The sequence below is a fragment of the Streptomyces sp. NPDC056224 genome (genome assembly GCF_042267665.1).
GTDB lineage: Bacteria > Actinomycetota > Actinomycetes > Streptomycetales > Streptomycetaceae > Streptomyces.
Map to the genome: position 1 here is coordinate 1 of NZ_JBHJTK010000034.1, position 52,507 is coordinate 52,507.

Here is a 52,507-nt window from a genome sequence, read left to right on the forward strand (position 1 = left end):
TTGTTTATACGACACCGGGCCGGCAGGACGTCCTGCCGGCCCTTTCGCGGACCCGGTCGCCGCTGACTTCGGCAGCGGCCGGTCAGGGGTTTCAAGCGGTCTGTCGGCGGCGCCGCCGAGGACGGGGTTCCTCTTCCTCCTCCTCGTATTCGCCCTCGCCCTCGTCCACCTCTTCGTCCTCGTCCTCCTCGGCTTCGGGTTCCTCGGCGTCGTACGTTTCCTCTTCCGTGTCGGCTCCGGCGTTCTCCGGCTGAGCCTCGTCCTCGTCCTCGTATTCGTACGGCTCCTCTTCTCCGCCGTTCTCGGCGTCTTCGTACTGGTCCTCGTCCTCCCCCTCTCCCTCCTCTTCCTCGCCCTCTGCCGCCTCTTCCTCGTCGAGGGCTTCCTCGTGGGTCCGGACGACCTCGCCGTCCCGGATCTCGCCACGCCAGCCTTCCGGCTCGTCGGTGGTGAGGGTGACGTAGCGCAAGAAGTTCTTGAGGTCCAGACGCAGGCGGCGGCCCTGGGCGCGCCAGATGTTGCCCGTCTTCTCGAACAGTCCGGCCGGGTTGTACTCGACCACGATCACGATGCGGGTCAGCGAAGGGGCGAGCTCGTGGAAGCTGACGCAGCCGCGGGTGGTTCCCTTTGCGCCCGATGATGTCCACACGATGCGATCGTCGGGCAACTGTTCCTGGATGGTTGCCTTCCAGGACCGGGTGGACGGACCCACCTTGACCTTCCAGTCGCTGGTGGTCTCGTCGTCGCGCGAGACGTCGCGGACGCCCTTGGCGAAACTGCTGAAGTTCTCGTACTGGCACCAGTGGTCGTAGGTCGTGCGCAGGGGCAGCCCGATGTCGAGCGCCTCGACGATGTTGACGACCTTCCCGCCGCTCTTGCGGCCTCGGCCCTTGCCGAAGACCTGGGACGCGGTGTCGGAGACCTTGTCCTTCAGGTTGCCGAACGCCTGGCCGGCCATGGCTTTCAGCGGGGAGTCGCCTTGCATGAGGCGGCCGCCGATTCCGGCCACGTCGGAGAGCTTGCCGCCGTTCTCGGCCACGTCGTGGAGCTGGTCGGTGAGGTCTCCGAGTTTGTCGGTCGCCTTCTCGGCCAGCGTGTTCGCCTGGGCGGAGAGGTATCCGGACAGTTCCTTGACGATTTGATCCAGCCCTGAGGATTCCGATTCCTGGGCGCTGGCGCGGGTTGAGGTTGCCATGGCCTACCTCCGCGCGGACGGCTTGCGCGCCGTCGCCTTCTTGGCGGCCGTCTTGTGTGCCGGGCCGCGGCCTGTGGCCTTCTTGGCCGCCGTCTTTCGTGCGCTGCTCTGGCCCGTGGTCTTCTTACCGGGCGCTGTGCTGCCGGTCTTCTTGGCGGCCGTCTTGCGTGCCGGGCCGCGGCCTGTCGTCTTCTTGCTCGGCGCCGCCGCGGTCTTCTTGGCCGCCGACTTCTTGGCGGCGGTCTTGGAGGGTGCCGTCTTGGATGCGGTCCTCTTCCTGGCCGGAGTGGCCTTGGCCCCAGCGGACTTCGCGCTGGTGGTCTTCTTCGCCGCGGTCTTCTTGGCGGGAGCGGCCCGCTTGGAAGGACTCGGTCGCTGTGCGGCCTTGCGAACGGGGGCGGCGGAGGGCCTACCGGTGCGGCCGCGGGTCGGGGCCCGCGTCGGCCGACGCCGTGGCGGAGGCTCCTCGCTCGGTTCCTCCTCCGGTTCTTCCTCCGGCTCCTCTTCCTCCAGCTCCTCCTCCGGTTCCTCTTCCTCCGGTTCCTCTTCCTCCGGTTCCTCCTCTTCCTCCTCCTCGACTTCTTCGCCTTCCTCCTCGGCTTCCGGCTCCGCGTACCCTTCCTCGTCTTCCTCGCCTTCCGCGTACTCCTGGGCTTCCTCGTCCTCGTAGGGCTCTTCTTCGTCTTCGTATTCTTCGTCGCCGCCGGAGCCGGCCCGGGTGAGCTCGAGGGTGCGGTCGTGGAGGGTGTCGGCGAGCTCGGAGAGTTTGCGGTTGGCCGCGGCGGTCAGAGCCTGGCGGCCGGCGTCGAGGGCTTCCCCGCGCAGCTGTTCACCGAGGTCCGCGAACTGTGGCATCTCCTTGAGCCGGGAGAGGCCTTCCTTCATCAGCTGCCCCGGCTCCAGGCCGAAGCGGCGACCGGCGAGATAGGTAGCCGCGGTGAAAGCCAGGCGGCCCTTTTTGGTTCGGCCGAGCACGTAGCCCCCGACTACGGCGGCTGCGAGCGCGATCTTGGTGGTGTCCTCCATGATCATCCCCTTACCAGGGCGCTAGCGGACCTCGTGGTACCGCACGCGGACAGCGGACCGCGGCGTCCACGCCGCCGACCGACGAAGGCGTCCAGCCGGGACGGTCCTCGGAAAGCTCCTGCCCACCGCGCAAGACTTATGCGTGGATTTAGTGACATTCTAGTTTCTGTGAGGCCGTCTCCCCAAGGGAGGGGCTTATGGCCGCAGCAGAACGTCCACGCCCGCGGCGGGTGTCTTCCCGGGCAGACGGCGAGGGCGAAGACCAGGACAGGCAACCGTCTCGGCGCGCTGCCTCCCGTCGGCGTACGGGTGTGCCCTCGGCCGCGGCGGCGATGCGTTCGGCCGCCGAGCAGCTGGCCCAACTCCTGGGCCGGTCCCCTGACTCGGTGTCCTCGCTCAAGCCGACGGAGGACGGCTGGGAGGCGCGGGTGGAGGTGGTGGAGCTGGAAAGGATCCCGGACACCACGAGCGTGATGGCCAGCTACAAGGTCGCTCTGGACGAGGAGGGCGAACTGATCTCCTACGAACGGATCCGCCGCTACAGCCGCGGCATGATCGACCGGTCGACCTGATGGGTCCGGCCGCCCCCAGAGGAGGCACCATGACCATCGTGCCGCAGAGCGGCAGCAGCATGAGCAGGACAGGCGGCACGAGCAGCCTCTACGACGTCCTGGAGCTCATTCTCGACCGCGGACTGGTCATCGACGTCTTCGTCCGCATTTCCGTGGTGGGCATCGAACTCATCAAGATCGACGCGAGGATCGTGGTGGCCAGCGTCGACACGTACCTCCGCTTCGCCGAGGCCTGCAACCGCCTCGACCTCGAAGCGGGCCGCAAGGCGCCGGCCCAACTGCCAGAAGTCGTGGGGGGCATCGTCGAAGGCGGCGCCCGCGGGAAGTCCAAGGGCGCGATCAGCGGCGCCGTTGAGGCGGTCACCGATTCCCTGACCGGCAAGTCCTCCAAGGCCGAACAGGCCGAGGAGGAGGAGGAAATGGAAGAGGAGCCCGTGAGGCGGCGGCGCCCGGCCCGGCGCCCGGTACGCCGGGAGAAGGAGTGACCGATGGCGTTGTACGTGTACTCGATCGCCGCTGAGGCCCACCCGAAGCGCCTCGACGGCCTGACAGGCGTGGGATCCCACGCCTCACCCCTGCGAATCGTCACCGCAGGGGGACTGTGCGCGGTCGTCAGCGACATCGACGAGGAGATCCGCCCCAAGCGACGGGACCTGCTCGCGCACCAGAAGGTGCAGGAGCACCTGATGGCCGACGGTGTGATCCTGCCGCTCCAGTTCGGTTACATCGCCGACGGTGAGCCCGCGATCCGCGAAGTCCTGCAGGAGAACGCCGACGGCTACTTCAACGCCCTTGAGCGTCTCGACGGCTGCGCCGAGTACCACGTGCGGGCCTCGCAAGAGGACGAGGAACCTCTACTGCAGCAGATCCTCGCCGACATCCCCGAGGCGGGCGACCTCAACGACCGGATCCGCTCGGGCGACCAGGATCCCCAATTGCCGCTCGCCCTCGGGGAGCTGGTGGCCGGCGAGGTCCAGGTGCGGCAGGAGTCCGTGGCGGCCGGGCTCGTCGACGCGTTCCTGCCCTTCGCCCGCGAACACGTCACCCACCCGCCCGCGGCGAACGACTTCCTGAACCTCTCGCTGCTCGTGCCCGGCGAGCACAAGGACATGCTCCTCGCCGCGCAGGGGAATCTGGCCCGCGAGATCGACAGCGGCATCGAGCTGCGCTTCAGCGGGCCCTTGCCCCCGTACAGCTTCGTGTAGGGCCCATCGCCACCCGCCGGGTGGGAAGGGAGGAAGGACCATGGGACTGCTCACCCAGCTGCTGACGCTGCCCCTCGCACCGGTGCGTGGTGTGGTGTGGGTCGCCCAGCGGGTCGTCGACCAGGCCGAAGAGGAGTACTACGACCCGGCCCCCGTCTGGCGCGAGCTCGCCGAGCTGGAGCAGCGGCTGGTCACGGGAGAGATCGACGAGGAGACGTTCGACCAGCGTGAGGACGAGCTCCTCGACCGCTTGCGGCAGATCGAGGAATTCCGGCAGCAGAAGCCCTGACCTGGAAAGCGAGGCAACTCGTCGTGACCGAACCCCTGCCGGGCCGACTCGGTGGCTTCCCTTCCCGCGCCGCCCCGATGGCCTACGGGCAGAGTTCCACCTCCAGCCTCGCCGACATCCTTGAGCGGGTCCTGGACAAGGGCATCGTCATCGCCGGTGACATCCGCATCAACCTGCTCGACATCGAACTGCTGACCATCAAGCTCCGGATCCTGATCGCCTCCGTCGACAAGGCCAAGGAAATGGGCATCGACTGGTGGGAACACGACCCCTCCCTGTCCAGCCGGCACACCGGTAGCCCACTGGAGCAGGAAAACCGCCGTCTGCGCGCCGAGCTGGAGGCCCTGCGGCGCGAGTCGGCCGGCGAGCGCGAAGGTGAACTCGAGGGCGAACCCGAGGGCGAACGCGAGCCCCCGGAACGTACCGCCCCGGACGAAGAATCCCGCGGCGGACCGGCGCGCAAGAGGACCAGGAGGCGCCCGCAGTGAACACGCCCGCAGACGCCCTCACCTACGTCTACGCCGTCGCCCGGCCGACGCCGCCCCTGCGCGAGGCTCTCGCACGATTGAGCGGGATCGACCGTGCCCCCGTCCGGCTTCTATCCGACACCGCAGACGAAGACGCAGCCCACCCGGCGGCGGACACGGACACGGTTGTCGGCGCAGAGACAGGCGCCGGCCTTGCCTTCGTCATCAGCGAGGTACCCCGCCGCGACTTCAACGAGACGGCCCTCAAAGATCACTTCGAGGATCTTCAGTGGCTCGAGGACGTCGCCCGCGCCCACCACGACGTCGTGCAGGCCGTGGCCGCCCGCACCGCGGTCCTGCCCCTGCGCATGGCCACCGTCTACCAGGACGACAACCGGGCGCGTCAAGCCCTCGTAACGCAGCGGTCCACCTTCTCCCAGCGCCTGGCGCAGCTCGAAGCCCACACCGAATTCGGCGTCAAGATCTACCTCCCGGCCCCCACCTCCCCGACGGACGAACAGTCCCCGGCCCCCGCAGGCCCGTCGTCCGCCCCCGCAAGCCCGGGAAAGGCCTACCTCCAGCGGCGCAGAGCCCAGCATCACGCCCGCGAAACGGTTTATCGGCAAGCGCAGACCGCCGCCGAGACCATCGAGGTCATAGCCGCCCGCCACGCCTCGCAACGCGTACGCCACGCCCCCCAGAGCGGCGCCCTGACCGGCCCCCATGAGAACGTCCTCAACGACGCCTACCTCGTCCCAGACGAGCAGGCCGAGCAGTTCCGATCCGCCATCGCGCAGGCCGCCCAGGACTTCCCCGACATCCGCATCGAGGTCACCGGCCCGTGGGCGCCGTACTCCTTCGCCATGCCGGCCCCACCCGAATCCCGGGCCACGGCCGAGGCCCCCGACCCGGCCGACGCACGAGGCCCGGCCGACGAACAGGACCGAGCCGACGAACAAGGCCCGGCCGACGTCCACAAGCAGGCACCATGACCGTCGCGGAGCACGGCGCACCCCTGCCCGGCCGACAGGTGGCCCTGGTCGACCTCCTGGACCGGCTCCTCAGCGGGGGAGTGGTCATCACCGGCGACATCGTCCTGTCCATCGCGGACATCGACCTCGTCCGCATATCGCTGCGCGCCCTCATCGTGTCCGTCAGCTCCGAGACGGCCCCCTCCCCGACGCGGGAAGGCGGCAGCGATGAGTACTGAGCACCCCCCGCCCGCTCCGCCCCCGCCCCGCCCGCGCCCCGCCCCGGGCCTGGACGACGTCGGCGACACCATGTCGCACGCGTTCCGGCTCCTTCAGGCACCCCCCACCCCGCACGATCGTCCCGCCCGCCCGGCCCACCACATCCACGCCGACCCCGACACCGTCGGGGAGGACCTCCTCAAACTCGTCCTCACCCTCGTCGAGCTCCTGCGGCAGCTCATCGAACGCCAGGCCCTGCGCCGCGTGGACGCCGGCGGCCTCACCGACGATCAGGAAGAGGAACTCGGCGCCACCCTGCTGGCCCTCCACGACAGCCTCGCCGACCTGTGCGCCCAACACGGCTACACGCTCGAGGACCTCAACCTCGACCTCGGCCCACTCGGCCCCCTGCTCCCACCCCGGGACTGACCGCGTCCGCGAGCGCGGGGCCGCGCGTGCGCCCGCCGGGGATCACCGGACACCCCTTCAGGGGGCTGACAGCAGGTCCAGCTCCGCCTGATAGAGCAGGGCCGGGTCGAACTCCATAGGGGCGAAGTGGCCGGCGAGTTCCAAGGAGAGGACGCCGTGCAGCCGAGTCCAGAACGAGACGGCCAGGCGTAGCGTTCCGGGCGGAACGAGATGCCCGTCCGCCCACTCCCGGTGGCTCTCCAGGTGTGTCTCGAAAGGCGTCGCGGGAGCGTCCACGGGTATCGCGGCGCACGCATCGAGGAGGATCCCCATGATTTCCGACGCCAATGCGGCCACTTCGGCCGGCGCCCGGTATCCGGGCACCGGGGTGCCGTAGACGAGGAAGTACCGCTGGGGGTCCGCGAGGGCCCACTCGCGTAGGCCGCGCGCCAGAGCGGGAAGACCGGCCTCGCCCCGCTCGGCGATCGTCCGGAAGGTGCCGGCCAGGCTCTGGTACGCGTCGCGGACCAGCTCGGTGAGCAATTCGTCCCTGCCTGTGAAGTACCGGTAGAGGGCGGCCCCGCTCAGGCCCATGTGCTTGGCGATCGCATTGAGGGACAACGCGGACGTCCCTGCGGCGGCGATCTGTTCCCAGGCCTTTTCCTTGATCTCCGCGCGTACCTGCTGCCGGTACCGCTCGCGGGGGGTTGTCGCAGATTCGCCCATGACAGCCTCCTCCTCGCGAGCTATACCCTATCGCTCGCAAGGGGCCACCGTGCTTTTCGTCGGCCGACAACACCGTCAGCGGGTTCTCCCGGGCGTTATGCCCCGCTGCTTTCCGCGAGACCGGCTCGCGGACTCCATGGCGGCGCCTTGGATCGCAGCGCCGCACTGCCCCGTCCCGCCCCGTCCCGCATTTTGCGCGGCGGGAATGCGAATACCAGGACCACGACAGACGCTTGAAAGGAGCACGCCCAGCGACTGCACGAGCGCCGTCCGGGCCGGCGCAGCCCCTCATGAGCGTTCACGGTGGACACACGGCCGGCCACGTTCCGGAGCTCAGGAGGAAGACCATGGCAGGCGACACCGTCCCGACGATCGGGGCGACGCTGTACGACGCGGCTAACTACGAGGGGACCGCCGTCCACGTGCATCCCGACACGGGGGGCGAGGACCAGGACGCGGTGGTGTACGCGCTCGCCTACCTGGGCCTGCGCCGCCTCGGCTCCCTGCGGGCCCCGACCGGGCCCGCGGACCTCGACAACCCGTTCCGGCAGGAACTCCGTTGGGTCACCCACGTCACCGTGTGGGAGTCCAGGCCGGAGACATGCGCGCACGACGCTGACGGGCGGGGCAGGACTTGGCAGGACTACGTCGCCGACACCGCGGATCTGGGCCTGTGGGCCGCGAAGGCCACGTACGTTCGCGTCTGGCGGCGGACGGCGGCCGGGTCCTCGGAGACGGACACCTCCGCCCCGGACGGTGCGGTGGGCCCCATCGCGATCGTGGAATAGGCGCCCGGAAGTTCCAGGAACGCCGTACCGGTGGTGTGATCGTCGCGTCACGGCGCGGAGCCGGGAGCCGGGTGCCGTCCGGACACCGGCACGGTGGGCTGGCGTGCCATGCATACCACCGCATGTATTGCGGGAATACCTTCCATACGCGCGTCGTCGCGCCCTCCTGCCTTGGATTGAAGGGATCTCGTCATGTCTTCAGCCGGAACCCGGCCTCCGCTCCCGCCTGCTGTTGGTGTTCACTCCGCCAAGCCCCTCGTCGGGGCGCCGATGACCGCGTGGGCGGTGGGCATGCTGATGGCCACGACGCCGTGCACGGCCCGCGACGCGCGGCACATCCTCGCGGCCGCCGCCGACCTCGCCCACACCACGCCCGACGCTCTGGCCGCCGTTCTGGTCGCCGGCGCCCGCGGCACCCCGGTTCCCGTGCACTTCGAGCGGGCCGTGCGCCGCGCGATGGAGGCGGCCCGTACCCCCGCCCCGCCCGCGGGCCGGCGGATAGGGCTCACGCCCTCCCGGACCAGGACCGAGGAAGTGCTGACGCGGCTGCGTGGCTGCCAGGCCGGCCTCGCGGCAACGCCCGGGGACCCCGTGGCCCTGTGGGCCATGGACGACGCCGCCTACACCCTGTGCGTCCTGATGGGCCGGGCATCCGTCCACGAGGCCGTCCTGGCAGCCGAAGCGCACATCGGCCTGCCCGCCTCGTAGCCGCCGCCGAAGCCGACCGGGCTTGCGCGAGGCCCCGGCCCGGCGGGGACGACCACCGCGCCCGCCCCTTGAACGTCTCGGAGCCCGACGGGGAGCAGGGCTCCCGGGCCCGCCCCGGCGGCCACCGCAGCGGCAGCGGCATCGGGGACGGGGCCGGACGGCCTGAAGCGCCCGGGGCCGGGAGGAGTGGCGGGACCGGCGGCGGGTAGGCGCCGGACGCTCCCGGACCATCGGATCACCGCGGTCCGCGAGCCCGCCGGGCCGGAGCAGGAAGGCCTTCGAATCGAGGAGGGCGGACCCATGTCCACACATTTCCCAGAGCCGGATCCGCGGCGTCCTGCCGGACCCGGGGCGAAGAGCGGGGTGCCGCCCGGCGAGACACCGCCCGGCGAATCGAGTACCGGCTCCGGAGCAGGCCCGTACCGCCCCCTCACCCGCGGCTGGGGCAAGGGACCCCTCGTGGTGATCTGCCTGGTGGCCCTGGTCTTCGCCCTGTTCTTCCTCGCCTACGCCATCATCCTGAACCTGTGACGGGGGAGGCCGTGCCGCCTTCGGCCCCTGGCGCGGACGGGTGCCGTCCGTTCGGAGCGGGGGCGGCGGGCGGCGGAATCGACGGCGGGCCACCGGGGACGGTCAGGGCGTGGGATGCCATTCCGCCAGGAGGATGGTCGCGTCGTCGCGGAGGCGGTGAACCTGGTGGGCGAGCAGGTTCTGGATCAGGCGGCGGAGCGCCTCCGGGGCGTTGTCGCCCGAGGCCGTGGAGCGGATGACGGTGTCGGTCAGGCGCTGCTCGCCGAAGAGGTCCCCATCGGGAGAGCGGGCTTCGGTGATGCCGTCGCTGTAGATCAGGACGCGGTCGCCGGGCTGGAGCCGGACGTGATGTGCGGCGGGCGTGTGGGGTGTGTGGAACCCGTAACCGAGAGGGAGGCGGGCGGGACGTTCGAGGGCGCCGGGCAGGACGTGACCGTCCCGGATGAGGAGCGGTGGCGGGTGTCCGCAGTTGATCCAGGCGAAGTCCCCGTGGAGGGTGTCGAGTTCGGCGACGACCGCGGTCATGAGCCGCTCGGGGATCCACTCCGCCAGGGTGCGGTCGATGGCCGTGGCGATCTCGGGGAGGGTGCCGCCGGAGCGGCGGGTGGACCGGCAGGCGGCCAGGCCGACGGCGCTCGCTCCGCCGGAGGCGAGGTCGTGGCCCATCGCGTCCAGCAGCGTCAGGTGCAGGACGCCGGCGATGAAACTGTGGTCGAAGGCGTCACCGCCGACATCGTAGGCCGGCTCCATCACGGCGGTCGACGTCGCCCGGTCGGTGCCGATGGTCCTCGGCGGCATGAACCCCCACAGCAACTCGGCCTGAAGGCTCATCGGCCGCACCCGCTCGGCCCGGACGAGCAGGTCGTGGTGCGAGGACTTCGACACCACCAGCAGTGTGGCCAGACTGGCCAGCGCCCTGGCGGCCTCCAGCAGGCCGGCGTCCCGCCCGACGCCCTCGGGGCCCGTGGCCTGCATGACCCCGATCCGCTCGATGCCGTCGACCATCGGAAACCACATGGTGCCGTCGCCGTGCGACCGATGGATGCGCTGGGTCCGGTAGGCCAGGCCCGCGAGCGACCGGTCCACGTCGACACCTTCCTGCTCCGCCACCGCGAGGTCGGACTGGGGCAGCGGCGTGAGACGCCGCTGCTGGACGTCCGCGAGGTAGAGGCGGGTCCGGGCGATGCCCAGCCGATGGGCGGCCTCACCGACCAGATCTGCCAACTGCACCGCTGACGCACCGTGGGAACGCTCCAGCAGCCATGCCAGAACGGCCCCCAGCCCTTCCGGTACGGCGTCGGCTGCCGCGTCGGCATCGTCGGCCGTCACCGTCGACCTGCTCCCGTACCCTCGCGATCCACCGCGCACCTCGATCCTCACCGACTGCTCTGATGCGCTCATCCTCGTTGCCCGCGTGCGCGGAGCACGGTCCGACACGGCGGCCGGTCGTCCGGTACGGCGTGCGGGGTCACCACTCGGGGCCGAAGGTGCCCTGGGTGACGGTGGGTGACGGTGGGTGACGGGGGGTGACAGTGGGCGCGGCGAAGACGGGAAGACCGTGCGGTCCCCGGCCCGGCGGCGGCGGTGAACGAAGAGCCCGGCGGGCGGTCCACACGGTGTGCGGTCTACACGGTGCGGGTGACGGTGACCAGGACGGTGACGGGTGCGGCCGTGCCGTGCTCGGCCAGGGAGGCGGTGACGGCGGTCCGCACGTCTTCCCGGACCTGCCGGGCGACGTCCACGACACGGCGGTCCGCGTGCACGATGCAGCGCACCTCCACGTGCCAAGCGCCGTCCGGGGCGAGTTCGCAGCGGATGCCGGCCGCCTCGCGGCGCGGCGTGGTATCCGCGGCCACGGCCAGGTGCACGCGGGAGGCCGCGAGGGCCAGCCGGTCGGCCAGCGCGGGCTGGAGCGCGGCCACACCGGGAGCGCGGAGGGCGACCCAGGCCGCAGCTCGCTGGACGTCCTCGCGCGCGGACGCGGTCATCGTCCGCTCAGCTCGGCTCGTTCGCCATCCGGCTCGCGGGAGGGTTCCAGCACGGCGTTGATTTCCACGTCCACGGTGGTGACGGCGAGGCCGAGGACGTGCTCGGCCGCGCGGAGGACGGCTCGGCGTACTGCTTCGGCCCGCCCTCGCAACGGCCGGTCGAGCGTGGCCGCGAGGGTGATGGCGACGACATGGACGGCGTGATCGCCCTTCGCGGGAGTCGTGCGGCAGCTGGCGGCGCGGACGCCGGGAACGGTGTCGGCGGCCCGGCGCAGCACTTTCGCGGCGGCACTCTCGGAGATGCGCAGGTCGTGTTCCGGGTCGTCCAGCAGCAGCATCGCACCCAGCCGTACCTCGGTCCGGACCGCGTTGATGACCCGGTTGGCGAGACTGTGGCCGTCCGGCTGCTCCTCGGCTCGCAGAGCCCGGGTCGCCCGGTCCAGGGCCGTCAGCCCCTGGATGGCCCCACGGCAGTGGGCGCAGCGGCTGCTGTGCGGGTCTGCGGCGCCGGCCGCCTCGCGGGCCTGTTCCCAGGCGCGGCTGAGGGGCCGTCCGCAGGGCAGCAGCTCCGCACCGGCCAGCAGCTCGGCGTCGGCGTGCAGGGGCGTTTCGGCCCCTCCGCCGCTCACGCTTCCGGGCTCGCCACCGGAGGCCGGGTGAGGGTCGTCTAGCGCCATGGGCGCATCGCCTCCATCAGAGCGCGTCGTGCGCGAAAGAGCCTGCCGCGCACCGTCTGTTCGCTGCTGCCCACCACGTGGGCGATCTCTTCGTAGTGCAGACCGTGCAATTCTCTCAGCACCCAGCACACCCGGAGCTCAGGGCGGAGATCCAGGAGCGCCTGCGTCAGGGCGGTCGCCGCCGCGTCCCGCTCCGCCACCTGGGGCGGAGAGCTGTCCGCATCCACGGCAGCGGGTTCGGGGACCGCGTCCAAGGGCAGCGGCTGGGGTCGGTGGCGCAGAGCGTTGAGGCAGCGGTTCGTCACGATGCGGTACATCCAGGTGCCGAACGAGGCGCTGCGCCGGAATTCCGGCAGCCGCCTCCAGGCGCTGAGGAAGGCGTCCTGGACCGCGTCCTCGGCGTCCGTCCGGTTGCCCAGCAGATGCTGGGCGAGGGCGATCAGGCGACTGCTGTGCCGACGGACCAGGACGGCGAAGGCGTCTTCATCCCCTTCGCAGGCCCGTACCGTCAGCACGCTGTCGTCCAGGTCGCCGGCCGCGTCCTGCTCCACGGCGATGCCTGCGATCGGCAGCGACGCCGGCCGCGGTGGACGTTCTGCACCGGGTTGGGGCGGGGAGCCGGTCCGGTTGCGCATCCGCCGCTCGCTTCCTGCCGAAGACGCCCGTCTCCTGCCGAAGACGCCCGTCGCGGCCTGGTACGTACTCCTCGATGGTAGGCGGTGCGCGCCGTGCGAGCCGTGCGTGAGGAACCTCCGCGGGAGGTGTCCAAAACATGAGGGCGCCGCACCGGCACCCCGGACGGACACCCTGGGGAGGTTCCCATGTCGGACACAGTCAGCCCCGCCGCGGGCGGAAGCGAGTCACGCCCTGCGGGCAGGACCCTCACGGGCAGCACCGGCGCCGGATCGGCGCCCGAGACGCGGGGCCGGACGACCATCGCCGACAGCGTGGTCGAAAAGATCGCAGGAATGGCCACCCGCGAGGTGCCGGGCATCCACAGCCTCGGCTCCGGCATGGCCCGCACGCTCGGGGCGGTGACCGACAAGGTCCCCGGCGGCCGTCCCAGCGTGACCCGCGGCGTGAAGGTCGAGGTGGGCGAACGGCAGGCCGCCGTCGACATCGACGTGGTCGTGGAGTACGGCGTCGCCATCGTGGACGTCGCCGCCGAGGTACGCACCAGCGTCATCACGGCCGTGGAACGCATGACCGGCCTCGAGGTCGTGGAAGTGAACCTCGCCGTCGACGACGTACACCTTCCCGACGAGGAGGACGAAGAGGTGGGCGAGGGGCGCGTGCAGTGACGCCTCGCAGCTCCCGGACTTCTTTGGCCGGGAGACAACCGACGCGAAATGCAGGTGAGTGAAATGAGCGCAGCAACCGTGGGCCTGCTGGCCGGCATGGCCCTGGGCTTCGCCGCATTCTTCGGCGGCTTCTGGGCGTTCCTGCTCGTGGCGTTCCTGGGCCTGGTGGGCCTGATCATCGGTCGCTTCTTGCAGGGTGACCTGGAGATGTCCGACTTCACGCGGTCCCGGAACCGGCAGTGACCTCGCAACCTGCCGCCGCTCCGCCCGGGGGAGCAGCAGCTCCCGCCCGCCCGGTCCTGCCGGCGGCCGAACGCGGGGCCACGGTGATCCCGGAAAAGGTGGTGGCCCGCATCGCGGTCCGCGCCGCACAGGAGGCGCTGGCCACCCACCCGGGCGCCCCGACGCCTACGGACGCCTCAGCTGCTCACACCAAGCTCGCCGCTCCGCACGCGTCGGTCACCGTCGGCGGCGGTACGGCACGGCTGGGACTGACCCTGGAGCTGCCCTACCCGATAGACCTCGCCACGGCCTCCCGCCACGTGCAGCAGTACGTCAGTGAGCGGGTCGCCCAGCTGACCGGGATGCGCGTCACCGAGGTCACCCTCTCCATCGACCGCCTGGTTCCCGCCGGCGGTCCGGAGCACCGACGCGTGCAGTGAACCGGAGCGCATCCCCAGCGGAAGGAGAGCCGGCATGGAACGGGACCAACACCCCCCGGCCGACCGGCAGCAGACCATTGCGACCGACCAGGTCACCTCCCGCACGGCGGGGCCGCCGTCCAAGCAGCCTCCGGCCGGTCCACAGCCGCGTGCCAGGCGTCCGTGGTCCGTGCGCCGGATACCCGCCGCGCTGACGGCCCTGCTCGTCGCAGCTGCCGCCGGAATCCTCTTGTTCGACATCATCAGGGTCCGAGCCGGACGGCCCGCCGCGGCCTGGCGCACGCGCCTGACCGACGAACTGGCCACCCGCCCGCTGGACGACCTCTGGATACAGATCGGCGCCGGCGTCATCGCCCTCCTCGGCCTCTGGCTGGTCATCCTGGCACTCACCCCCGGCCTGCGTCACCAACTGCCGCTCCAGACTCCCGACGCCCAGATGCGCGCCGTACTGGACCGCGACTCCGCGGCACTCCTGCTGCGGGACGCCGCGATGCGCGTCCCCGGCGTCAGCGCTGCCAGGGTCCGGGTCTTCCAGCACCGCGTCCGGGCGCGCGCGGACGTACGGTTCCGTGCCCCCGCCGAGGTCAAGGCCGATCTCGTGGCGGCCCTGCTGGAGGAACTCGACCGGTTCTCCCTCGCCCGGCCTCCTCGCCTCGCCGTGCGCGTACGCCCCCGCCCGAAGTGACCCGTCCGGGGACGGTCACCGGCGGGCGAGAGACAGGAAGGGGATCCCATGAAGACGAAATCCGTCGTCAACCGAGTCCTGCTGGCCCTGACGGGCATCGTCCTGCTCGGCACCGGCATCCTGGTCCTGGCGGGCAGCTTCGACCTGTACCGGCGCTGGAGCCTGACGCCACCCGACGGCTGGCCCCTGACGGCTCCCCCCGACGTCCTGCTCACCGACGCCGACCGCACCCGCTGGACGGACGAGGGGTGGTGGTGGCCGGTGGTCATCGCCGTCCTGGCCGTCGTCGTGCTGCTCGCCCTCTGGTGGCTGCTGGCTCAAGTGCGCCGCACGCATCCCGGCCACACATCCGTCGGGGAGCCCGCGGCCGCCGTGGACGGTGTGGAACTGCGCGAGCGCGCCCTCCGCGACGCTCTGGCTGCCGACGTGCGGCACCTGCCCGGTGTCCACCAGGCCCGAGCGCACATGGCCGGGCCGGCCCGTCGTCCCGAGGCCCACCTCGACCTCACCCTCACCCCCGACAGCGAGCCCCGCCCCGTCCTGCGGGCGCTGACCGACGGGCCGTTGGAACGCGCCCGCCGGTCGACCGGCCGGACGCTTCCCGCAAAGGCGCAGCTGCGGGTCACCCCGCACAAGGCCCACCGCGCCGAATAGGGCCCCCGCCGGGCGGCCCCGTCAGCGGCTCCGCCCGCTGCGCGGACCGCCCGGCCCCGGCTGCCCGGGCAGGATCAGGCGGCGGCCTGGGGCTGTCGCAGTTCCGCGTGCCCGAAGAGGAGGGCGTAGCCGCCGGGGAGCCGGCGGAGGATCCGTGCGAGGAGGTCGGGCCCGGCGAGGCGTGAGACGACGGAGAGCACGGCGCCGGTCTCCCAGCGGGCGGTCGCCGGGGTGGCGCCGGTGCGGGCGGCCAGGTCCTTGACGAAACCCCAGCCGGTGAGCCGTTCGGCGTCGGGGATCTGGGCGGTCAGGACGAGGGCGGCCTCGAGGGGCAGGCGGTGTACGAGTTCCGCGCGTTCGTCTCCGGTGATCTGCCGGCCGAGGGCGGCGAGGACTACGCGGACGGCCTCTTCGGCGCGTTCGCGGGTGGGGTAGGCGCCCTCGTAACGCACGCGCTCCAGCATCTGGTCGAACGTCACGGCAGGCGGGGCCGGGCAGGAGCGGGGCTGGTCGTACATGGAGCTGCGGTTGCCTTTCTCTTCGAAGGTTCGGTTCCGTCCGCCCGGCGGCGGTCAGATGGGCTGCGGGTGCCCGAAGAGGAGGTCGTAGCCGGGCGGGAGCTGGAGCAGGATCTCGCGGGTGAGGGTGTCTCCCGAGGCGGCGGCCACAGCACTGAGGACCGCGCCGATGTCCCACAGGGCTGTCTTCTCGGTCGCCCCTTCGATCCAGGCTGCGGTCGCGCGGACGAAGCGCTCGGGGGAGAGCGGTTCGGTGGCCTGCAGCGGATTGAGGAGGATCAGGGCGTACGTCTCGGGAAGGCGGGCGGCGAGCTCGGCCCGCACGGTGCCGACCAGGTGCGCACCGAGCAGGGCCAGAACGACGCGGGCCGCCCGCTCGGCTTCTGCCCGGGTCCGGTACCCGCCGCGTTCCCGGACGTCGTCCAGGAACGCCTCGCGACGCATCGGCATCACGTCACCTCCGGGGGAGGGGGAGGGGGAGGGGGAGGGGTGCGGGGGTGAGGGGTGAGGGGTCCATGGAACGCGGAGGACGGAGGACGGGGTGCCGGAGGGGCTCGGTTCCCCGTCCTCCGCCGCCGGTGCGGGGCTGTTCAGCCGGAGATCTGCTTACGGCCGGACTCGTGGCCGATCGCGATCTTGCGGGGCTTGGCGCGCTCGGCGATCGGGATCCGCAGGGTCAGGACACCTGCGTCGTAGTCTGCCTCGATGTGCTCGGTGTCGAGGGTGTCGGCCAGCACGACCTGGCGGGAGAACACGCCGAGGGGACGCTCGGAGAGCTCCATCTGCACGGTGTCGCCCTTGGCGGCGGGACGGCGCTCCGCCTTGACGGTCAGCATGTTCCGCTCGACGTCGATGTCGATCGCCTCGGTGCTCACTCCGGGGAGGTCGAAGGCGATCACGTACTCGTCGCCCGCGCGGTAGGCGTCCATCGGCATCACGGACGGCCTCGACCATGTGCCGGACGTGCCGGAAAGCTGCTGGACGATGCGGTCCATCTCACGGAACGGGTCGGTGCGCATCAACATCGTGAAACACCTCCAGTTGGTTCAGGCAGAAACTGCCAATGCGCTTCAACGTGCCTCCGTTGTAACATGTCATCGAAGCGATGACAAGCAAGACGTCATCTGGAGGATGACAGAGCGACGGAGAGTGCGATGAACGACACCGACCCACCGGCCGACCACGTCTTCTTCCTCGCCGCCGCCGCGGCACTGGAGACCATCGACCAGGCCGTGAGGGACGCGCAGCAGCCGTCCACAGGACCGGTGGCGCCGACGGCGCTGCCCGCGCCGGACCCGGGACCGCACCCGGCTCTGGCCGCGCTGCTGATGCTGCGCGAGGTCCGTGAGCAGCTCGCCGGCTGGGAGAGCGTCCTGATCGAAAACGCCCGCGGCCGGGGCGCGAGCTGGGCCGACCTCGCCGGCCCCCTCGGGGTCGCCAGTCGTCAGGCCGCCGAACGCCGCTACCTGCGGCTGCGCCCCGGCGCCGCCGGAAGCACCGGGGAGCAGCGCGTCCAGGCCACCCGCGACTCACGAGCCGCCGACCGCACCGTGACTGCCTGGGCCCGGGGCAACGCGGCAGACCTGCGTCGGCTCGCCGGCCAGATCACCGCCCTCACCGGTCTCCCCGACAGCGCCCAGAGCGCCGTCGACGACCTGAACGTGGCTCTCGCCGACCATGACGCCGCCCGCCTCGTCCGGCCGCTGACGGACACCCGGCCGCATCTGCGTCCCGAGGACGCCGAACTCGCCGAACGCATCGACGCCTTGACTCGACACGCCGACCAACTCCGCCAGGACACCCGCGACCAGCGCGGCACGTGACCCGTGACCCCGGACCGCCGACCGGCCGGCGCGCGCCGCAGGGGAGCTGCCGGTCGGCGGCGGGAGTGCGGGTCCGGGTGCGCGCGGCCGCTTGGCCGGCACCGACCTGACCGGCTACGAGGCCGAGGCCGAGGCCGAGTCGGTCGACGGGAGCTCGGGCTCAGGCCCGCGGTGGTCGGGCGTCCGGCTCCCGCGCCCGTTCGGCGTTGAACTGGGCGCCGGTGAGCAGGGCCAGGTTGGCGAACCAGAGCCAGACGACGAAGACCACGATGCCGGCCAGCGAGCCGTAGAGCCTGCCGTAGGTGTCCAGTTCCGTGTACAGCGTGAAGAGCCCCGAGGCGGCCAGCCAGAGCAGGGCCGCCAGTACGCCGCCGGGCAGGCCCCGCCGGGTGCCGCGGCTCTGGGCCGGGCCGGTCCGGAAGAGGGTCAGCACCAGCAGGGTGACGATCACCACCAGCACGGGCCAGCGCAGGAGCGTGATGCTGTCCAGGCCGCCCCCGCCGGCGGCGTGTGACACCCGTCGGGCCAGCGGCCCGGACACGACGAGCCCCACGGCGCCGGCGACGAGCAGGACCAGCAGCAGCACGGCGTTGATGACCAGCGCGTGGGCCGCACGGAGCGGAGGCCGCGTATCGGGCACCCGGTGCATCGTGTGCAGGGCGCGGCGGAACACCGCCAGGTAACTGCACGCCGACCACACCGCGCTCAGCGCCCCGCTGATCAGCAGAGCCCAGATCGAGGACTGCTCCGCCGAGAGGCCGTCGAGCGCATCGCGCAGTACCTGCGCCGATTGAGGCGGTGCGTACGAAGTGAGTTCGGTGATCAGCCGGTGCCTCGTCGTCTCGCCCAGCAGCCCCACGAGGGAGACCGCGATGACGAGCGCGGGCAGGAGCGCCAGTACGGCGTAATAGGTGAGGGCGGCCGCGTGGTCGGCGAGATTGTCGGTCCAGACGCGGACGGCCGTACGCCGCAGTTGGGCGCGGGTGCGCGCAGCGAGGGCGTCGGCGGATGGACTGCCTCGGCGTGATGCGGTGCGGGGGATGTCGGTCACCCCGCGCGCGTGCCCGTCAGGCACGGGCGCATGCGCCCGTGAGCTTCCGCGCATGGGTGCACCGGCCACGCGCGGCGGCGCGGTGGGGAGCCCGAGGACGGCGCGGCGTCGATGAACCGTTCACCCGCGGCGACCTTCCGGACGGCCCGTACGGGGCGGCCCGGCGAGCCGTCCTCGTCCACGCAGCCGCGGGCCTCGGCCCGACAGGCCCGGTGCAGCGAACCGGGCGCGCCCGTCGACGCGAGCACCGGTACCGAGGCCGGGGGCGCGAGGACCGTGCGGCCCGCGCGTCCCCGGCCCCGGCTACGGCAGCATCGTGTGCTCCCCTCGGTGGACGAACCAACGACACCACAGGCGTGCCCCCGGATCCCCCACGAGGCGGGCCCCCTTGGAGACCGACCCGTCCCGCGCTGTCCGCCCCTCCGGCCGCGGATCAGACCTCGCCGCGCCAGGCGCCCGTCTCGACCCCGCGCGACTCGATGAACAGCTTGAAGCGCTTCAGATCACCCGTGACCTGACGCTTGACGAAGCCGAGCTTGTCGGCGGCCGCCTCGGCCAGGCCGTCGGGCACCCAGTTCATGTGCAGGACGACCTTGGTGGTGGTCGCGTCGATCGGCTGGAAGGTGACGAGCCCGGCCTGGCGGGGCTCCCCGTCGACCGTCATCCACGCGACGCGCCGGTCCGGAAGCTGCTCGGTGATCTGCGCGTCGAACTCGCGCTGCACACCGTTCACGTTCGTCACCCAGTGGGTGAGCGTGTCCGAGCGCTGGTCGATGCGTTCGACCCCCTCCATGAAGGCGGGGAACTCCTCGAACTGCGTCCACTGGTTGTAGGCCGTGCGTACGGGGACGTTGACCTCGACATACTCCTCGACGTGCGACATGTGCACCCCTTCCGTGTCGTCGGCAGCCCCGCACCCCGAGGTGCGGGTCGTCCTGTCAGGACGTCTGGGGGCGCGGCTACCCGCGGCTGAGGGCGCCATGCGGGGCCCGGGCAGCGTGGTGCCCACGGTGCTCGCGCGCCCGGTGTCAGCTCCCTTCCCCTGGGCAGGCGCGTGAAGTCCATGCCGCCTACATCCGCTGAGGGGATATGAACAGCGCTCTTCTCCTGCTGACCGTCCTGGGAGGCTCGATCCTCGTCACCGTCGTGGCCGGATGGGCCGCCGACCTGCTGTTGCGCCGAGCCGACGCACGGCACCCCGAAACGCCCCTGTGGAACCTGCTCCGCCGCTGCCGGCGCGCCCTGCAGATACTGCTGCTCGCCGCGCTGCTCAAGGGCGCCTACCGGGACACGGCATGGTCGCCGCTGCACGACAACGCGGCCACCGTGGGCCGGATGCTCACGCTCACCCTGATCGGTGCCGGGGCCTGGCTGATCGTGGCGGTGGCCTCCGCCGTCGTCGAGTCGGGCTACGCCCGCTACGCCACCGGCACCCGCGACCCGGCCCGAGTGCGCCGGGTCCGTACCCAAGTGACGCTCATCATGCGGGTCGTGACGGTCGTCGTGACCGTCGTCGCGGCCGCCGCCATGCTGCTCACCTTCCCGGGCTTCCGCGCGCTCGGCACCTCCCTGCTGGCCTCCGCCGGGCTCATCGGGATCGTGGCCGGCGTCGCGGCCCAGTCCACGCTCGGAAACCTCTTCGCCGGCTTCCAGATCGCCTTCGGCGACATGGTGCGCATCGGCGACACGGTGGTGGTCGCAGGCGAGTGGGGGGTGGTCGAGGACATCACCCTCACCTTCCTCGCCGTTCGCACGTGGGACGAACGCCGGATCACCATGCCCGTCTCGTACTTCACCACCCGCCCCTTCGAGAACTGGTCCCGCGGCGGCGTCCAGATGACCGGCACCGTCTTCCTCCACTGCGACCACAGCGCGCCCGTCGACCTCATGCGCGACAAGGTCCACGAGATCCTGCACAACTGCCGGGAGTGGGACGGCCGCGGCTGGGACCTCGCCGTCACCGAGACGACTCCCTCCACCATCGTGGTACGGGCCATCGTCACGGCCAAGGACGCCGACGACCTGTGGACGGTGCGCTGCGCCGTGCGGGAGCAGCTGATCGCCTGGCTCGCGGAGAAGCACCCGGACGCACTGCCGCGCGTCCTCGTGGGCCCGGTTTCGGCAGCGGGCGACACCGCCGCCGAGCGCAGCCGGTGACGTCTCTCTGCCCCGGAGGAGCGACCGGCAGCAGACCTGCGGCCCGTGGCGGCGCAGCCCCTGGGCGGCCGGTTCCGGCCGAACCGCTCGGGCGCCACGGCGGTCGGCACGGTGGCGAGGAACGGTTCCCCGCCACCGTGCCGGCCGGCGTGGCGGTCCGGCACTTCAGCCGTAGGCGACCGTCACCTCGCGGAAGCCCAGAGAGCGCAGCAGCCCCTCCAGCATCGAGGTGGTGTTCTTCTCGGCGCGTTCGGTGAGGCCGCTGTCGCGGGCCGCTTCGTCGATGTGCTGAGCGGCGAGCTTCTGCACGGCCTGCTCACTGGCCGGGTTGTCGGAGAACAGATCACCGATCCGGTCCAGCAGGCCGCGTTCCTTCGACACCGCGTACGAACGGTTCGGATCCAGGGCTGCCGTGCCGAGCGCCGCGTGCGGTGCGGTCCTCGTTCACGGTGACGTTCCGTTCGCCCAGCCCGCCCAGGTCGACGTGGCCGCCGACCGTGCCGGAGCCCACGTACAGGGTGCGGGTCCCGCGGATCGCATCCGGCAGGAACGCCGCATCCTTCTCCAGGTCCACGACCACTTGGAAGTTGCCGACCGCTGCCTCGTAACGGTTCATGTCCTGGATCGACTTGAGCAGCGCGGGAGCGGAACGGTCCCGGCTGTCCTCGCCGAAGAGGCCGCCGAGCCCCGGAACCAGGCTGAAGCGCTCCGCGAGCACCGTCAGCACCATGACCACCGCCAGGCCGACGGCGATCCATCCCCACCACGGGCGCCGCGAGCCGCCCGGCCGATCAGAAGAGGTCTTCATACGCGGCGGATACCCCGTGAAGGCGGCTCCAGCGCGACTGGCTGCGGCGAGTCCGCCGAGGGCGGAGTCCTACCGGTGCCGCGCGAGGGTGCGCACAAGGACGATCAGGGCGAAGACGATGACGAGCAGGTGCATCCAGACGGGGCCGGACGCCGGGGCCAGGGACAGCGGGATGAGCTGATGAGAGGTCATGGTGCGCTCCTGCCCCCGACGGCCGGATTGACGCGTGGGCCGCTTGGACGAGGCCCGGCCCGGCCCGGACGGCACACGGCCCGGCCCGGACGGCACACCGCAGGGGCTGACGCGGGGACCGAAGTTGACATCCTCGGCGCTTGCGAACTACCTTCGCGATTGCTTAAGGACATGAACCATCTATTTCCTTAAGCATTCTCGCCACCCGGGGCAGCACGATCAGAGGAAGGGCCAGACATGAACCCCGCCCAGCACCGAGCTGCCGTCGCAGCCGAGACCGCCGGATTCCTCGCCGTGGTCACAGCGGCCGACCTCTCCACCCCGGTGCCGACCTGCCCCGGCTGGACCCTGGGGGACCTCACGCAGCACGTCGGGAGCGTGCACCGGTGGTTCACCGAGCTGCTTCGCCGCGGCATCCAGCAACCGCCGACCAGCCGTGAGGTGGACCTGCGCCTGCCGGCGCACCCCGACGGCCTCCCGGACTGGCTGGCCGCGAGCGCGACGGAGGCCGCCGCCGTGTTCGCCGCCACCGACCTGGAGGCGCCGATGTGGGCCTGGGGAGTCGACCAGCACGCCCGGTTCTGGGTTCGGCGCATGCTCTTCGAGACCCTCGTCCACCGTGCCGACGCCCAACTCGCGCTCGGGTCCACACCGCACATCGACCGCGTACTGGCGGTCGACGGCATCGACGAGTTCCTCACCAACCTGCCGTTCGCATCCTCCTTCGCGCCGCTGACCGCCCAACTCCGGGCCGCCGACCGGACCGTTCGCTTCAGCTGTACGGACGGCAACGGCGGCGGAGACTGGGTGGTCCGCCTGCGCCCCGACGGCTTCGGCCTGGTGGCTGACGGCGCCGGGCCCCGCGTGGCGGACGCCACGGTCCGGGGAACGGCCGCCGACCTCCTGCTGCTCCTCTACGGCCGCCTGGACCGCCGGAGCGACGCCTTCGACCTGCTCGGCGATCCGGACCTGCTCGACCACTGGTTCGACCACTCGGCCTTCTAGGCCCGGACCACCGCGACGCGGGGCCGGTCAGGTTCCGGGCGGCCGTGACACGGTCCTCGTCGTGCAGCGAGGTGTCCGCGACGTGGCGGGCGAGCCATAGGGCGCCCGGTGAGTTCCCGGGGAGCTCCATATGACGAACAGCGTCCGGCGGCCGCTGCTCAGTCGGGCCGGTTCCGGCCGGATCGCCGCCACGGCCGACGGAGTCGCGTCCTGCGCTGCGTCCGGCCGGCGGCCGTTCGTGCGTAGGCGACGGCGCTGATCCCCGTTCCGCCGGCCGCAACGACCGGGGCGATCCACCACAGCCCGTCGGTCATGCGCGCGAGCGCGAAGGCCACCACCAGGAACCCGCATGTGGCCAGCACGGTCACGGCCAGGTGCGGCAGCGCCTCGTCCTGCGCGCGTGCCAGATCGCGGTCGACCCGCTGCGTCGCCGTTCGGATGGCGTGCCTGCGCCGGGCATCCATCGCGAGGAGGTCCCGGGGCGCGGGCGGCCCTTCGTCGCGCATCCCGCCGCGGCGCGCTTCCTCACGGCGTGCTTCCTCGCGGCGCTCCTGCTCGCGGCGCCCCTCCTCACGGCGTGGGCCCCCGTCGGAGCCGTCGCCCGCACTGCCGTCTGTAGTCGAGGGCATGGTCCGCCTTCTCTCACTGGGTCCTCGGTCAGGGGACGATCGGCACCCGGCCGGCTGCCAGCAACCTCGCCAGCGCCTCGATCAGTTTCCGGTGGTCGTCGACGAACTGGCCCAGCTCGGGGGCGTCCACGGACAGCATGCCGAAATGCCGGGAGCCGTCGGCGACCGGAGCGGCGATCACGGCCTTGTAGCTGTTGCCGGACGTCGGCCGCAGATGGCTGATCCGGCTGGGTGTTCCGTCCACGGCCCACACCTGATCGACGTCCAGTATCTCCGTCTTGATATGGGTTCCGCCCGTGCTGTTGCCGGGAATCACCGATCGGGGCGGGGCGGCGTTGGTCGGGCGGAACCCGCGTAGCCGGAAGTCTCCCGAGGGCGTCAGTTCGTAGTACGCGCTCCTCGCGCGCGCCTCGGAGAGCGGGGTGATCGGCGGCACGGTCAGGTCCACGGCCGCCTCCAGCACCGTCGTGACCAGTCTGTCGAATTCCCCGGTCAGCGTCGGATCGGGTGGCGCGCCCGGCACAGCGGGCGTGGGGTTGAGGGCGCTGTGCCGGGACGCCTGCGCCTTGACGCTCGCGGCGACCGCCGGCAGCACTGTCGTGTAGAGCACGGTCAGCTCGGTCTCCGCTTTGATCGCGCGTTCGCGGGCGCGTGCCCGGGCCCGCTCGGCCAGGTGGTTCTCCACGAAGGTGCCGAGGACCGCGACCATGGCCAGCGACATGCCCACCAAGTAGATCGAGCTCTTGTCGTCCTCACGGGCGAACCCCTCGCCGTACGTGCCGACCGCCACGAGCCCCGCACCGGAGAGCGCGGATATCGAGAAGAAAGAAGATGATCTTGCGCCAGTACTTCCACCCCACCAGCCGTTCCCCCCGCTCCCGGACCGTTTGAGCCGACCGCGTCGTGTCGGTGATCAGCGACGAGTCGTCCATGCATCGTTCCACGGGAGGGTGGAGGCAAACCCGGACGAGCCCGTGAGCCCTGCGGGCCCCGAACCAGTGCTCTGGTTCGGGGCCCGCCGCCTTCGGTGAGAGCCTGTTCGCCGCCGGCCGGCCGCGCACCGGCAGGACGCCGACGGTCCGGTTACTTCGGGTCGCGGTTGTACAGCGACGTGGACCAGAAGTAGCCGAGCACGGCCAGCCCCAGGCACCAGGCCACGGCCAGCCACCCGTTGTTGCCGATCTCGGTGCCGAGCAGCAGCCCGCGCAGGGTCTCGATGGCCGGGGTGAACGGCTGGTACTCCGCGATCGGCTGGAACCAGCCCGGCATCGCGTCGACCGGCACGAAGGCGCTGGAGAGGAGCGGCAAGACCATGAGCGGCATGGCGTTGTTACTGGCCGCTTCGGCGTTCGGGCTGGACAGGCCCATCCCGACCGCGATCCAGGTGAGGGCCAGCGAGACGAGAGCCAGCAGTCCGACGGCCAGGATCCACTCCAGGGTGGTGGCGTCCGTGGCCCGGAACCCGATGGCCACCGCGACCGCCCCGACGAGGACCACGCTCATCACGCACTGGAGCACACTGCCGACGACGTGCCCGATGAGTACCGACCCCCGATGGATCGCCATCGTGCGGAAGCGGGCGATGATGCCCTCGGTCATGTCCGTGGCGACGGACACCGCGCTGCCGATCGTGGTGCCGCCGATGGTCAGCATCAGGATGCCCGGGACGAGGTACGCGAGGTACTCGGACCGGTCCGCCCCGCCGGCCCCGATGCCGGCGCTCATCACATCGCCGAAGATGTAGACGAAGAGCAGCAGCAGCATGACCGGCGTGAGCAGCAGATTCAGTGTCATGGACGGGTAGCGCCGGGCGTGCAGCAGATTGCGCCGCAGCATCGTGGACGAGTCGCGTACGGCGAGGGCGAGGGAGCTCATCGGACATCCTCCTTGGGCTGGTTGGGCTGGTTGGGCTGGTTGGCCTGGCTCGGTACGGTGGAGCCGGTCAGGCGGAAGAACACGTCGTTGAGGTCGGGCGTGTGCACGGTCAGCTCGTCCGCCTCGATGCCGGCCGAGTCCAACCGGTCGAGGATGGACCGCAGCTCGCGCTGGCTGCCGTCGCTGGGGATCTGCAACGCCAGCGCCTCGTCGTCCCGGGCGGCCCCGCCCAGGGCGGAGGCGGCCGACTGGTACGCCGCCGGGTCGGAGAACCGGAGTCGGACGTGCCCGCCGGGAATCAGCCGCTTCAGTTCGTCGGCGGTGCCCTCGGCCGCGATCTTGCCGTCGTTCAGCACCGCGATGCGGTCGGCGAGCTCGTCGGCCTCCTCCAGGTACTGGGTGGTGAGGAAGATGGTGACGCCGTCGGCGACGAGTCCGCGGATGATCTGCCACATGGTGTGCCGGGAGCGGGGGTCGAGGCCGGTGGTGGGCTCGTCGAGGAAGATGATCCGCGGGTTGCCGACGAGGGTCATGGCGATGTCGAGGCGGCGCTTCATGCCGCCGGAGTAGCTCTGGGCGGCCTTCTTGGCGGCATCGACCAGATCGAACCGCTCCAGCAGTTCGGCCGTGACCCGCCGCCCCTCGCGCTTGGACAGGCGGTGCAGGTCCGCCATGAGGAGCATGTTCTCCTCACCGGTGATCAGCCCGTCGACGGCGGAGAACTGCCCGGTGACGCCGATCGCGGCCCGCACCCCGTCCGGTGACGTGGCGACGTCGTGGCCCGCGACCTGGGCCTGACCGCCGTCGGCTGCGATGAGCGTGGACAGGATCTTCACGGCGGTGGTCTTGCCGGCGCCGTTCGGCCCGAGCAGGGCGAACACGGACCCGGCCGGGATGCGCAGATCGATGCCGTCGAGGACGGTCTTGTCGCCGTACGACTTGCGCAGGCCGACGGTGGAGACGGCGACCGGAGACGGGTGAACGTCCGCCTGTCGTGATGTGGGCATGACAGAGCTGGCCATGGGGCCCTCCCGTTGGATGGCTGAAGTGGCTGGGATCGTGCGTGAGTTGGGGGGGTTGTGTTTCCGGGGTCAGGCCTTGGCGCGGCGGATGTCGATGTTGCCGTGCCGGGTGCGGGCGCGGATCTTGACGGTGTCCTCGGTCTCCTCCGGGGCATCCGACGCGGTGAGCGTGTTGCGCACCTGGCCGGAGCCGGAGCTGACGTCGAGCCAGGCGGCCGTGCCCGCGCCGACGCCGACCTCGATCGCACCGTAGGAGGTCTCCAACTGCACGGTGCCGCTCTTCACTTCGCCCACGCGCAGGGTGCCGTGGGCGGTGGTGGCGGTGACCGAGCACTCGGCGCGCCGGATCTCGATGTCCCCGTTGGCGCCGCTCACCCGCAGCTCGCCCGTCGCGGCGCCGACGGTCGTGGTGCCGTGCGAGTTCTTCAGGACGGCGGGGCCGTCGACGAGGCCGACGCGCAGGCTGCCCGAGCTGGTGGTGATCTCGGCGGTGCCCTCGACCCGGTCCACGGTGATCGAGCCGTGTGACGCGGTCAGGTTCAGCGGGCCGGTCGTGTCGAAGCGGACGTCGCCGGCGGACGTCTTCACGCGGACCTCGCCGAGCCGGCCCTCGCCGAGCACCTGAGCCCAGGCGCCGGTCATGTCGACGCGTGAGCCCGTGGGCAGTTCGACCGTCACGTCGACGGTGCCGGTGCGGCCGAACAGGTTGGACTTGGGCGTCCTGACGGTCAGTACGCCGCTCGCGTACGTGACCTCGGTCTGGTCGGCCGCCCGTACGTCCTGGTCCCGCTTCGGGTCGCGGGGTTGCACCGCGACGACGGTGTCGGGGCGGTCGTCCGTGGTGAACTGGATGGAACCGGCCTCCAGGCGCGCGGTGACCGAGATCGGTTCGGGAGTGTCGAAAGAAGGCATGGCTGTCCCGTCCTCTTGGGTCTTCGGAACGTCCCGGCTGGTGGGACGCCGTGTGGATGCAGTGGTGCGGGTGTACCGGTGGGGTGAATCGGTGAATCGGTGACCTGGTGACCTGGTGACCTGGTGACCTGGTGCGGGTTGGGTGCGGCTAGCGCACCCAACCCGTGAAGCTCTGCCCGATGCTCTGGGTCCTCCCCGTCGTGCGCGGCCGCGCGCCGCCGTCGACCGCGGCCGAAACGGCCCGCACCAGCCACGCGTTGACCGACAGGCCCTCGCGGCTCGCGGCTTCCTCGGCGCGCGCCTTGAGATGGGCCGGCAGGCGCAGATTGACGCGCGCGGTGCCGCCCTCGTCGAGGTCGGCGGGAGTCTGCGCCCTGAGTGCTTCGACGGGCGCGGCGGCCGCTTCCATGGGGCCGCTGTCGGCGGGCGGCAGTGTCACCACGAAGTCGGGGTCCAGACCGCGCAGCCGTACGTCGACCGAGCCGGGGGCGAGCTCGCGGGTGATCTCGTCCATCGCGGCGGAGAGCACGTTGAGCATGGTGAGACGGGTCGCCGACTCCAGGGGAGCCGTGAGCCTCTCGGCCAGCTCGCGGGCGTCTGCCCCGCCGGCTTCGGCGGCCACCGCGAGTTCACGGCGGAGGGTGTCGACATACGGGGTGAGGTCCATAACGCCATCATGGCACCACTATGGCGCCACTGGCAAGTGTGGGTGGCGCAGTATCGGCAGCTTGCTTGCGAGTGGCACGTCTGACCTGCGAAAACGGGGAGACGGCGCCGTCGGCGAGGGTGGCGTCACGCGTGCTCACGGGCATTGAGTGGCGTGGATTGGTGCCAGATGACGCCAAGTGACGCCATCTGGTGCCACCTGGCGCCATGTGGTGCCACGTGGTGACAGCGGGACCAGGGAACCGGGCGGCGCCCGCGCTGCGGCCCCTGGATGGATGGCGGTGGCGCTCCGTCCGGTCCGGCCGGGAACTCGCCGACCGCTTGCGGCCCGCGTGCACGAGACGCATGGCCCGGCGCATCATCGCGCTGTCACGGGGCAACAAGGCTGCCATGACGACAAAGAACGGCACGGACGCGAGACGCTCACCGCTCCTGTGGCTCGTACCGGCCCAGGCGGCAGCGATGGTGACGCTGGGCCTGTTCGTGACCGGACTACCGGCCGGCCACCGGCTGCTGTCGGCGGAGGACCGTGTCACGAACGCGTTCGCCGCGCACCGGACCCCGTGGGCGGACTCCGTGTCGCAGTGGCTGTCCGCCGTGGCCTCCACACAAGCCATCGTCGGCCTGACGCTGATCTGCGTCGTCGCCCAACTCGTGCTGCGCCCCACTGCGCGCCGGGCCGACGCGGTCTTCCTGGGCGCGTCGGTCGCCGTGCAATCGGCTGTCTTCCTGGTCGTGACGATGTGCGTGGAACGCCCGCGCCCCGACGTGCCCCGCCTGGACGACGCGCCGCCCACCTCGAGCTTCCCCTCCGGCCACGTCGGTGCCTCCGTGGCCCTGTACGGCGGGCTGGCCACGCTGGTGTGGACCCGCGTTCGCGGCCCGTGGCGATATGTCGCGGCGGCGGTTCTGGTGCTGGTCCCGCCGGCGGTCGGGCTGTCCCGCATGTACCGGGGCATGCACCACCCCTCCGACGTGGCGGGCGGCTTGGTCAACGGCGTCGCCACTCTGCTCGTCGTGGGCTCGGTGTTCCTGTCCGGCCGCACCCGCGACACGGACGGCGCTCCGGACGCGGTCCTCCCCGCCGACCCCATCCCGGCCGCCCGTGAAGCAGTACGGCCGGACGGGCCCGGAGGCGGCCGTTCAGGGTGGCGGGCCGTGGTGGTCCGCCACCCGCACGGCTGTGGCGACGACCTCGCCGAGCGGGTGCGCCTCAACCTCCACCGCCACGGGTACACCGACCAACGGTGGACCTCCACCTCTCTCGAACAGCCCTGCGGGAACCTGCCCGAGGAGTGCGCGGAACCAGAAGTCGACCTGGTCGTCGTCTGCGGCGGAGACGGCACGGTCCGCGCCTGCGCCGACGTGGTGGCCGGCACCGGCACCCCGCTGGCGCTCGTGCCCTGCGGGACGGGCAACCTCCTCGCCCGCAACCTGGACCTTCCCCTGGATCCGCTGACCGCCCTCGAAGAGGCCCTCGCCGGCGGCGTCTTCCCGATCGACGTGGGACGGGTGTGGGGCGACGGCCTTCCGCCGACGCGGTTCACGGTGATGACGGGAGCCGGATTCGACGCCGCCACGGTCCGCGACACCTCGCCCGCGCTCAAGGCCCGCCTGGGCTGGGCGGCGTACGCCCTGTCGGCCGCCCGCCACCTGGGAGACCCGGGCATGCGCCTGACCGTCCGGCTGGACGGGGGCCGGGCCTTTCGACGCCGGGCCCGGATGGTTGTCGTCGGGAACGTCGGCGCGCTCCAGGGAGGCCTCGAACTCCTGCCCCGGGCACGGCCGGACAGCGGACGGCTGGAAGTCGTGCTCTTCGACCCCCACGGCGCGGCGGGCTGGCTCGCGGCGGCCGGACACCTGGCCGCACGGGTACTCCGTACGGGCGCCCACGCGCCCGACGCCCTTCCCCACGCGCCGAACGGCCGCCGGACCGTGGCCGGAGGCGCCCTGGAGTACTTCAGCGCACACCGGGTCGAGATCCGCTTCGCCGACGGACAGCCACGGGAGGTCGACGGCGACACCATGACGCACGGCTCCCGGCTGTTCGCCGAGGTGGAACCGGGCACTCTGCGGATCCGCCTCCCCAGGGCCCCCGGAACCGCTCCGAACGAGCACGAAGGGCACGAGCACGTCGAGCACGAGCACGAGCAGGAGCACGAAGGTCTCGATCACGAACGCGAGCACACGCACACCTGCACCTGCACGCGTACCCGTTCCGGCAGCCATGGCATGGACGACGCGCACGCCCCCGCCCATGCCCCCGCGTCCCGCACCCCGCACCACTGAACGCGCCCCGGCGCCCCGCGCGCCGGGACCACACACAGTCAGGAAGCCGATGGGAACCGCGACCCGAGTACCACAGAGACGTGACGTAGTGGGCGAGGAACTGTCCGCGGACGAGGCCTGGTCCGCCCTGCGCCGGTACGGAGGCTGGAGCCTCGCCCGCGACTCCTTCGTACGCTTCCGCTACGCGGACGGCTTCAGCCACTCCCGCGCCCTCGCCCTCCAGACCGTCCTGTCCATCGTGCCCCTCGCCATCGCCGCCATCGGACTGTCCAGCGTCCTGCACACCGAGGACATCGGCCGCGTGGCCGAGCTCACCATCGGACGGATCACCAGCGGCCCCAGCCGGCAGGTGGTCGACGAGGCCCTGCGCGAGAGCCGCCGCCACGCCGGGGACGGCGGCCAGGCCGCCCTCTGGCTGGGCCTGCTCTTCTCCCTCGCCAACGTCACCACGAGCCTGTGCCAGGTCGAGCGAGGCGCCAACCGCATCTACGGCAACGAACGCGACCGGCCCTTCCTGCGCAAGTACGCCCGCGGGCTCGTCATGGCCGCCCTCGCGGGTCTTCCGCTGGGGCTCAGCTTCGTCCTCACCGTCCTCGGCAGTGACCTCACCCACGCCTTCGCCGAGGTCTACCACCTCGGGCCGACCACGGTCCGCGCCTGCGACGTCCTGCGCTGGCCGGTCGGGATCCTGCTGGCAGTACTGGCCACCAGCGTGATCTTCCGCCGTTCACCGCGCCGCGACCAGCCGGGCTACACCTGGCTCGCCTTCGGCGCCGTCGTATACCTCGGACTGTGGATCACATCGACCTGGGCGTTGAGCCTGTACGTCGGCGCCAGCAGCACCTTCACCAGCGTGTACGGACCCCTCAGCGCCCTCATGTCGCTGCTGCTGTGGTCCTATCTGACGTCCCTGGCGCTGTTCCTCGGCCTCTCCTTCGCCGCTCAACTGGAAGCCGTACGGGCCGGCGTGGGCCAACCGGTCGCACGGGACCCCGGAGTCTGACGCCCACCGCCCACCGCTCACCGCCCGCCCCGCCGCCCGAACGAATCCGACAGAAAGCCGCGTACCCATGGGAAAGCGCCCCCCTCGCCCCCGACGCCGCACGGCCCGCGAGTTCCTGACCGGACATTCCGGTCCCGACGCGGCCTTCGGGACGCGACTCGTGCTGACGGTGACGGCGACGGCCGCCGTGACCGTGCCGTTCGCACTCGCCCTGGTACTCGTCGAATCCCGATGGCCCCCGCTGTACCGCCTCGACCGGGAGACGGCCGGACGGCTCCACCGCGCCGCCCTCGCGGACCCCGAGCGGGTTCGGATCCTGGGCTTCCTCACGGACGTGCTGTGGGACCCCGTGACCATGCGGCTCCTGGTGGCCGGGCTGGTGGTGTGGCTCCTGAGGCGCCGGGCATGGCGCCTGGCGGCCTGGGCCGCAGTCACCGAGACGGCCGGCGCCCTCATCGGGTTCCTCACGAAGAACGCGGTGGAACGAGCGCGCCCGCACCTGCCCGACCCCGTCGCCCACGCGCCCGGATTCTCCTTCCCTTCCGGGCACGCCATGACCGCCTTGGTGTCGTGTGCTGTCCTGCTCCTGGCCCTGCTCCCGCTGGTGCCACCCGCCTGGCGGCCCCTGCCCTGGGCGCTGGCGGTGACGAGCGTGCTCGGAGTCGGCTACACCCGCGTCGCGCTCGGCGTGCACTGGGTCAGCGACGTCGTGGGGGGCTGGCTCCTCGGGCTCGTCGTGGTCACGGCCACGACGCTCGTCTTCGAAGCCTGGCGGGCTGATACCGGACGACGCCGGACCGGCGTCGGCGAGGGGCTGGAGCCCGAGATCTCCGCGACCGAACCCGAGCCTGCCCTGGGGACGGCGCATCGGCCCGAGTCCTCGGACGCCCCGACCCGATGACCGCGCGTACGGCGCAAGCACCACCGGGCGGCGCGGCCGTCACACGTCGGGCGACTCACCTGCGTCCCCGTCCGGGCGAATCGACCCGGAGTGCGGGGCGGGCATCGCCCGGGGACGGAAACAGGCGGTGATCGTCTTGCCGCCGTGGAACGAGTGGGCGTCCCAGGTGTCTGCGAGGGCGTCGATGATGGCGAGACCCCGTCCGGAGGTCGCCTCGCGTGAAGGGTCGCGCGGGGCGGGCAGACGCGGGTCGCTGTCGGCGACGCTGACGTGCAGGCACCGGCCGTCCCAGGTCAGCACCAGCCGGGCGCTGCTGTGGGCGTGGACGTGCGCGTTGGTGACGAGCTCCGACACCGTCAGCAGGACGGAGTGAGCCGTGTCGGGGGCGTCCGCAGTCCATCGGAGGGAGTCCAGGTGTTCCACGGTCCACCGGCGGGCCTCGCGCACCCCCCGGTGCACGGGGAAGGACGTGGCCCATCCCTTCGCGCGCATGGACACCGCGTTCACCTCGCTTGCGCTCGTCTGTGATGCCGTACCGTACCGGACGGGTCGGGACGCGGATCAGGACCGGCTCGCCCGGTGGCGGGCACGGTGTCCGTCCCCGCGGTGGACGAGCAGCAGGGCCAACGCCATGGGCGCGAGCAGCAGGACCATCGTCGTCACGGGAGTGCTCCTCTCCTCGTTGTCCGTCACTCCTGCGCGTGTGGCCGCTGCGAGGCGTCCGAAACCCACCGACCGGTTCCGCCCCGAGCGGGGTCGCCACCCCTCCGGTGAGCGGCCCGCGTTGTCGTACGGCGTCCGTGCGGAGAGGGTGTGCCGGGCTGGTGCCGCCGGGGTCCGTTGCCCGGGGACGGCGGTACGAGCGCCGTCCCCCGGGGGTTCGCCGGGAGCGGCTCCGGGTTCCCGGCCGGGGAGGAGCCGGGCACCCGGAGCCTGCCGGTTCCGTGCGGACCCGGGCGGCAGCCCGTCGTGCGGACGAGCCGGCCACATGTCGCCGGGGGGAGGGGCGCCATGCGGCTGAGGCCCGCGCCGGAAGCCTCTCACCCGCAGGCGTCAGCTTCCGCCAACGCGTCTAACCCCGCAGCCCGCTTCCAAACGCCGCCGCTCCCACAAGTTCTGAGAAGACGTCAAGAGCGGCCGCGGTCACGCCACTCGTGAACGCCGGCTCCGCCGCCTTCCGGTCGCACGGCCCCGGGCGCACGGCGAAGCCGGTGGGGCCGGGCCGGGTAGCAGGAGCTGGTTGACCTTCAGTGCGGGGCGCCGGCACGGTCACGGGGCGGAGCCTCCCGGGTCACTCGTGGGGCGTGTGCGCCGGGTTCGTTCGAACAGGTGGTTTGGGGTGCTGGGCCCGCTGGTCGCGGTACGGGTACTCCATGGCGCAGAAGCAGGACGACGCGAGTGACGGGGCCGGGCAGCGGACGGGGCGGCGGGGGGCCGTCTTCGCCGCGCTCGCGGGGACCCTGATCGGGGCCCTGGCCGGTCTCACCGGAAGCCTGCTCGGCTTTCTCGAAGCCAAGGACACCCATCGTGCCGAGGCCGACGCACGACGGGCGGACATCCGGCGGTCCGCCTACGTCGAGCTCGCAGCGAGCACCAACAAGTACGTGCAGCAGGCCACGCAGCTGTTGAACGTCAGCCTCGACCCCGCCAGGAGCGTGGCGGACAGACGGCGTCAGTTCGAGGACAAGTACGCACCGGCCAACACGGACATCGCGCGGGCCCTCACGACCGCGCGCCTCGTGACGGGCAAGGACGGCAGGCGCGGGCTGGAGGAACTCGATGTCCGCTCCGCCCGCGTGGGCGAGATTGCGGCCGGCTGGTACGGCAAGGGCCCCGAGGGCGTCGACGTACGGAAGGTCGGTGCCGAGTTCGACGAGGCGGTACGGCGGCAACTGGAATCGCTGGAGGAATTCATGGACAGGGCGGCGGACCAGGCGTTGTGAGCACCCACTCCGCCCGGGAGTGCGAGCAGGCTCGCACGGGGGAGGGGCGCGGAGAGCGCCGCCGCACGCTCCCGGACCCGGGCCGGCCGGCTCGTGCGGCGGAGGTCAGCCGGGCCCTGTATCCGGCGGCCGCATGAAGTGCGCAGGTGTGTCCCGTCAGCCCGCAGGTCGCAGCGGGTCCGGCATGGCGCCGGCGTGCGTGTGCGCGCAGCCGGCGCCGGCTGAAGCGGCGGGGATGCGCATGCGACGCAGCAGGTCGCGAGTGGTGCGCAGGGTCAGGGTGCTGCACCAGGCGGTGCCGGGGTGGCGGGAGCGGAGGTGCGACAGGGCGCGGGTGCCGAGTCCGGTGGAGTGGAGGCGTTCGTCGATGGCGATGCCGGTGATCACACCCTCATCGCAGGCGGTGCAGATCCGGTAGTGGATCTGGCCCACGACCTTGCGGACGTGGACCAGGAGCAGGCACTCCTCCCCGGGGCCGGTGTCGCCCGGGACGTGCGTGGAGAGGAACTCGATGTCGCGGTACGCGAGGATCCTGCGGCGCAGCCGCCTGCCGAGCGCTCCACGGCGCCCGTGCCTCGCTCCGCGTCGGGGCGCCTCGCTTCCGTGGGCGGAACGGAAAGTGAGGGTGCTCGTGGGACGTGCGTGTTCTCCGGACATGGATCTCGTGTGCCCAGGTGGTCGCCCCTGACGCTTCCCCCGCCCGGCAAAGCCGTGTGAGGGCGCCTGGCCGGCTCGGAGCGGGGAAGGAAGCTCAGTCCCCCGGCCGGGGCCCGTAGTCCTCGCGGTCGGAGCCGGAAGGCCGGCCGGGGCCCCGTTCGGTGGACAGGAACTCCCGGAACACCTGTGCGGAACGCGGGTTCTGGCTGCACTGCCACACGCCGTGCGGGCAGTAGTCGGTGATGCTGTGGTAGAGCGGCTTGTGCTCGGCGATCCATGCCAGCATCTGCCGCATGTACTCGGGGTTGTCGCCGTTCCGGAACAGCCCCCACTCGGGGTACGAGATCTGCTTGCCGTGCGCCTCCGCGAAGTCGACATGCTCCTGCAGTCCGTACGGCTGGGTGACCTGGTCGTCGAAGGTGTCGCCGGGTGGCTGGTCGTAGGTGTCCATGCCGATGACGTCGACCACGTCGTCGCCGGGGTAGCACCTGGTCCAGGCGATCGCGTCACTGCCACGGTTGGGGGCGAAGTCGAAACGGAACCGCTGCCCCTCCACGGACCGCATGGCAGCCACGATGCGCCGCCAGTACCTCTTCCAGTTCTCGGGGTCGGGCCGGCAACGGTGGGTGTAGTTGAAACCGTTCATCTCCCAGCCGAGCACGATCACCGTGTCCGGCACTCCGAGGACGACCAGACGCTCGGCCAGCCGCTGGAAGTGGTGGTCGTACTCACCCCGGGCGCCGGAGCGGATCAGCTCGGCGACCCGGCCGTCAGGGACGTCGGCCTCGTTGCGTTCCAGCATGGGCACGTTCAGGACGAACAGCCGATCGGCTCTCGCCTTGCGCCACCTTGCCCAGCTGCGCAGGGAATCGGGTGCACCCTCGATGTTCGACCAGGTGTCGCCGGGCAGATAGGTGTGCCCGGCGCGCAGCTCGGTACCCCCGAGCCAGCGCGAAAGTTCCTGCATCCTCTCGACGCCGGGCGTGCCGTAGTGGAGATAGGCGCCCACTGCGACCTCGGTCCCGGTGTTGCTGTCGGAATCCCGTTGCGGCGGTCTGGCGAGCGCGCCCCCGGTGACGAGCAGGCCGGCAGTGACCGTACTTATGAGCGTGCCCGCAAACCAGCGGACTCGATGGGACATGACGCCTCCACGCGCTTCGCGAACCGATGGGTCTGCCAGCGACGTTAGGCATCTCATCTGACTCGTGGGCTGTCCGGGGCCCCGATGCTGGGCCATTCGCGGCAGCCGACGGCCGTCGGCTGGCCCGACCGGGTGAAGACCGCCGCCCTCATCCGCGCGCCGCCGGGCGGCGCGATGTCCACCGTGCGCCTGGGCGCTGCGCCGCGTGCACTACCTGGTCGTGCGGGCGCGGGCGTGCCCGAGCCGGGAATCGACGGCCGGCCCAGCGGGGCCGGCCAGGCCGGGGACGATGCGGAGGTGACCGGGGACGTGAAGCCGGCGGGTCCTCTCCTTGTCGCACGTCCGAAGCGGGCCATGGCGTGATCATCCTGATGGTGGCCCCGTAACCGGCCCGGCCCCAGCCCCGGCCCCGGGCGCAGGCGTGTACGGGGACGGGGGCCTGCCAGGCCGGCCCGTACCGCCACGGCGGTCGGCGGAAGAAGGCCGTGGTGTGCAAGGTGACCACCTGACGACGGCGCACCCTCACCTGGTGGGGATCCCTCTCCGCACCTCGCACCGGCAGGGTGCGAGGAGGCCGTTTGGTCGGGGCCGCCCGGTTGCGCGGAGGGTGTCCCGCCCGTGCCGTACGGCTGGGTGGACCCCCACGCCGCCGGGGTCGCGGGACGGGCGCTGAGCCGGCTGGTAACGGCAGGGCCGATGCGCATCAGCGGCGGCACGGGTGCACCGGCTGCCGGCCGACGGCCACTTCCCGGGGCGAGCCACTGCACCGGTGCGAACGCGCTGCGCTGCTACTGGCCGCCGGACTGCCGGGACAGTCCTCGGGTCGCCGCTGGAGAGCGCGTCCGCGTGGCCGCCCGGGAATGAAGGGCCGTCGCAAGGGACTTGAGCGGAAGCGCCGGAACCAGATCGGCAGCGGTCTCGCTCCAGCGCGAACGGGGCCTCCGGGCACGGCCCCCACGGCCCTGCCCGGACGCCCCCATGGCCCCCACGGCCCGCACCGGTCACTGCTGGCAGCTCCCGAAGGTCACGACGTAGGTTCCGGCCTGGCTCGCGCCGGCCCCGGCCGGATCCGCCGAACCCGGCTGGGCCCAGGCGCCGATCTCTCGCATCGACGGGTTGAGGATGATCTGGCGGTGGCCCCATGTGCTGACGTTCATCCACCAGTTGACCGCGGCGTTCGGGGTGCCCGAGCCGCCCCAGCCGGTGTACGTGATCTCGGCGACGGCCCATGACCTGGGGTTCGGGCAGTAGCCCGCGGCCATGATCCGGCTTTGCGGTGTCGAACCGGTCTGCGGGTTGCGGTGCGAATCCTTGCCCGGTCCCCACCACTTCAGCTGCACGGCGGCGGCGGAATGCTGCTGCGCCGCGGTCGTCAGGGCCTGGTTCGTGGTGAGGGCGGGCAGCCCCCTCTGCGTGCGCTGGGCGTTGATGAGGCAGACCAGCGCATTCCGTACGGCGCTGTCGTTGCTGCTGCTCGGGGGGCGGGCAGCAGCCGCAGCGTCGCACACGACGGCCGTCGCCGGTGCTGCGGATACCGGTACCAGCGCGGCCGACAGGAGCCCAGCCACAGCGAGACTCCGTGCGGTCGTGGTGAGCGAAGCGTGCCTGCTCAAGGAGGTCCACCTCCCGCGAACACCAAGGGGTCGTTTCCGGCGGTGGAGGCGCCACGTCGCTCAAGGGGCGGCACGTGGCACGGCCCGCCGCTACGGCTTCTCCTCCAGGCTGCCAGCCGACGCGCCGACTCGCCATCCGGGCCCAGGGCAGGCGTACCGGCAGACGCACGGTCCGGCACGGCCGACACCGGCTCCCATGGACCGGGTCATCGGCGGACTCCTTGCGGTTGGTGCCCGCGGCGTTCGCTCGTCCGAACGGACCGGGGTGCCTCGTGGTACCGGACATCCGGACATCCGGACATCCGGCCGCACTTCACTACCGGGCCACCGCACTGCATCGGGTGACCACCTGTGGGCCGGTAGGCGGCAATTTCTGTCCGACTCGCCTGTGGTTCATGTCACTTCGGGTGCCTGATCTGACGCCGGGCATCGAATGCGGTCATGTTTTGCCTGATCAGATCGCTTGCGAGGTACGTGTATTCGATCGCCGAAGCCATGCGGCGCCTAATTCATGATCATCGGATGAATCTTCTCCGGAGGGTGATGAGTGTTCCGCCCCCGTTCTCGGCATTGTGGTGACGGGAGTTCAACTGACTTCCAGTGCAGGGACGTTGACTGCGCTGCCCTCAATGAAGAGGTACATGCAATGAACGCATCCCGGAGGCCCGCATGAGCGACGACGACGTCCTCCACGGCCCTTCGCCCCGAAGTGGCAGTGGCCGGCCGATGTACGAGCCGCTCGACCTGCCGTTGGACTTCGAGGGGTTCTACCTCGGACACCAGGAGTTCTACCACCTCTACGCCGAGATCCATCTCGGCAGTCTCGATGCCGCCCGCGAAGTGGTTCACCAGGTGTTCCTGGAGATCCACGCGGGCTGGGACAGGCTCCTGCGAGCGGACGACCTGGACCAGCGGACACTGGAGGTGCTGACCCGCCGGGTCCGCCAGCAACTGGCCATCGAGGGACGTGATCCCGCCTTCCTCAACGACGGGCTGATAGGGCCGACGCTGGGGGCGGTCCGCGCCGGACTGGAGATCGCAGACGGCGCCGCCGGCCTGTACGACGCGATCCTCGAACTACCGACCCGGCAGTTCAACGTGATCGTCCTGCGCCACATCCTCGGCTACAAGACCGACCGGATCGCCCGGTTCATGGGCCTGGACGTGCGCACCGTCGACTACCACGGCCGCAAGGGCAAGGAGCGGCTGCGCATCCGGCTCGGACTGCCCGCAGGCAAGCCGAGGAACGTGAAGAAGGGGGAAGAGCAGTGAGCACGACGATTGATGACCTGCTGGCCCGGGCAGCGCTGCCCGCGGATTCGAGGCCCGGCATCGACGTCGGTGCGGCGCTGCGCCGGCTCGCCGTCGACGCGGCCAGAGCCAAGGCCGAGCCGACGCCGGACATGGTGTGCGCGGCGGAGGCCGCCCAGTGCCTGGTCGTGGTCTCGCGCTGGGTCCTCAACGGCCCCGGCGCCGCGATGCACGTCGACCGGCTCGCAGGCGCCCCTGAGGAGGAAGACCACTTGGACGTCGAGGGTGCTGCGGTGTTCGCCTGCCTCCTCTACCTGACCGGGCATCCCGAGAGCGCCCAGTTCTGGTGGCAGCTCGCCGCCGGCGCCGGACACCGCGCCGCCGCGTACTGCCTCCACCTGCATCACCTCGCCCTGGGCGAAGTCCGGGAGGCGGTTCACTGGCACCGCCAGATCCAAGACGCGCCCGCGGGTTCCGCAGTCCTCGAGGAGGGCTTCCTCGCCGGGCTCGGCGTCTTCGCCCGCTACGTCCGGCACAACGGGTCCGAGGCCTGCGGCCCCACCGGTCTCCTGGAGATGGAAGTCGACCGCCTCGCCGACGCCGGCAACAGCTCCTGCATCATCGTCCCCCGTCCGGACCGGCGCCTGGCCGAGCACCTCCTCGACTTCGCCCGGCGCTGACCGGCCCGCCCGCGCGAACGACGGAGGAGCCCCTGCTCCGACCCCCGGTTCCTAGGCCACCGGGTCGGAAGGGCTCCTCACGTGACACCCCCCGATCACGAAGGACATCCGCTGTGAACCATAACCCCGTCCGATGGGTGCGACGCAAGGCCGCCGGCATCAGCACCCGCGCCCGCCGGATCTGCACCTGGGCGTACGCCCGCCGCTGGATCGCCCTCTCCTTCCTCCTGCGCGGCCTCTGCTACGGAACCGGCACCGCGGCCGCCGGTCTTGCCGCCTTCTGGATCCAGAACCGCATGTGACCTCCCTCGGACCGGCTCCCGCACCCCGTCAGCGAACCGCCGGCGGGGTGCGGTCATATGGCCGGAGCGGGCGCCGTACGTGGAGGTGGCGGTGGCGGTGGAGGCTGACGGCGCGGCGTGCGGGAAAGAATCGATTCGTCCAACTAGCCCCGGTCTAGCCTCATCTCGGGCGCTTTGCCCTGGGTATCGAGAGAGGCTGCCATGGCCGCGGAGGGTCGGCGGAGCGCGATCTGTCGACCGGAATGGGCGACGGAGACAGGGGGCGGGGTCCGGCACCTGGAAGGTGGCCGGAGCCGATCGCTTCCAGGTGCTCCCGGCTTCGGACAGGGGCGCCTCCCGGGGAGCAGCCGAAAGCCGTCCCTGGCTGCTCTGTCGGTGCTCTTCGGGTCGCCCGCGGTATGACCAGCCACACGCAGAGGAGTCGTAGAAGCATGTCCACGCCTGTTGCCAGTATCTGGGGCACCCTTCCGGGAGCTCAGCCCGTCTATCCGCAAGAGACCACATGGGACACCACGTGGCCGCTCGACGGCGGAACCGCCTGGGTGTACTACAGCTCGCCGAAGCAGACGCACGTCCAGAAGCCGGTCATCCTCGCCGACGGCTTCTCCATCGGCCCCAGTGACCCCAACGCGCTGTGGGAAGGGCTGGAGAACGGCCAGTACCCCTTCATCTCCAAGCTGCGCGAGAACGGCTTCGACGTCGTCCTCCTCGGCTACGACGAACGCTCCGCATCCATCATCGGCAACGCCAACGTTGCGATTCAGTGCATCCGGAAGGCGATCGTCGACCGCGGTGAAGGCTCGGAGCCGCTGACGGTGGGCGGCTTCAGCATGGGAGGGCTGGTCACCCGCTACGCCCTGGCCAAGCTGGAGAGCGAGGGATTCGAGCACGAGACCGCCACCTACCTCTCCTACGACACCCCGCACCGTGGTGCGTGGCTGCCCATCGGGGTTCAGGCCTTCGCGCACTTCGTGAAGCAGCACTGGGGCAACACTCCGGTGATCGGCGAACTCCTCAGCCGTTTCTCCATCATGGTCAACAGCCCGGCCGCCCGACAGCTGCTGCGCTGGCACGTCGAAACCGCCGACGTCACCGTCGACGTCGCAGGCGGCCAGGACCGGGCGCGGACGGACTTCCTGGCCGCACTCGAGGAGGTGGGCGGCTGGCCCAGCCGCCCCCGCCTGCTCGGTGTCGCCAACGGAGTGGGCACCGGCGCCGGCAACAACATTCCCCCCGGCGTATCCGCCATGACCAGCAGCGGCCCACAGCTGGGCGGTACCCAACTCGACACCCAGGCCCAGGGAGAGAAGACCGTCGCCCGGCTGCAGAAGGCGGGCGCGGCCCCGGTCCTGGCCCGTACCAGCGGCTTTCCCGACATCGACGGCGCTCCTGGCGGTCTGTTCCCCGAGGCTCCTGCCCTGCCGGGCAGTCCTGCCAACTTCGGCATGGCCGCCATGCTGGCCGGGTTCGTCGACGGCGAGCCCGCGGAGCTGACCTACAACGCCTCCACCTTCGTACCCAGCGTCAGTGCCGTTGCAGCAGGTGACATCGACGACCGCGACACGCTTTACAGCAAGGTCGAGCGCGCTGACAGCGAGCTCCACGACTTCCTCTGTGCCTCGGCCAACGAAGGGCACACCGTCATGACAGGAGAACTGGGCCAGTGGATCCTGGCCAGGCTGCAGGAAGCCTAACCACCCACGAGACGCCTCCGGCGGAGGCCGAAAGCGCATGAGGCCGGGGACCGTACGGTCCCCGGCCTTGGGTTCCCCCGGTGACGCGGACACCCCTTCACGGACCGGTGTTCCCGGTCGGAGAGCGGGGTGTCTTGACAGTCAAGTAGTTAGCCGCCATATTAAATGCATGAAGAGGGACGTGGACGGTATCGATGGCGAGGCCCCCACGCTGGACCAGGCCAGGCGCCAGGTCGAGCACTACGGCCTGGAGGCCGATCCGCAGGCGGTGCTGGTCGCGGTGCGGCTGATCTCGGCGGGCGCGAGGGTCGGTCGGGCGGCCGAGGCGCATTTTGCCAGGTTCGGCCTGTCGGCGGGGCGCTACCGCCTGCTCGCCGACCTCGAGGACCACGGCGGGGAGAAGTCCCCCTCGCGCCTTGCCGCGGACCTCGATGTCTCCAGGGCCACGGTCACCGGCCTGCTGGACGGCCTCGAACGCGAAGGGCTGATCGCCCGACGCCCGTCCACGGAGGACGGTCGGGGCACGGTGGCCATCCTGACCGCGCGCGGTGCGCAGCGCCTGCGTGACATGGCGCCCGAGCATTTCGGGCGACTGGAGGCGATGGTGGGCGGGCTTTCCGCCGAGGAGCGCGCGACGTTCCTGGATCTGCTCGCCCGCGTGGTGCGCGGCAGTGCGGCCCTGGCCGCTGACTGAGCCTCTCTCCGGTGGTGTGGCCCCGCCCTCCCGGGCAGGGCCCTTTTTGCCGGCCGATAGTTAGCTGCCTAATTATATTGCCGGAGCGGGTCTGTCGCCCTCCGTCGCAACCCTTCGCTTCCCTCACACGAACGAGAAAGAGGCCACCATGCCCACCATCAAAGACAGAGCACGCCGAAACCGGGCAGCCTCCCGGCACTCCCGGTCGTTCAGCCTGTGGCGCGAGGTGCTGGCCGCCTACGCCGCCCCCGCGCTGATGGCCGGGACCGCCGGAGTCGTCACCGGGCAGCAGGACTTGGCCGTTGCCGCCTGCACCTCCATCGCCGGCACCTCCGCCGTGGTGGCGTTCCTGACAGGCACCTGGCTGCGGCACGGTGGGCGGCCCCGACGCTGGACCACCACCACGCCGACCGTCGCCCTGACCGGCGTCCTCGTCATCACCGCCGCCGGCGCGGCGGCCCTGCTGGGATGGTTCACCGCCCACTGGCTACCCGCTCACACCCCGATCCCCGCCGCCCCGTGGCTGGAGCGCCTGCGCATCGACCTGCCCGTCTCCGCGGCCCTCGCCACCACCATCGTCACCCTGCGCTGGCGCAGCACCACCACGGCCTCCCCGATCTAGCTCGCCCCGGCATCGGGCCCACCACCCGCCACACGAGCCGAAGCCCACACGAGCCGAAGCCCGTTTGAGCCGAAGCCCGTCCGAGCCCACCCCGGCAACTCCCGCCGCCGGGAAGTCACCAAGGAATGAGCACGCGATGATCGTTGTCATGGGAGCGACCGGAGCAACCGGGAACGCCCTGCTCCACAGCCTCCTCACGCTCGGCGCACCCGTCCGCGCACTGACCCGCACCCCGCACAAGCCGATCCCCGGTACCGCCGGCGCACACGAACCGCCCGTCGAGGTCCGGTACGCCGACGCCACCGACCCCCACTCCCTGAGCTCCGCCTTCAAGGGCGCCGGCCAGCTCTTCCTCGCCATGGCCAACAGCCCTGCACAGGTCGAACTCGAAACCCGCGTCATCGACATCGCCGCCCACACCGGAATCGGACACGTCGTCAAGATTTCCGCACCCGCCGCCGAAGCCGACTCCCCGGTCGCCGTCTCCCGCGGACACCACGCCGTCGAGGAACACCTGCGCGCCAGCGGCCTCACCCACACCATCCTGCGCCCTTACGCGTTCATGCAGAACCTCCTGCGCCTGGCCCCCGCCGTCGCCCAGGGCGTCATCCTCGGCACAACGGGCGACGCGCCCTGCAACTACGTCGACTGCCGCGACATCGGCGAGGTCTCCGCCGCCGCCCTCACCAGGCCCGACATCGCCGGCGGCACCTACACCCTGACCGGACCCGAAGCCGTCGCCTACCCCGAGCTCGCCTCACGCCTGACCGCCCTGACCGGCAACCGGGTCCGCTACGTCGACCTCACCCCCGACGAACTGCGCGACAACCTCATCCACCACGCCCGCATGCCCGCCTGGCTCGCCGACCACGTGACGGAGATCCAGCAACTCGCCATCGCCCGGCCCGAAACCCCCACCACCACCGTCGCCGACATCCTCGGCCGCCCGCCCCGGACCCTCGACGCCTTCCTGAACGAACACTTCGCCCGCCTGTAGCAGCTCAGGGCGATCGCCGCACCGGTCGATTGACAGACCCCGGCAGGCAGGTCCACCGACGGCGCCGAACACCACCGGGCGCCGGGATGCCGTGGTGGTTCGGACTGCGTCGTGTTCCGGCCAACGCCGCTGTCCCGAGCCGTCCTCGGTGACCGGTCGGGTTCGGTTCGCGCTGGATACAGTCCAGCCGATCGACCGGGGCTGGCGACCCGTGAGAGCGCTCGGTATACCGTCCGCGCTCGGACGCAACCATTGGAATGACGCCCGGGCGCCGGTCGTGGCCCTGCCCCGCACGCCTCCGGCTCCCCGGCGGGAATCGGCCTTAGCGTGCGAGCAGCCTGTCCGGATACCGGACGATGTACCGCCATTCCGGCGTTCCCCTGGAGGTCATGATGCCCAGTCCACCCCAGCCGTTCGGCACCGTTGTCAGCACCATCGGCGTCAATCTGCGGAAGTATCCGAGCACGGATTCCTCCATCATCGGCAACCTGAGCCACGGCGCCGAGGTCGGTCTGGGCAGCAAGGTGCACGCCCAGACCATCGACGGCAACAGCATCTGGTACCTGCTGCGCGACAAGGCCGCATGGGTCGCCGCCCGGCACGTCGACAACACCGGCGAGGTGCCGCTGTCCAAGGACGTCGAACCGGCGACCCCGCAGGGCTAATGGCGGAACGGCTCCTCGGGGCCGACCGAAGTCTTCCCGGGGGCGGCCCCGTGGCTGGCCCCGGGGAGGACGTCGTGCCTCTGGTGCGGGATCCTGCGGAGCGCACCGCTCGTCTGCCGGGTCAGCGCCTCGGTTCCCGTCCCGGACCGTGCCTTTCGGGCCGTCCTGCCATCGTCGGCAGGAGGAGCGGTCCCGCCCGTTTGGCGCGCCGGTGGACCAGCGCGCTCTCCATCCGGCCGATGCCCGGCAGCGCGGCCAACTCGTTGGCCAGGTAGTCGTAGAGGGCGCCGGTGTCACGGCACTGGACCATGGCGAAGACCGCCGACCTGCCCGTGGTGACGGCGGCGAAGGCGACCGCGTCGTGCCGTGACAGCGCCTGTGTCACCCCACCCAGCGCGGCCGGTGCCACCTCCAGCCACAGCAGCGCCTCCACGGGGAAGCCGAAGTAGGACGGGTCCACGTCCACCTCGAAGTGGAGCACCCCGGCGGCCCGCAGTCCGGCGACGCGGCGGCGCACGGTCGAGGCCGACCAACCGGTGACGGCAGCCAGCCGTACCACGTCCGCCCGGCCGTCCCGGGCCAGTTCGCCGGCCAGCAGTGCCTCCGCCTCTCCCCAGCCGGACGCTTCGGCGGGCGCTTCCGGGTCTCCCGGTGGCACCGGCGCGGGGATGCGCAGGGCCGTCTGCTCGGCCGCCTCCAGCGCGCTCGTCCGGCCTGCCCAGCCGCCGACGCCGGCGACCGAGCGCAGCACGCAGGCCGCCTCCACATCCCGTATCCCCGGGGTTCGGAGCAGGTGGGCGAAGAGCGGCCGGCCGCTGTCCGCACCCAGGGCCGGAGTGCGGATCATGCAGGTCAGCCGCGTTTCCCCGGCGAGCGGAGCGATCCACGAGGTGTCGTCCCGCTGCGCGAGGGCGGCAGTGAGCGCGTCGATGGCCTCCGGCGTGCAGTCGATGCGAACGAACCAGTCGAGCATGCCGATCCGCCGGCTGTTGACGAGCCCGGCCACCCGGACCACCAGGGCCGACCGCAGCCGGTGATAGCGACGTGTGATGGTGCGCTCCGCGACCCCGAGCACGTCGGCGATCCTGCTGAACGAGGCGCGCCCGTCGATCTGGAGGGCATGGATCAGACGGCGGTCCAGCGTGTCGAGCGTGACGGATCGCGTCATGACGCCGCTTCCGAACGTCTGATCGCGTCCATTTCGGTGACTGTACAGCGGGCACGGGAGTCCCGGACAGGACGCTGGTGGTGACCGAACCAGAAAGGCAGACCAAGACCATGCTGACCGTTCTTCCCCTCAGGTATGTGGCCGACGTCGAGGCGTCCCGGGACTTCTACGCCGGACTGGGGCTCACCGTCCGGCAGGGACCCGGCGCGGCCGTCTGGGTCCGGCTGACCGCAGCTGCGGGCGGCCTCGGCGTCCACGCCTCCGCCGTCTCGCAGGGACGGCCGCCCGGCGCCACCGAACCGGGCTTCGCAACGGATGAGCCGCTGGAGGAGGTCGCGCAGCGGCTCCAGCGGAGCGGCTGCCCGTACGAGCTCGTCGAGGAGAACTTCGGCCGCAGCATCAGGGTCACCGAACCGGACGGGGTCGTCGTGCAGATTCAGCGGATCGACCCGGACACCGTCCGCCGGTCGGCCGAGGCCGTGACCGGCGACTGTGCCTGACCGGGGCGCGGCAGACGCCGAGAGTGAGGCGGCTCGGCTGCCGTGGCCGTCGGGGCGTGCCCCGGGAGAGTGCCCGCCCCGCCCGCCCCGCACTGCCATGAGACCCGCTGCCGGGATCGTCACAGGAGGGAGGTTCTGACATGGAGCCGCTCGTCACACTCGTCACCGTCGCAGGCCTGCTGCTGCTCGCCGGGGCGCTCGGGGCCGAACGGTTCCGTCGACCCGCCGCCGCGCTGAGAGGAGGTCTGGCGGCCATGTTCGCGCTCACCGGGGGCGCGCACTTCGTCGGGATGCGCGAGGAGATCGTCGCCATGGTGCCGTCGGTCCTGCCGGCGCCGGAGCTGCTCGTCACACTGACCGGCATCGCCGAACTCGCCTGTGCAATGGGGCTGTTGTGGTCGCGGACCGCCCGGGGCTCGGCCGCCGCGCTCAGCGCGCTGCTGGTCGTGATGTTCCCGGCCAACGTGTACGCCGCCGGCGGCGACGTGCCCTGGTGGGACCGGCTCGGCCCCCGTACCGCCCTGCAGTCCGTCTTCCTCGCGGCCACCGTCACCGTACTGGTCCGCCACGGCCGGTCGGTCCGGACCGCACCGGACGAAGGGGGCTCACCCCGGCCCGGGACACTTCCGGGCCGCCAGACCGGGTCTCTCGGCCTGCAGGGTGGTGGAGAGCGCGATCCTGGAGACATGGAGATCGAGATCCTGGTGGTACCGGACTGCCCCCACAAGCAGCTCGCCGAGCAGAGGCTACGGCAGGCGCTGCGCGACGCCGGCCTGCCCGCCGGGGCCTTCACCACCAGGGTGGTCGCCGACCAGGCGGAGGCTGAACGGTCCGGCTTCACCGGCTCCCCGACCATCCTCGTCAACGGCCGCGACCCGTTCACCGAGCCGGGTGCCACCCCGTCGCTCGCCTGCCGGATCTACCGCACCCCGGCCGGCGCGGCCGGGGCCCCCGACGCCGATCAGCTCCGCCGGGCCATCGAAGCCGCCCCACTCGACGTGGACTGAGCCGAACGCGCCCGCCAAGGGGGTCTCGGCGGCCGCCCTCGGCGACCTCACGGGCCCTCGATCGGACCGGCTGGCCGCTCGCCGGTTCCCGTGTGGGTGGTGGGGGCGGACGGCGGGGCCGATCCGGTGTAGCGGCTCGGGTCGGCGTCGAAGGCGGCCGCGCAGTGCGCCGAGCAGAAGTAGTGGGTGCCGGTGCTGGTCTGCCGGTGTTCGGTGGGGCCTTCAGGGTCCAGGTGCATACCGCACACGACGTCCACGACCTCCCTGCCGGGGGTGCCGGCTGCCGGCCGGTCGGTGGCGGTTTCGACTCGGGGCCGGATGCGGGCCGGCTGGGCCTGCGGAAGCGGAGCCGGGCGCCAGCGGCGCAGGCGGGAGGCGTTGGTGACGACGGACAGGGAGGACAGGGCCATGGCGGCGGCGGCGATGACGGGGCTGAGCCGGATGCCCCACAGGGGGTAGAGGGCGCCTGCGGCGAGGGGCACGCCGATGGCGTTGTAGACGAGGGCGAAGAACAGGTTCTGCCGGATGTTGCGCATGGTGGCGCGCGAGAGGCGGATGGCGGTGACGACTCCGGACAGGGAGCCGGAGATGAGGGTGATGTCGGCGGCCTCGATCGCGACGTCCGTGCCGGTGCCGATGGCCAGCCCGACGTCGGCGGCGGCCAGGGCGGGCGCGTCGTTGATGCCGTCGCCGACCATGCCGACGGTGCGGCCTTCGGCCTGGAGGCGGCGGATCTCGTCGGCCTTGTGCTCGGGCAGGACCTCGGCGAGCACCCGGCCGATGCCGACCTGGGAGGCGATGGCGGCGGCGGTACGGGCGTTGTCGCCGGTGAGCATGACGATGTCGACGCCGAGGCGTTGCAGGGCGGCGATGGCCGCTGCGGAGTCGTCCTTGACGGTGTCGGCGACGGCGAGGACACCGGCGGCACGGCCGTCGATCGCGGCGAGCACGGGGGTCTTGCCCTCTGCCGACAGCCGGGCGGCGTGCGGGTCCAGGGCGGTGGTGACGATACCGGCGCCCTGGAGGAGGCGGGCGGCGCCGACCAGGACGGTGCGGCCGTCGACGGTTGCGCGGACGCCCTTGCCGGTGACCGAGTCGAAACCGGTCGCGACAGGCCAGGACAGCCCGCGCTCGCGGGCACCGGTGACGACGGCATGGGCCAGCGGATGCTCACTCGCTTCCTCGACCGCGGCCACCAGGCCCAGCAGGTGTGCCTCGTCGAAGCCTTCCGCGGGCCGGACGTCGGTGAGGACGGGCTTTCCCGCGGTGACGGTGCCGGTCTTGTCCAGGACGACGGTGTCGAGCTTGTGGGCGGTTTCCAGGGCCTCGGCGGAGCGGATGAGGATGCCGGCCTGGGCGCCCTTTCCGGTGCCGACCATCACCGACAGCGGGGTGGCCAGCCCGAGGGCGCAGGGGCAGGCGATGATCAGGACGGCGACCGCGGAGACGAGGGCCAGGGTGAGCGCCGGGGCGGGCCCGAGGGTGAACCACATGGCGAACGTGGCGATCGCGATCGCGATGACCGCGGGCACGAAGTAGGCGGACACGGCGTCGGCGAGGCGCTGGATGGGAGCCTTGGACGCCTGGGCCGCCTGCACGAGGCGGATGATCTGGGCGAGCATCGTGTCCGCGCCGACTTTGGCCGCCCGTACGCGCAGCGAGCCCGTGGTGTTGACCGTGGCACCGATCACCGTGTCCCCGGCCCGCTTGGTGACCGGCATCGGCTCGCCGGTCACCATCGACTCGTCGACGGCGGAGGCACCGGTCAGGACGTCGGCGTCGACGGGGATCTTCTCTCCGGGCCGGATGACGATCTCGTCTCCGACCGTGACCTCCTCGACGGGAACCTCGGTCTCGGTTCCGTCCCGTACGACGCGCGCGGTGCGGGCCTGTAGGCCGAGCAGGGCGCGGATGGCCTCGCCGGTGCCCGCCTTGGCGCGGGCCTCCAGGAGCCGGCCGAGGAGGATGAGGGTGAGGATGACCCCGACGGCCTCGTAGTACACCTCGCGCACGTTCTCGGGGAGCAGGCCCGGGGCGAGGGTGACGAGGAGGCTGTAGCCGTAGGCGGCGCTCGTGCCGAGCGTGATGAGGGAGTTCATGTCGGCGGCGCGGTGGCGCAGCGTGAGCCAGCCGGTCACGTGGATCGGCCAGCCGGTGTAGAACATCACCGGCGTGATCACAGCCAGCTGGAGCCAGTGGTTCAGCATCCACTGCGGTACCCAGTCGGCGCCGAACAGCTCGTGCGCCATCACCGCGAACAGCACCGGTGCGGTGAGGACCGCACCCGCCACCACCCGGCGGGTCAAGTCCTTGATCTCCGCCCGGCGCTCGGCGACGTCCGCGGCCTCCGTCTCGGCCGCCGACCGCTCCACGCCGCCGGTCCCCGTAGCGCCCTGTCCGACGGCGGGTGCGGCGCGCGGGTGGCCGTCCGGGCGGGGTGGAACCCGGTCCTGCCCACCGGGTTCCACCTGGAGCGTCCCGTGGATCATGTTCATGCCGCAGGCGAAGCCGAAGGTGCCGGGCCGGTCCGGGGTCAGGCGCACGGTGGTGCGGGTGTGGGCGGGGAGCCCGGCGCTCACCCGCAGGTCGGGGAAGACGACCCGGGAGGTGCATTCCCCGGATTCCTGCCGGTCGAAGACCAGCTCCAGCGGGGTCCCCTGGCGGACTTTGATCACATTGGGGCTGTAGCCGCCGCGTACGGTCACCTCCACCCGCTGCACGCCGCCCTCCAGGCGGGCGGAGCGGGCGCGGCGCGGCCCGAAGAAGAACCATCCCAGGCCGGTGATCAGCGCGACAGCGGCCACGACGACAACGACATCCACGGTGTCCACGGCATGCGCCTCCCGGATCACGCTCGCTTTCCAGGATGCCCCTGCCCGGCAGTCGGCGTCACCGGGACCGGTCGGCCTCGACAAAGGGCTGTTCGGCCCAAGCAATCGCCTTCGCCGCAGCGTCACCATGCAGGTGGAGACTCCGCGGGCCGGGCCGGGCCGGGCCGGACTGGACTGGACTGGACCGGACCGGACCTTGACCGCGACCGGAGAGGGCAGGTGACCTGCGATGATGTTCTGGTACGACCATGATGTCAGTGGGTGGGGCTGGTTCACGATGACGGCCAGCATGATCCTTTTTTGGGCACTGATCATCACCGCGGCCGTGCTCCTCTTCCGGGCGCTGAACCGCCCCCACGAGCACACCCACGAGTACACCCGCGCCCCCGTCGCGCCGACGCCCGAGCAGATCCTCGCCCAGCGGCTGGCCCGCGGCGAGATCGACGAAGACGAGTACGGGCGCCGCCTGTCCGCCCTGCACTCGGGCCCCGCACCCGGCACCCCGTAGCGCCCCTCCGCCCTGTCGGCAGTGGCGGTCCAGAAGGAGGAGCCATGGTGAGCACCAACCGAAACCACGTCCTGTACGCCATCGCCGCCGTGATCGCGTTGGTCGGTGCCCTGGCCCTCGGCGTCCCGCTGGGGAGCCTCGCCTGGCTCGCGCTCGTCGCCGCCTGCCCGCTGACGATGTTCTTCACGATGCGCGGCACGCACGAGTCCCGAGGCCGCGGCGGCCACGACCCCACCGGAGTGCACGACCTGCCGGTCGGGGGCCGTGCCCGGAGAATGGAACCAGCGCGGTGCACCGTGACCCGCGATGCATTCACTCCCGTACGCCGAAGGGACGTGGGCGGGCCGCCAGTCACCCAGGATGCGCCGGGCCTGAGGAGGCGGTCGTCATGACCGGCATCACCGCCCGCATCACCGCCTTGTTCCGGGTCAAGGCGAACAAGGCCCTGGACCGGGCCGAGGATCCGCGTGAAGTCCTGGACTACTCCTACGAACAGCAGCTGGGGATGCTGCAACGGGTACGGCGCGGGGTGGCCGATGTCGCGACCAGCCGCAAACGCGTCGAACTCCAGGTCAACCAGCTCCAGCAGTCCAAGGACAAGCTCCAGGCTCAGGCCGAGCAGGCTCTGGCGGCCGACCGGGAGGACCTGGCCCGCGAGGCCCTGACCCGCCGTACGGCCGTCGCCTCGCAGATCACCGACCTGGAGGACCAGCTGGTGTCCCTGCGGGAGCAGGAGGAGAAGCTGACCCTCGCCGCACAGCGCCTTCAGGCAAAGGTGGACGCCTTCCGTACCCGCAAGGAGACGATCAAAGCCACCTACACCGCGGCCGAGGCCCAGACCCGGATCACCGAGGCGGTCACCGGCATCGGCGAGGAGCTGGGCGACGTCGGGCTGGCCATGCAGCGGGCCCAGGACAAGACCGAGCAGATGCAGGCCCGCGCCGGAGCGCTCGACGAGCTGATGGCCTCCGGGGCGTTGGAGGACGCCACCGTGCCTGCCGGGCGGGACGACATCCAGGCCGAGCTCGAGCGCATGTCCGCGGGCCAGGACGTGGAGAGGGAGCTGGCCCGGATGAAGGCCGAGCTGCCTGCCGCCTCCACGCCGGCGGCGGTGGAGGCGGGGGAGGCGGTGGAGGCGGTGGAGGCGCCGGAACGGTCGAAGGGGCCGGCGGACCCGGAGGTGACATCATGATCATGCGGATTCTCGGCGAGGGCCAGTACGAGATCGCCGAAGCGCACCTGGTTCCGCTCAACGAGCTGGACACCGCCCTGCAGCGGGCTGCGGACGCGGGCGTCGAAGCGGCGTTCACGGCCGCGCTGTCGGCCCTGCTGGACGCCGTGCGCACGCTGGGCACACCGCTGCCGGACGAGGCGATCACGCCGTCCGACCTGGTACTGCCCGATGCGGACACCAGCCTCGCCCAGGTGCGCGAGCTGCTGTCCGACGAGGGCCTGATCCCGGGGTGATGGCAGTGCGCAGCCGTTTCGAGCCCGACCGGCAGCTGACCGCCCGCATGGCGGTCACGATGTTCCTGCTGGGGCTGGTGTACGTGGCGTTCATCGCCGCGCTGATCGTGCTGTTGAAGTCAACCGTCCTGGTCGTCGTCATCGCCGCCGCCCTGCTCGGCGCGCAGTTCTGGTACTCGGACCGGATCGCCCTGTACGCCATGCGCGGGCAGCTCGTCACGCCCGAGGAGCAGCCCGAGCTGCACGGGGTCATCGACCGGCTGTGCGCGACGGCCGACATGCCCAAGCCCCGGGTCGCCGTCTCACGCATGGACCTGCCCAACGCGTTCGCGACCGGACGCAACGCCGACCACGCCGTGGTGTGCGTCACCACCGGGCTCCAGCGCCGCCTGACCACCGAAGAACTCGAAGGCGTCCTCGCGCACGAGCTCTCCCACGTCGCGCACCGGGACGTCGCGGTGATCACCATCGCCTCCTTCCTGGGCGTGATCGCCGGACTCATCGTCCGCTTCGCGTTCTACTCCCAGCTGTTCGGCGGACGCGGACGCGACCAGAACACCGCCGTCCTTCTCGTCCTCGTCATGGCCGTCTCGGCCCTCGTCTACGCGCTCAGCTTCCTGCTCATCCGGGCGCTGTCCCGCTACCGCGAACTGGCCGCCGACCGCGCCGGAGCCATGCTCACGGGCAAGCCGTCCGCCCTGGCCTCGGCCCTGACCAAGGTCACCGGGGACATCGCCCGCATCCCGACGGAGGACCTGCGCACCGCGCAGGCGTTCAACGCGTTCTTCTTCACCCCCGCCCTCGGCCCCGGCACGGTGGTGGCCAACCTGTTCTCCACCCACCC

63 protein-coding genes and 1 pseudogene (1 of these 64 cut by a window edge) are annotated in these 52,507 nt (G+C 71.5%); 38 read left to right on the forward strand and 26 right to left on the reverse strand.

The genetic code is table 11. The features are described 5' to 3' along the window. Positions 1-91: 91 nt before the first annotated feature. Together ACFCZ1_RS28880 and ACFCZ1_RS28885 are read right to left on the reverse strand one after the other, a co-directional pair. Positions 92-1,195 carry an SRPBCC family protein gene (locus ACFCZ1_RS28880; protein WP_376681205.1) on the reverse strand — a complete coding sequence of 368 codons (1,104 nt, stop codon included), beginning with the start codon at positions 1,193-1,195 and terminating at the stop codon, positions 92-94. 3 nt (positions 1,196-1,198) lie between these two features. Next, complete coding sequence (locus tag ACFCZ1_RS28885; RefSeq protein ID WP_376681206.1) at positions 1,199-2,221, reverse strand: histone protein; 1,023 nt, start codon at positions 2,219-2,221, stop codon at positions 1,199-1,201. Positions 2,222-2,418: 197 nt separating this feature from the next. On the opposite strand from ACFCZ1_RS28885, the gene ACFCZ1_RS28890 reads away from it, so the two are divergent. Genes ACFCZ1_RS28890 through ACFCZ1_RS28925 form a run of 8 tightly spaced genes read left to right on the forward strand, consistent with a single transcriptional unit; the run spans position 2,419 to position 6,373 of the window. Continuing rightward, the gene (locus tag ACFCZ1_RS28890) at positions 2,419-2,793 is read left to right on the forward strand and encodes a gas vesicle protein (protein WP_376681207.1); all 375 of its coding nucleotides are present in this window, start codon (positions 2,419-2,421) and stop codon (positions 2,791-2,793) included. A 29-nt stretch (positions 2,794-2,822) separates the two neighbouring features. Further along, positions 2,823-3,278: a gas vesicle structural protein GvpA gene (locus ACFCZ1_RS28895; RefSeq protein WP_376681208.1), complete on the forward strand. Its 456-nt coding sequence runs from the start codon at positions 2,823-2,825 to the stop codon at positions 3,276-3,278. 3 nt (positions 3,279-3,281) lie between these two features. Continuing rightward, positions 3,282-3,998 (forward strand): GvpL/GvpF family gas vesicle protein, encoded by a 717-nt coding sequence (locus ACFCZ1_RS28900; protein ID WP_376681209.1) that lies wholly within the window; start codon positions 3,282-3,284, stop codon positions 3,996-3,998. Between the two features lie 40 nt (positions 3,999-4,038). Then, positions 4,039-4,287 carry a gas vesicle protein GvpG gene (locus ACFCZ1_RS28905; protein WP_376681210.1) on the forward strand — a complete coding sequence of 83 codons (249 nt, stop codon included), beginning with the start codon at positions 4,039-4,041 and terminating at the stop codon, positions 4,285-4,287. A 23-nt stretch (positions 4,288-4,310) separates the two neighbouring features. Then, positions 4,311-4,775, forward strand: a complete 465-nt coding sequence (locus ACFCZ1_RS28910) for a gas vesicle protein (RefSeq protein ID WP_376681211.1) — start codon at positions 4,311-4,313, stop codon at positions 4,773-4,775. After that, the gene (locus tag ACFCZ1_RS28915; RefSeq protein WP_376681212.1) at positions 4,772-5,746 is read left to right on the forward strand and encodes a GvpL/GvpF family gas vesicle protein; all 975 of its coding nucleotides are present in this window, start codon (positions 4,772-4,774) and stop codon (positions 5,744-5,746) included. Before ACFCZ1_RS28910 ends, ACFCZ1_RS28915 begins: the two co-directional genes overlap by 4 nt. Then, on the forward strand, positions 5,743-5,964 hold the full coding sequence (locus ACFCZ1_RS28920) for a gas vesicle protein (RefSeq protein WP_376681213.1): 222 nt from the start codon (positions 5,743-5,745) through the stop codon (positions 5,962-5,964). Before ACFCZ1_RS28915 ends, ACFCZ1_RS28920 begins: the two co-directional genes overlap by 4 nt. After that, on the forward strand, positions 5,954-6,373 hold the full coding sequence (locus ACFCZ1_RS28925) for a gas vesicle protein K (protein ID WP_376681214.1): 420 nt from the start codon (positions 5,954-5,956) through the stop codon (positions 6,371-6,373). Before ACFCZ1_RS28920 ends, ACFCZ1_RS28925 begins: the two co-directional genes overlap by 11 nt. 57 nt (positions 6,374-6,430) lie before the next feature. Here the strand turns inward: ACFCZ1_RS28925 and ACFCZ1_RS28930 are convergent, their stop codons facing one another. Then, a complete protein-coding gene (locus ACFCZ1_RS28930) occupies positions 6,431-7,078 on the reverse strand; it encodes a TetR/AcrR family transcriptional regulator (RefSeq protein ID WP_376681215.1) in 648 nt (215 codons plus the stop codon). 347 nt (positions 7,079-7,425) lie between these two features. Here ACFCZ1_RS28930 and ACFCZ1_RS28935 point away from each other — a divergent pair, with 347 nt between their 5' ends. The 3 genes from ACFCZ1_RS28935 (at position 7,426) to ACFCZ1_RS28945 (ending at position 9,105) form a co-directional block, all read left to right on the forward strand. Beyond that, positions 7,426-7,866, forward strand: coding sequence for a hypothetical protein (locus ACFCZ1_RS28935; protein ID WP_376681216.1), 441 nt, complete (start codon positions 7,426-7,428; stop codon positions 7,864-7,866). Positions 7,867-8,058: 192 nt separating this feature from the next. Beyond that, a complete protein-coding gene (locus ACFCZ1_RS28940; protein WP_376681217.1) occupies positions 8,059-8,574 on the forward strand; it encodes a DUF5133 domain-containing protein in 516 nt (171 codons plus the stop codon). Between the two features lie 300 nt (positions 8,575-8,874). Beyond that, positions 8,875-9,105 (forward strand): DUF6480 family protein, encoded by a 231-nt coding sequence (locus tag ACFCZ1_RS28945; protein WP_376681218.1) that lies wholly within the window; start codon positions 8,875-8,877, stop codon positions 9,103-9,105. Positions 9,106-9,207: 102 nt separating this feature from the next. Here ACFCZ1_RS28945 and ACFCZ1_RS28950 read toward each other — a convergent pair whose 3' ends face one another. The 4 genes from ACFCZ1_RS28950 to ACFCZ1_RS28965 all read right to left on the reverse strand — a co-directional run bounded on the left by ACFCZ1_RS28950 (position 9,208) and on the right by ACFCZ1_RS28965 (position 12,321). Beyond that, positions 9,208-10,434 carry a PP2C family protein-serine/threonine phosphatase gene (locus tag ACFCZ1_RS28950; protein WP_376681219.1) on the reverse strand — a complete coding sequence of 409 codons (1,227 nt, stop codon included), beginning with the start codon at positions 10,432-10,434 and terminating at the stop codon, positions 9,208-9,210. Between the two features lie 296 nt (positions 10,435-10,730). Further along, positions 10,731-11,093, reverse strand: a complete 363-nt coding sequence (locus ACFCZ1_RS28955; protein WP_376681220.1) for a hypothetical protein — start codon at positions 11,091-11,093, stop codon at positions 10,731-10,733. Next, positions 11,090-11,770 (reverse strand): hypothetical protein, encoded by a 681-nt coding sequence (locus ACFCZ1_RS28960; RefSeq protein ID WP_376681221.1) that lies wholly within the window; start codon positions 11,768-11,770, stop codon positions 11,090-11,092. Before ACFCZ1_RS28960 ends, ACFCZ1_RS28955 begins: the two co-directional genes overlap by 4 nt. Then, complete coding sequence (locus tag ACFCZ1_RS28965; protein WP_376681222.1) at positions 11,761-12,321, reverse strand: RNA polymerase sigma factor; 561 nt, start codon at positions 12,319-12,321, stop codon at positions 11,761-11,763. Before ACFCZ1_RS28965 ends, ACFCZ1_RS28960 begins: the two co-directional genes overlap by 10 nt. Positions 12,322-12,591: 270 nt before the next feature. Between ACFCZ1_RS28965 and ACFCZ1_RS28970 the strand changes: the two genes are divergently transcribed. The 5 genes from ACFCZ1_RS28970 (at position 12,592) to amaP (ending at position 15,072) form a co-directional block, all read left to right on the forward strand. Next, positions 12,592-13,071, forward strand: a complete 480-nt coding sequence (locus tag ACFCZ1_RS28970; RefSeq protein WP_376681223.1) for an Asp23/Gls24 family envelope stress response protein — start codon at positions 12,592-12,594, stop codon at positions 13,069-13,071. 63 nt (positions 13,072-13,134) lie between these two features. Next, positions 13,135-13,314 (forward strand): DUF2273 domain-containing protein, encoded by a 180-nt coding sequence (locus ACFCZ1_RS28975; protein ID WP_376681224.1) that lies wholly within the window; start codon positions 13,135-13,137, stop codon positions 13,312-13,314. Next, complete coding sequence (locus ACFCZ1_RS28980) at positions 13,311-13,733, forward strand: Asp23/Gls24 family envelope stress response protein (RefSeq protein ID WP_376681225.1); 423 nt, start codon at positions 13,311-13,313, stop codon at positions 13,731-13,733. The genes ACFCZ1_RS28975 and ACFCZ1_RS28980 overlap by 4 nt, the downstream gene beginning before the upstream one ends. A gap of 34 nt (positions 13,734-13,767) precedes the next feature. After that, positions 13,768-14,418: a DUF6286 domain-containing protein gene (locus ACFCZ1_RS28985; protein ID WP_376681226.1), complete on the forward strand. Its 651-nt coding sequence runs from the start codon at positions 13,768-13,770 to the stop codon at positions 14,416-14,418. A gap of 48 nt (positions 14,419-14,466) precedes the next feature. Beyond that, positions 14,467-15,072 carry an alkaline shock response membrane anchor protein AmaP gene (gene amaP / locus ACFCZ1_RS28990; protein WP_376681227.1) on the forward strand — a complete coding sequence of 202 codons (606 nt, stop codon included), beginning with the start codon at positions 14,467-14,469 and terminating at the stop codon, positions 15,070-15,072. A gap of 74 nt (positions 15,073-15,146) precedes the next feature. Here the strand turns inward: amaP and ACFCZ1_RS28995 are convergent, their stop codons facing one another. The 3 genes from ACFCZ1_RS28995 to ACFCZ1_RS29005 form a co-directional block, all read right to left on the reverse strand. Then, positions 15,147-15,590: a DUF2267 domain-containing protein gene (locus ACFCZ1_RS28995; protein WP_376681228.1), complete on the reverse strand. Its 444-nt coding sequence runs from the start codon at positions 15,588-15,590 to the stop codon at positions 15,147-15,149. A 54-nt stretch (positions 15,591-15,644) separates the two neighbouring features. After that, on the reverse strand, positions 15,645-16,040 hold the full coding sequence (locus tag ACFCZ1_RS29000; protein WP_376681229.1) for a DUF2267 domain-containing protein: 396 nt from the start codon (positions 16,038-16,040) through the stop codon (positions 15,645-15,647). A gap of 140 nt (positions 16,041-16,180) precedes the next feature. Continuing rightward, a complete protein-coding gene (locus tag ACFCZ1_RS29005; protein WP_376681230.1) occupies positions 16,181-16,615 on the reverse strand; it encodes an Hsp20/alpha crystallin family protein in 435 nt (144 codons plus the stop codon). A gap of 129 nt (positions 16,616-16,744) precedes the next feature. On the opposite strand from ACFCZ1_RS29005, the gene ACFCZ1_RS29010 reads away from it, so the two are divergent. Next, complete coding sequence (locus ACFCZ1_RS29010; RefSeq protein ID WP_376681231.1) at positions 16,745-17,413, forward strand: HSP18 transcriptional regulator; 669 nt, start codon at positions 16,745-16,747, stop codon at positions 17,411-17,413. 160 nt (positions 17,414-17,573) lie between these two features. On the opposite strand, the gene ACFCZ1_RS29015 is transcribed toward ACFCZ1_RS29010, so the two are convergent. Further along, on the reverse strand, positions 17,574-18,464 hold the full coding sequence (locus ACFCZ1_RS29015; protein WP_376681232.1) for a YihY/virulence factor BrkB family protein: 891 nt from the start codon (positions 18,462-18,464) through the stop codon (positions 17,574-17,576). A gap of 433 nt (positions 18,465-18,897) precedes the next feature. Further along, positions 18,898-19,347 carry an SRPBCC family protein gene (locus ACFCZ1_RS29020; protein ID WP_376681233.1) on the reverse strand — a complete coding sequence of 150 codons (450 nt, stop codon included), beginning with the start codon at positions 19,345-19,347 and terminating at the stop codon, positions 18,898-18,900. Positions 19,348-19,553: 206 nt separating this feature from the next. Here ACFCZ1_RS29020 and ACFCZ1_RS29025 point away from each other — a divergent pair, with 206 nt between their 5' ends. Then, positions 19,554-20,621: a mechanosensitive ion channel family protein gene (locus ACFCZ1_RS29025; RefSeq protein WP_376681234.1), complete on the forward strand. Its 1,068-nt coding sequence runs from the start codon at positions 19,554-19,556 to the stop codon at positions 20,619-20,621. A 165-nt stretch (positions 20,622-20,786) separates the two neighbouring features. On the opposite strand, the pseudogene ACFCZ1_RS29030 reads toward ACFCZ1_RS29025, so the two are convergent. Together ACFCZ1_RS29030 and ACFCZ1_RS29035 are read right to left on the reverse strand one after the other, a co-directional pair. Next, positions 20,787-21,429 (reverse strand): annotated as a pseudogene (locus tag ACFCZ1_RS29030) (DUF4230 domain-containing protein). A 69-nt stretch (positions 21,430-21,498) separates the two neighbouring features. Continuing rightward, a complete protein-coding gene (locus ACFCZ1_RS29035; RefSeq protein ID WP_376681235.1) occupies positions 21,499-21,621 on the reverse strand; it encodes a hypothetical protein in 123 nt (40 codons plus the stop codon). 237 nt (positions 21,622-21,858) lie between these two features. Here ACFCZ1_RS29035 and ACFCZ1_RS29040 point away from each other — a divergent pair, with 237 nt between their 5' ends. Beyond that, on the forward strand, positions 21,859-22,626 hold the full coding sequence (locus ACFCZ1_RS29040; protein ID WP_376681236.1) for a maleylpyruvate isomerase family mycothiol-dependent enzyme: 768 nt from the start codon (positions 21,859-21,861) through the stop codon (positions 22,624-22,626). A gap of 158 nt (positions 22,627-22,784) precedes the next feature. On the opposite strand, the gene ACFCZ1_RS29045 is transcribed toward ACFCZ1_RS29040, so the two are convergent. The 6 genes from ACFCZ1_RS29045 to ACFCZ1_RS29070 all read right to left on the reverse strand — a co-directional run bounded on the left by ACFCZ1_RS29045 (position 22,785) and on the right by ACFCZ1_RS29070 (position 27,731). Beyond that, positions 22,785-23,255 (reverse strand): hypothetical protein, encoded by a 471-nt coding sequence (locus ACFCZ1_RS29045; protein ID WP_376681237.1) that lies wholly within the window; start codon positions 23,253-23,255, stop codon positions 22,785-22,787. A gap of 28 nt (positions 23,256-23,283) precedes the next feature. Continuing rightward, the gene (locus ACFCZ1_RS29050) at positions 23,284-24,045 is read right to left on the reverse strand and encodes a GAF domain-containing protein (RefSeq protein ID WP_376681238.1); all 762 of its coding nucleotides are present in this window, start codon (positions 24,043-24,045) and stop codon (positions 23,284-23,286) included. A 293-nt stretch (positions 24,046-24,338) separates the two neighbouring features. Beyond that, the gene (locus ACFCZ1_RS29055; RefSeq protein ID WP_376681239.1) at positions 24,339-25,130 is read right to left on the reverse strand and encodes an ABC transporter permease; all 792 of its coding nucleotides are present in this window, start codon (positions 25,128-25,130) and stop codon (positions 24,339-24,341) included. Further along, positions 25,127-26,152, reverse strand: a complete 1,026-nt coding sequence (locus ACFCZ1_RS29060) for an ATP-binding cassette domain-containing protein (RefSeq protein WP_376681240.1) — start codon at positions 26,150-26,152, stop codon at positions 25,127-25,129. Before ACFCZ1_RS29060 ends, ACFCZ1_RS29055 begins: the two co-directional genes overlap by 4 nt. Positions 26,153-26,221: 69 nt before the next feature. After that, entirely contained in the window at positions 26,222-27,064 is an 843-nt protein-coding gene (locus ACFCZ1_RS29065) for a DUF4097 domain-containing protein (protein ID WP_376681241.1), read from the reverse strand. A 148-nt stretch (positions 27,065-27,212) separates the two neighbouring features. Then, positions 27,213-27,731 carry a hypothetical protein gene (locus tag ACFCZ1_RS29070; protein ID WP_376681242.1) on the reverse strand — a complete coding sequence of 173 codons (519 nt, stop codon included), beginning with the start codon at positions 27,729-27,731 and terminating at the stop codon, positions 27,213-27,215. A 389-nt stretch (positions 27,732-28,120) separates the two neighbouring features. Between ACFCZ1_RS29070 and ACFCZ1_RS29075 the strand changes: the two genes are divergently transcribed. From ACFCZ1_RS29075 to ACFCZ1_RS29085, 3 genes are all read left to right on the forward strand, one after another. Next, positions 28,121-30,019, forward strand: a complete 1,899-nt coding sequence (locus ACFCZ1_RS29075) for a diacylglycerol kinase family protein (RefSeq protein WP_376681243.1) — start codon at positions 28,121-28,123, stop codon at positions 30,017-30,019. Positions 30,020-30,068: 49 nt separating this feature from the next. After that, a complete protein-coding gene (locus ACFCZ1_RS29080) occupies positions 30,069-31,022 on the forward strand; it encodes a YihY/virulence factor BrkB family protein (protein ID WP_376681244.1) in 954 nt (317 codons plus the stop codon). Positions 31,023-31,089: 67 nt separating this feature from the next. Continuing rightward, the gene (locus ACFCZ1_RS29085; protein WP_376681245.1) at positions 31,090-31,923 is read left to right on the forward strand and encodes a phosphatase PAP2 family protein; all 834 of its coding nucleotides are present in this window, start codon (positions 31,090-31,092) and stop codon (positions 31,921-31,923) included. Positions 31,924-31,962: 39 nt separating this feature from the next. On the opposite strand, the gene ACFCZ1_RS29090 is transcribed toward ACFCZ1_RS29085, so the two are convergent. Further along, the gene (locus ACFCZ1_RS29090; RefSeq protein ID WP_376681246.1) at positions 31,963-32,415 is read right to left on the reverse strand and encodes an ATP-binding protein; all 453 of its coding nucleotides are present in this window, start codon (positions 32,413-32,415) and stop codon (positions 31,963-31,965) included. 881 nt (positions 32,416-33,296) lie between these two features. On the opposite strand from ACFCZ1_RS29090, the gene ACFCZ1_RS29095 reads away from it, so the two are divergent. Then, positions 33,297-33,866, forward strand: coding sequence for a hypothetical protein (locus ACFCZ1_RS29095; protein ID WP_376681247.1), 570 nt, complete (start codon positions 33,297-33,299; stop codon positions 33,864-33,866). Between the two features lie 156 nt (positions 33,867-34,022). Here ACFCZ1_RS29095 and ACFCZ1_RS29100 read toward each other — a convergent pair whose 3' ends face one another. The 3 genes from ACFCZ1_RS29100 to ACFCZ1_RS29110 form a co-directional block, all read right to left on the reverse strand. Further along, on the reverse strand, positions 34,023-34,523 hold the full coding sequence (locus ACFCZ1_RS29100) for a hypothetical protein (protein ID WP_376681248.1): 501 nt from the start codon (positions 34,521-34,523) through the stop codon (positions 34,023-34,025). A gap of 94 nt (positions 34,524-34,617) precedes the next feature. Next, positions 34,618-35,664: a glycoside hydrolase family 26 protein gene (locus ACFCZ1_RS29105; protein WP_376681249.1), complete on the reverse strand. Its 1,047-nt coding sequence runs from the start codon at positions 35,662-35,664 to the stop codon at positions 34,618-34,620. Positions 35,665-36,665: 1,001 nt separating this feature from the next. Beyond that, positions 36,666-37,232: a CAP domain-containing protein gene (locus ACFCZ1_RS29110; protein WP_376681250.1), complete on the reverse strand. Its 567-nt coding sequence runs from the start codon at positions 37,230-37,232 to the stop codon at positions 36,666-36,668. 714 nt (positions 37,233-37,946) lie between these two features. On the opposite strand from ACFCZ1_RS29110, the gene ACFCZ1_RS29115 reads away from it, so the two are divergent. The 8 genes from ACFCZ1_RS29115 to ACFCZ1_RS29150 all read left to right on the forward strand — a co-directional run bounded on the left by ACFCZ1_RS29115 (position 37,947) and on the right by ACFCZ1_RS29150 (position 44,182). Next, a complete protein-coding gene (locus ACFCZ1_RS29115; RefSeq protein WP_376681251.1) occupies positions 37,947-38,549 on the forward strand; it encodes a sigma factor-like helix-turn-helix DNA-binding protein in 603 nt (200 codons plus the stop codon). Beyond that, entirely contained in the window at positions 38,546-39,208 is a 663-nt protein-coding gene (locus ACFCZ1_RS29120; protein WP_376681252.1) for a hypothetical protein, read from the forward strand. The genes ACFCZ1_RS29115 and ACFCZ1_RS29120 overlap by 4 nt, the downstream gene beginning before the upstream one ends. Before the next feature lie 113 nt (positions 39,209-39,321). Then, a complete protein-coding gene (locus ACFCZ1_RS29125; RefSeq protein WP_376681253.1) occupies positions 39,322-39,510 on the forward strand; it encodes a hypothetical protein in 189 nt (62 codons plus the stop codon). A 431-nt stretch (positions 39,511-39,941) separates the two neighbouring features. After that, on the forward strand, positions 39,942-41,204 hold the full coding sequence (locus ACFCZ1_RS29130) for an esterase/lipase family protein (RefSeq protein WP_376681254.1): 1,263 nt from the start codon (positions 39,942-39,944) through the stop codon (positions 41,202-41,204). Positions 41,205-41,373: 169 nt separating this feature from the next. Continuing rightward, positions 41,374-41,898, forward strand: a complete 525-nt coding sequence (locus tag ACFCZ1_RS29135) for a MarR family winged helix-turn-helix transcriptional regulator (RefSeq protein ID WP_376681255.1) — start codon at positions 41,374-41,376, stop codon at positions 41,896-41,898. A gap of 148 nt (positions 41,899-42,046) precedes the next feature. Beyond that, a complete protein-coding gene (locus ACFCZ1_RS29140) occupies positions 42,047-42,520 on the forward strand; it encodes a hypothetical protein (RefSeq protein WP_376681256.1) in 474 nt (157 codons plus the stop codon). Between the two features lie 148 nt (positions 42,521-42,668). Further along, a complete protein-coding gene (locus ACFCZ1_RS29145; protein ID WP_376681257.1) occupies positions 42,669-43,517 on the forward strand; it encodes an NmrA family NAD(P)-binding protein in 849 nt (282 codons plus the stop codon). Positions 43,518-43,873: 356 nt separating this feature from the next. After that, a complete protein-coding gene (locus ACFCZ1_RS29150) occupies positions 43,874-44,182 on the forward strand; it encodes an SH3 domain-containing protein (protein ID WP_376681258.1) in 309 nt (102 codons plus the stop codon). 121 nt (positions 44,183-44,303) lie between these two features. Here ACFCZ1_RS29150 and ACFCZ1_RS29155 read toward each other — a convergent pair whose 3' ends face one another. Beyond that, on the reverse strand, positions 44,304-45,350 hold the full coding sequence (locus ACFCZ1_RS29155; RefSeq protein ID WP_376681259.1) for an Lrp/AsnC family transcriptional regulator: 1,047 nt from the start codon (positions 45,348-45,350) through the stop codon (positions 44,304-44,306). A gap of 80 nt (positions 45,351-45,430) precedes the next feature. On the opposite strand from ACFCZ1_RS29155, the gene ACFCZ1_RS29160 reads away from it, so the two are divergent. Together ACFCZ1_RS29160 and ACFCZ1_RS29165 are read left to right on the forward strand one after the other, a co-directional pair. Next, positions 45,431-45,850 (forward strand): VOC family protein, encoded by a 420-nt coding sequence (locus ACFCZ1_RS29160; protein WP_376681260.1) that lies wholly within the window; start codon positions 45,431-45,433, stop codon positions 45,848-45,850. Positions 45,851-45,990: 140 nt separating this feature from the next. Next, positions 45,991-46,857, forward strand: a complete 867-nt coding sequence (locus ACFCZ1_RS29165) for a hypothetical protein (protein WP_376681261.1) — start codon at positions 45,991-45,993, stop codon at positions 46,855-46,857. Between the two features lie 47 nt (positions 46,858-46,904). Here ACFCZ1_RS29165 and ACFCZ1_RS29170 read toward each other — a convergent pair whose 3' ends face one another. Beyond that, positions 46,905-49,688 (reverse strand): heavy metal translocating P-type ATPase, encoded by a 2,784-nt coding sequence (locus tag ACFCZ1_RS29170; RefSeq protein WP_376681262.1) that lies wholly within the window; start codon positions 49,686-49,688, stop codon positions 46,905-46,907. Between the two features lie 229 nt (positions 49,689-49,917). On the opposite strand from ACFCZ1_RS29170, the gene ACFCZ1_RS29175 reads away from it, so the two are divergent. The 5 genes in view from ACFCZ1_RS29175 to htpX are tightly spaced (at most 44 nt apart) and all read left to right on the forward strand, a layout consistent with a single transcriptional unit that may run on beyond the window. Then, a complete protein-coding gene (locus tag ACFCZ1_RS29175; RefSeq protein ID WP_376681263.1) occupies positions 49,918-50,196 on the forward strand; it encodes an SHOCT domain-containing protein in 279 nt (92 codons plus the stop codon). A 44-nt stretch (positions 50,197-50,240) separates the two neighbouring features. After that, positions 50,241-50,588, forward strand: coding sequence for a hypothetical protein (locus tag ACFCZ1_RS29180; protein ID WP_376681264.1), 348 nt, complete (start codon positions 50,241-50,243; stop codon positions 50,586-50,588). Beyond that, entirely contained in the window at positions 50,585-51,388 is an 804-nt protein-coding gene (locus tag ACFCZ1_RS29185; protein ID WP_376681265.1) for a PspA/IM30 family protein, read from the forward strand. Before ACFCZ1_RS29180 ends, ACFCZ1_RS29185 begins: the two co-directional genes overlap by 4 nt. Next, the gene (locus ACFCZ1_RS29190; protein ID WP_376681266.1) at positions 51,385-51,663 is read left to right on the forward strand and encodes a hypothetical protein; all 279 of its coding nucleotides are present in this window, start codon (positions 51,385-51,387) and stop codon (positions 51,661-51,663) included. Before ACFCZ1_RS29185 ends, ACFCZ1_RS29190 begins: the two co-directional genes overlap by 4 nt. Positions 51,664-51,668: 5 nt before the next feature. Continuing rightward, positions 51,669-52,507, forward strand: the 5' portion of a protein-coding gene (gene htpX, locus ACFCZ1_RS29195; protein WP_376681283.1) for a zinc metalloprotease HtpX. It continues 76 nt past the right edge of the window; 839 of the gene's 915 nt are visible here — the first part of the coding sequence; the start codon lies at positions 51,669-51,671; its stop codon lies off the right edge, out of view.

Excerpts from the sequence above, each read along its gene's own strand:
- ACFCZ1_RS28880 (WP_376681205.1), bottom strand. The coding sequence starts at position 1,195 with ATGGCAACCTCAACCCGCGCCAGCGCCCAGGAATCGGAATCCTCAGGG.
- ACFCZ1_RS28885 (WP_376681206.1), bottom strand. The coding sequence starts at position 2,221 with ATGGAGGACACCACCAAGATCGCGCTCGCAGCCGCCGTAGTCGGGGGC.
- ACFCZ1_RS28890 (WP_376681207.1), top strand. The coding sequence starts at position 2,419 with ATGGCCGCAGCAGAACGTCCACGCCCGCGGCGGGTGTCTTCCCGGGCA.
- ACFCZ1_RS28895 (WP_376681208.1), top strand. The coding sequence starts at position 2,823 with ATGACCATCGTGCCGCAGAGCGGCAGCAGCATGAGCAGGACAGGCGGC.
- ACFCZ1_RS28900 (WP_376681209.1), top strand. The coding sequence starts at position 3,282 with ATGGCGTTGTACGTGTACTCGATCGCCGCTGAGGCCCACCCGAAGCGC.
- ACFCZ1_RS28905 (WP_376681210.1), top strand. The coding sequence starts at position 4,039 with ATGGGACTGCTCACCCAGCTGCTGACGCTGCCCCTCGCACCGGTGCGT.
- ACFCZ1_RS28920 (WP_376681213.1), top strand. The coding sequence starts at position 5,743 with ATGACCGTCGCGGAGCACGGCGCACCCCTGCCCGGCCGACAGGTGGCC.
- ACFCZ1_RS28925 (WP_376681214.1), top strand. The coding sequence starts at position 5,954 with ATGAGTACTGAGCACCCCCCGCCCGCTCCGCCCCCGCCCCGCCCGCGC.
- ACFCZ1_RS28930 (WP_376681215.1), bottom strand. The coding sequence starts at position 7,078 with ATGGGCGAATCTGCGACAACCCCCCGCGAGCGGTACCGGCAGCAGGTA.
- ACFCZ1_RS28935 (WP_376681216.1), top strand. The coding sequence starts at position 7,426 with ATGGCAGGCGACACCGTCCCGACGATCGGGGCGACGCTGTACGACGCG.
- ACFCZ1_RS28940 (WP_376681217.1), top strand. The coding sequence starts at position 8,059 with ATGTCTTCAGCCGGAACCCGGCCTCCGCTCCCGCCTGCTGTTGGTGTT.
- ACFCZ1_RS28945 (WP_376681218.1), top strand. The coding sequence starts at position 8,875 with ATGTCCACACATTTCCCAGAGCCGGATCCGCGGCGTCCTGCCGGACCC.
- ACFCZ1_RS28955 (WP_376681220.1), bottom strand. The coding sequence starts at position 11,093 with ATGACCGCGTCCGCGCGCGAGGACGTCCAGCGAGCTGCGGCCTGGGTC.
- ACFCZ1_RS28960 (WP_376681221.1), bottom strand. The coding sequence starts at position 11,770 with ATGGCGCTAGACGACCCTCACCCGGCCTCCGGTGGCGAGCCCGGAAGC.
- ACFCZ1_RS28970 (WP_376681223.1), top strand. The coding sequence starts at position 12,592 with ATGTCGGACACAGTCAGCCCCGCCGCGGGCGGAAGCGAGTCACGCCCT.
- ACFCZ1_RS28975 (WP_376681224.1), top strand. The coding sequence starts at position 13,135 with ATGAGCGCAGCAACCGTGGGCCTGCTGGCCGGCATGGCCCTGGGCTTC.
- ACFCZ1_RS28985 (WP_376681226.1), top strand. The coding sequence starts at position 13,768 with ATGGAACGGGACCAACACCCCCCGGCCGACCGGCAGCAGACCATTGCG.
- amaP (WP_376681227.1), top strand. The coding sequence starts at position 14,467 with ATGAAGACGAAATCCGTCGTCAACCGAGTCCTGCTGGCCCTGACGGGC.
- ACFCZ1_RS28995 (WP_376681228.1), bottom strand. The coding sequence starts at position 15,590 with ATGTACGACCAGCCCCGCTCCTGCCCGGCCCCGCCTGCCGTGACGTTC.
- ACFCZ1_RS29000 (WP_376681229.1), bottom strand. The coding sequence starts at position 16,040 with ATGCCGATGCGTCGCGAGGCGTTCCTGGACGACGTCCGGGAACGCGGC.
- ACFCZ1_RS29005 (WP_376681230.1), bottom strand. The coding sequence starts at position 16,615 with ATGTTGATGCGCACCGACCCGTTCCGTGAGATGGACCGCATCGTCCAG.
- ACFCZ1_RS29010 (WP_376681231.1), top strand. The coding sequence starts at position 16,745 with ATGAACGACACCGACCCACCGGCCGACCACGTCTTCTTCCTCGCCGCC.
- ACFCZ1_RS29020 (WP_376681233.1), bottom strand. The coding sequence starts at position 19,347 with ATGTCGCACGTCGAGGAGTATGTCGAGGTCAACGTCCCCGTACGCACG.
- ACFCZ1_RS29025 (WP_376681234.1), top strand. The coding sequence starts at position 19,554 with ATGAACAGCGCTCTTCTCCTGCTGACCGTCCTGGGAGGCTCGATCCTC.
- ACFCZ1_RS29035 (WP_376681235.1), bottom strand. The coding sequence starts at position 21,621 with ATGACCTCTCATCAGCTCATCCCGCTGTCCCTGGCCCCGGCGTCCGGC.
- ACFCZ1_RS29040 (WP_376681236.1), top strand. The coding sequence starts at position 21,859 with ATGAACCCCGCCCAGCACCGAGCTGCCGTCGCAGCCGAGACCGCCGGA.
- ACFCZ1_RS29045 (WP_376681237.1), bottom strand. The coding sequence starts at position 23,255 with ATGCCCTCGACTACAGACGGCAGTGCGGGCGACGGCTCCGACGGGGGC.
- ACFCZ1_RS29055 (WP_376681239.1), bottom strand. The coding sequence starts at position 25,130 with ATGAGCTCCCTCGCCCTCGCCGTACGCGACTCGTCCACGATGCTGCGG.
- ACFCZ1_RS29060 (WP_376681240.1), bottom strand. The coding sequence starts at position 26,152 with ATGGCCAGCTCTGTCATGCCCACATCACGACAGGCGGACGTTCACCCG.
- ACFCZ1_RS29065 (WP_376681241.1), bottom strand. The coding sequence starts at position 27,064 with ATGCCTTCTTTCGACACTCCCGAACCGATCTCGGTCACCGCGCGCCTG.
- ACFCZ1_RS29070 (WP_376681242.1), bottom strand. The coding sequence starts at position 27,731 with ATGGACCTCACCCCGTATGTCGACACCCTCCGCCGTGAACTCGCGGTG.
- ACFCZ1_RS29075 (WP_376681243.1), top strand. The coding sequence starts at position 28,121 with ATGACGACAAAGAACGGCACGGACGCGAGACGCTCACCGCTCCTGTGG.
- ACFCZ1_RS29080 (WP_376681244.1), top strand. The coding sequence starts at position 30,069 with ATGGGAACCGCGACCCGAGTACCACAGAGACGTGACGTAGTGGGCGAG.
- ACFCZ1_RS29085 (WP_376681245.1), top strand. The coding sequence starts at position 31,090 with ATGGGAAAGCGCCCCCCTCGCCCCCGACGCCGCACGGCCCGCGAGTTC.
- ACFCZ1_RS29090 (WP_376681246.1), bottom strand. The coding sequence starts at position 32,415 with ATGCGCGCGAAGGGATGGGCCACGTCCTTCCCCGTGCACCGGGGGGTG.
- ACFCZ1_RS29095 (WP_376681247.1), top strand. The coding sequence starts at position 33,297 with ATGGCGCAGAAGCAGGACGACGCGAGTGACGGGGCCGGGCAGCGGACG.
- ACFCZ1_RS29100 (WP_376681248.1), bottom strand. The coding sequence starts at position 34,523 with ATGTCCGGAGAACACGCACGTCCCACGAGCACCCTCACTTTCCGTTCC.
- ACFCZ1_RS29105 (WP_376681249.1), bottom strand. The coding sequence starts at position 35,664 with ATGTCCCATCGAGTCCGCTGGTTTGCGGGCACGCTCATAAGTACGGTC.
- ACFCZ1_RS29115 (WP_376681251.1), top strand. The coding sequence starts at position 37,947 with ATGAGCGACGACGACGTCCTCCACGGCCCTTCGCCCCGAAGTGGCAGT.
- ACFCZ1_RS29130 (WP_376681254.1), top strand. The coding sequence starts at position 39,942 with ATGTCCACGCCTGTTGCCAGTATCTGGGGCACCCTTCCGGGAGCTCAG.
- ACFCZ1_RS29135 (WP_376681255.1), top strand. The coding sequence starts at position 41,374 with ATGAAGAGGGACGTGGACGGTATCGATGGCGAGGCCCCCACGCTGGAC.
- ACFCZ1_RS29140 (WP_376681256.1), top strand. The coding sequence starts at position 42,047 with ATGCCCACCATCAAAGACAGAGCACGCCGAAACCGGGCAGCCTCCCGG.
- ACFCZ1_RS29145 (WP_376681257.1), top strand. The coding sequence starts at position 42,669 with ATGGGAGCGACCGGAGCAACCGGGAACGCCCTGCTCCACAGCCTCCTC.
- ACFCZ1_RS29150 (WP_376681258.1), top strand. The coding sequence starts at position 43,874 with ATGTACCGCCATTCCGGCGTTCCCCTGGAGGTCATGATGCCCAGTCCA.
- ACFCZ1_RS29155 (WP_376681259.1), bottom strand. The coding sequence starts at position 45,350 with ATGACGCGATCCGTCACGCTCGACACGCTGGACCGCCGTCTGATCCAT.
- ACFCZ1_RS29165 (WP_376681261.1), top strand. The coding sequence starts at position 45,991 with ATGGAGCCGCTCGTCACACTCGTCACCGTCGCAGGCCTGCTGCTGCTC.
- ACFCZ1_RS29175 (WP_376681263.1), top strand. The coding sequence starts at position 49,918 with ATGATGTTCTGGTACGACCATGATGTCAGTGGGTGGGGCTGGTTCACG.
- ACFCZ1_RS29180 (WP_376681264.1), top strand. The coding sequence starts at position 50,241 with ATGGTGAGCACCAACCGAAACCACGTCCTGTACGCCATCGCCGCCGTG.
- ACFCZ1_RS29185 (WP_376681265.1), top strand. The coding sequence starts at position 50,585 with ATGACCGGCATCACCGCCCGCATCACCGCCTTGTTCCGGGTCAAGGCG.
- ACFCZ1_RS29190 (WP_376681266.1), top strand. The coding sequence starts at position 51,385 with ATGATCATGCGGATTCTCGGCGAGGGCCAGTACGAGATCGCCGAAGCG.